The sequence below is a fragment of the Pseudomonas sp. ML96 genome, from assembly GCF_000761545.1.
In the GTDB taxonomy this organism is placed as follows: domain Bacteria; phylum Pseudomonadota; class Gammaproteobacteria; order Pseudomonadales; family Pseudomonadaceae; genus Aquipseudomonas.
Genome location: NZ_JPMY01000018.1, coordinates 1 through 57,671 on the forward strand (window position 1 = coordinate 1; position 57,671 = coordinate 57,671).

The 57,671-nt window shown below is 60.5% G+C and carries 45 protein-coding genes; 21 read left to right on the top strand and 24 right to left on the bottom strand.

The genetic code is table 11. The annotated features are described in order from the left end of the window. Positions 1-241 (top strand): IS30 family transposase (locus tag IP89_RS12625; protein ID WP_043309895.1); only part of this gene is annotated, 241 nt, incomplete at its 5' end. Between the two features lie 93 nt (positions 242-334). Here the strand turns inward: IP89_RS12625 and IP89_RS12630 are convergent. From IP89_RS12630 to IP89_RS12640, 3 genes are all read right to left on the bottom strand, one after another. Continuing rightward, positions 335-3,496, bottom strand: a complete 3,162-nt coding sequence (locus IP89_RS12630) for a CusA/CzcA family heavy metal efflux RND transporter (RefSeq protein WP_043309896.1) — start codon at positions 3,494-3,496, stop codon at positions 335-337. A gap of 13 nt (positions 3,497-3,509) precedes the next feature. Then, on the bottom strand, positions 3,510-5,018 hold the full coding sequence (locus IP89_RS12635) for an efflux RND transporter periplasmic adaptor subunit (protein ID WP_081963238.1): 1,509 nt from the start codon (positions 5,016-5,018) through the stop codon (positions 3,510-3,512). A 67-nt stretch (positions 5,019-5,085) separates the two neighbouring features. Next, positions 5,086-6,354 carry a TolC family protein gene (locus IP89_RS12640; protein ID WP_081963239.1) on the bottom strand — a complete coding sequence of 423 codons (1,269 nt, stop codon included), beginning with the start codon at positions 6,352-6,354 and terminating at the stop codon, positions 5,086-5,088. Positions 6,355-6,796: 442 nt separating this feature from the next. Here IP89_RS12640 and IP89_RS12645 point away from each other — a divergent pair, with 442 nt between their 5' ends. Beyond that, positions 6,797-7,471, top strand: coding sequence for a heavy metal response regulator transcription factor (locus tag IP89_RS12645; RefSeq protein ID WP_043309897.1), 675 nt, complete (start codon positions 6,797-6,799; stop codon positions 7,469-7,471). Then, positions 7,468-8,850: a heavy metal sensor histidine kinase gene (locus IP89_RS12650; protein ID WP_043309898.1), complete on the top strand. Its 1,383-nt coding sequence runs from the start codon at positions 7,468-7,470 to the stop codon at positions 8,848-8,850. The genes IP89_RS12645 and IP89_RS12650 overlap by 4 nt, the downstream gene beginning before the upstream one ends. A 450-nt stretch (positions 8,851-9,300) precedes the next feature. Here IP89_RS12650 and IP89_RS12655 read toward each other — a convergent pair whose 3' ends face one another. After that, positions 9,301-10,593 carry an OprD family porin gene (locus IP89_RS12655; RefSeq protein ID WP_371261947.1) on the bottom strand — a complete coding sequence of 431 codons (1,293 nt, stop codon included), beginning with the start codon at positions 10,591-10,593 and terminating at the stop codon, positions 9,301-9,303. Between the two features lie 302 nt (positions 10,594-10,895). Beyond that, entirely contained in the window at positions 10,896-11,345 is a 450-nt protein-coding gene (gene cadR, locus IP89_RS12660) for a Cd(II)/Pb(II)-responsive transcriptional regulator (RefSeq protein ID WP_043309902.1), read from the bottom strand. Positions 11,346-11,689: 344 nt separating this feature from the next. On the opposite strand from cadR, the gene IP89_RS12665 reads away from it, so the two are divergent. Continuing rightward, complete coding sequence (locus IP89_RS12665; protein ID WP_256203145.1) at positions 11,690-13,807, top strand: heavy metal translocating P-type ATPase; 2,118 nt, start codon at positions 11,690-11,692, stop codon at positions 13,805-13,807. Between the two features lie 211 nt (positions 13,808-14,018). Then, a complete protein-coding gene (locus tag IP89_RS12670) occupies positions 14,019-14,246 on the top strand; it encodes a hypothetical protein (protein WP_043309904.1) in 228 nt (75 codons plus the stop codon). A 73-nt stretch (positions 14,247-14,319) separates the two neighbouring features. Here the strand turns inward: IP89_RS12670 and IP89_RS12675 are convergent, their stop codons facing one another. Beyond that, entirely contained in the window at positions 14,320-14,727 is a 408-nt protein-coding gene (locus IP89_RS12675; protein ID WP_043309905.1) for a helix-turn-helix domain-containing protein, read from the bottom strand. 68 nt (positions 14,728-14,795) lie between these two features. Between IP89_RS12675 and IP89_RS12680 the strand changes: the two genes are divergently transcribed. From IP89_RS12680 to IP89_RS12700, 5 genes are read left to right on the top strand one after another with little or no spacing between them, the layout of a single operon-like run. Further along, on the top strand, positions 14,796-15,668 hold the full coding sequence (locus IP89_RS12680) for a cation transporter (protein ID WP_256203141.1): 873 nt from the start codon (positions 14,796-14,798) through the stop codon (positions 15,666-15,668). A gap of 25 nt (positions 15,669-15,693) precedes the next feature. Beyond that, entirely contained in the window at positions 15,694-16,125 is a 432-nt protein-coding gene (locus IP89_RS12685) for a copper chaperone PCu(A)C (protein ID WP_043309906.1), read from the top strand. A gap of 10 nt (positions 16,126-16,135) precedes the next feature. Then, positions 16,136-16,570: a disulfide bond formation protein B gene (locus IP89_RS12690; RefSeq protein WP_043309907.1), complete on the top strand. Its 435-nt coding sequence runs from the start codon at positions 16,136-16,138 to the stop codon at positions 16,568-16,570. Continuing rightward, complete coding sequence (locus IP89_RS12695; protein WP_043309908.1) at positions 16,567-17,253, top strand: thioredoxin domain-containing protein; 687 nt, start codon at positions 16,567-16,569, stop codon at positions 17,251-17,253. Before IP89_RS12690 ends, IP89_RS12695 begins: the two co-directional genes overlap by 4 nt. 4 nt (positions 17,254-17,257) lie before the next feature. Then, positions 17,258-17,722, top strand: coding sequence for an isoprenylcysteine carboxylmethyltransferase family protein (locus IP89_RS12700; RefSeq protein ID WP_043309909.1), 465 nt, complete (start codon positions 17,258-17,260; stop codon positions 17,720-17,722). Positions 17,723-17,852: 130 nt separating this feature from the next. Here the strand turns inward: IP89_RS12700 and IP89_RS23025 are convergent, their stop codons facing one another. Beyond that, entirely contained in the window at positions 17,853-19,367 is a 1,515-nt protein-coding gene (locus IP89_RS23025) for a sensor domain-containing diguanylate cyclase (RefSeq protein WP_081963240.1), read from the bottom strand. 345 nt (positions 19,368-19,712) lie between these two features. After that, the gene (prpR, locus tag IP89_RS12710) at positions 19,713-21,665 is read right to left on the bottom strand and encodes a propionate catabolism operon regulatory protein PrpR (protein ID WP_043309911.1); all 1,953 of its coding nucleotides are present in this window, start codon (positions 21,663-21,665) and stop codon (positions 19,713-19,715) included. 198 nt (positions 21,666-21,863) lie between these two features. Here prpR and IP89_RS12715 point away from each other — a divergent pair, with 198 nt between their 5' ends. The 7 genes from IP89_RS12715 (at position 21,864) to IP89_RS12745 (ending at position 29,354) form a co-directional block, all read left to right on the top strand. After that, positions 21,864-22,922 carry a phosphotransferase family protein gene (locus IP89_RS12715; protein WP_043309913.1) on the top strand — a complete coding sequence of 353 codons (1,059 nt, stop codon included), beginning with the start codon at positions 21,864-21,866 and terminating at the stop codon, positions 22,920-22,922. Further along, positions 22,919-23,275, top strand: coding sequence for a DUF6285 domain-containing protein (locus IP89_RS12720; protein ID WP_043309914.1), 357 nt, complete (start codon positions 22,919-22,921; stop codon positions 23,273-23,275). The genes IP89_RS12715 and IP89_RS12720 overlap by 4 nt, the downstream gene beginning before the upstream one ends. 53 nt (positions 23,276-23,328) lie before the next feature. Further along, the gene (locus IP89_RS12725; RefSeq protein ID WP_043309916.1) at positions 23,329-24,501 is read left to right on the top strand and encodes an acyl-CoA dehydrogenase family protein; all 1,173 of its coding nucleotides are present in this window, start codon (positions 23,329-23,331) and stop codon (positions 24,499-24,501) included. Next, entirely contained in the window at positions 24,501-25,268 is a 768-nt protein-coding gene (locus IP89_RS12730) for an SDR family NAD(P)-dependent oxidoreductase (RefSeq protein ID WP_043309917.1), read from the top strand. Before IP89_RS12725 ends, IP89_RS12730 begins: the two co-directional genes overlap by 1 nt. A gap of 125 nt (positions 25,269-25,393) precedes the next feature. Beyond that, a complete protein-coding gene (locus IP89_RS12735) occupies positions 25,394-27,046 on the top strand; it encodes an acyl-CoA synthetase (protein ID WP_043309970.1) in 1,653 nt (550 codons plus the stop codon). Positions 27,047-27,243: 197 nt separating this feature from the next. Beyond that, positions 27,244-28,299 (top strand): AraC family transcriptional regulator, encoded by a 1,056-nt coding sequence (locus tag IP89_RS12740; protein ID WP_256203142.1) that lies wholly within the window; start codon positions 27,244-27,246, stop codon positions 28,297-28,299. A 5-nt stretch (positions 28,300-28,304) separates the two neighbouring features. Further along, positions 28,305-29,354 carry an AraC family transcriptional regulator gene (locus IP89_RS12745; protein ID WP_043309972.1) on the top strand — a complete coding sequence of 350 codons (1,050 nt, stop codon included), beginning with the start codon at positions 28,305-28,307 and terminating at the stop codon, positions 29,352-29,354. A 390-nt stretch (positions 29,355-29,744) separates the two neighbouring features. Here the strand turns inward: IP89_RS12745 and IP89_RS12750 are convergent, their stop codons facing one another. The 9 genes from IP89_RS12750 to IP89_RS12790 form a co-directional block, all read right to left on the bottom strand. Beyond that, positions 29,745-30,656: an NAD(P)-dependent oxidoreductase gene (locus IP89_RS12750; RefSeq protein WP_043309918.1), complete on the bottom strand. Its 912-nt coding sequence runs from the start codon at positions 30,654-30,656 to the stop codon at positions 29,745-29,747. Between the two features lie 28 nt (positions 30,657-30,684). After that, positions 30,685-32,064 (bottom strand): aspartate aminotransferase family protein, encoded by a 1,380-nt coding sequence (locus IP89_RS12755; RefSeq protein WP_043309919.1) that lies wholly within the window; start codon positions 32,062-32,064, stop codon positions 30,685-30,687. A 94-nt stretch (positions 32,065-32,158) separates the two neighbouring features. Beyond that, a complete protein-coding gene (locus IP89_RS12760; RefSeq protein WP_043309920.1) occupies positions 32,159-33,412 on the bottom strand; it encodes an aspartate aminotransferase family protein in 1,254 nt (417 codons plus the stop codon). Between the two features lie 56 nt (positions 33,413-33,468). Then, entirely contained in the window at positions 33,469-34,893 is a 1,425-nt protein-coding gene (locus IP89_RS12765) for a gamma-aminobutyraldehyde dehydrogenase (RefSeq protein WP_043309921.1), read from the bottom strand. 78 nt (positions 34,894-34,971) lie between these two features. Continuing rightward, entirely contained in the window at positions 34,972-36,303 is a 1,332-nt protein-coding gene (locus IP89_RS12770; RefSeq protein ID WP_043309922.1) for an APC family permease, read from the bottom strand. 12 nt (positions 36,304-36,315) lie between these two features. After that, positions 36,316-37,473: an iron-containing alcohol dehydrogenase gene (locus IP89_RS12775; protein ID WP_043309923.1), complete on the bottom strand. Its 1,158-nt coding sequence runs from the start codon at positions 37,471-37,473 to the stop codon at positions 36,316-36,318. A gap of 213 nt (positions 37,474-37,686) precedes the next feature. Continuing rightward, positions 37,687-38,562 (bottom strand): alpha/beta fold hydrolase, encoded by an 876-nt coding sequence (locus tag IP89_RS12780; RefSeq protein ID WP_043309924.1) that lies wholly within the window; start codon positions 38,560-38,562, stop codon positions 37,687-37,689. After that, the gene (locus tag IP89_RS12785) at positions 38,559-40,085 is read right to left on the bottom strand and encodes an NAD(P)/FAD-dependent oxidoreductase (RefSeq protein WP_043309925.1); all 1,527 of its coding nucleotides are present in this window, start codon (positions 40,083-40,085) and stop codon (positions 38,559-38,561) included. Before IP89_RS12785 ends, IP89_RS12780 begins: the two co-directional genes overlap by 4 nt. A 387-nt stretch (positions 40,086-40,472) precedes the next feature. After that, positions 40,473-41,054: a TetR/AcrR family transcriptional regulator gene (locus IP89_RS12790; protein ID WP_043309926.1), complete on the bottom strand. Its 582-nt coding sequence runs from the start codon at positions 41,052-41,054 to the stop codon at positions 40,473-40,475. Between the two features lie 429 nt (positions 41,055-41,483). Between IP89_RS12790 and IP89_RS12795 the strand changes: the two genes are divergently transcribed. The 3 genes from IP89_RS12795 (at position 41,484) to IP89_RS12805 (ending at position 44,541) form a co-directional block, all read left to right on the top strand. Beyond that, positions 41,484-42,371, top strand: a complete 888-nt coding sequence (locus tag IP89_RS12795; protein ID WP_043309927.1) for a phytanoyl-CoA dioxygenase family protein — start codon at positions 41,484-41,486, stop codon at positions 42,369-42,371. 65 nt (positions 42,372-42,436) lie between these two features. Then, a complete protein-coding gene (locus tag IP89_RS12800; RefSeq protein ID WP_043309928.1) occupies positions 42,437-43,804 on the top strand; it encodes an FAD-binding oxidoreductase in 1,368 nt (455 codons plus the stop codon). Between the two features lie 119 nt (positions 43,805-43,923). Then, positions 43,924-44,541 carry a hypothetical protein gene (locus IP89_RS12805; protein ID WP_156115046.1) on the top strand — a complete coding sequence of 206 codons (618 nt, stop codon included), beginning with the start codon at positions 43,924-43,926 and terminating at the stop codon, positions 44,539-44,541. Positions 44,542-45,041: 500 nt separating this feature from the next. Here IP89_RS12805 and IP89_RS12810 read toward each other — a convergent pair whose 3' ends face one another. Then, positions 45,042-45,911, bottom strand: a complete 870-nt coding sequence (locus tag IP89_RS12810; protein ID WP_043309930.1) for a phytanoyl-CoA dioxygenase family protein — start codon at positions 45,909-45,911, stop codon at positions 45,042-45,044. 293 nt (positions 45,912-46,204) lie between these two features. Here IP89_RS12810 and IP89_RS12815 point away from each other — a divergent pair, with 293 nt between their 5' ends. Further along, entirely contained in the window at positions 46,205-47,404 is a 1,200-nt protein-coding gene (locus IP89_RS12815) for a CdaR family transcriptional regulator (protein ID WP_043309931.1), read from the top strand. Between the two features lie 216 nt (positions 47,405-47,620). On the opposite strand, the gene IP89_RS12820 is transcribed toward IP89_RS12815, so the two are convergent. The 6 genes from IP89_RS12820 to IP89_RS12845 form a co-directional block, all read right to left on the bottom strand. Beyond that, the gene (locus tag IP89_RS12820) at positions 47,621-50,752 is read right to left on the bottom strand and encodes an efflux RND transporter permease subunit (protein WP_081963241.1); all 3,132 of its coding nucleotides are present in this window, start codon (positions 50,750-50,752) and stop codon (positions 47,621-47,623) included. Then, the gene (locus IP89_RS12825) at positions 50,749-51,840 is read right to left on the bottom strand and encodes an efflux RND transporter periplasmic adaptor subunit (RefSeq protein WP_043309932.1); all 1,092 of its coding nucleotides are present in this window, start codon (positions 51,838-51,840) and stop codon (positions 50,749-50,751) included. The genes IP89_RS12820 and IP89_RS12825 overlap by 4 nt, the downstream gene beginning before the upstream one ends. A 682-nt stretch (positions 51,841-52,522) precedes the next feature. Beyond that, positions 52,523-52,927 (bottom strand): hypothetical protein, encoded by a 405-nt coding sequence (locus tag IP89_RS12830; RefSeq protein WP_043309933.1) that lies wholly within the window; start codon positions 52,925-52,927, stop codon positions 52,523-52,525. 11 nt (positions 52,928-52,938) lie between these two features. Next, positions 52,939-54,099 (bottom strand): porin, encoded by a 1,161-nt coding sequence (locus tag IP89_RS12835; protein ID WP_052081067.1) that lies wholly within the window; start codon positions 54,097-54,099, stop codon positions 52,939-52,941. 28 nt (positions 54,100-54,127) lie between these two features. Then, positions 54,128-55,747: a methyl-accepting chemotaxis protein gene (locus tag IP89_RS12840; RefSeq protein ID WP_043309934.1), complete on the bottom strand. Its 1,620-nt coding sequence runs from the start codon at positions 55,745-55,747 to the stop codon at positions 54,128-54,130. An 844-nt stretch (positions 55,748-56,591) separates the two neighbouring features. Continuing rightward, positions 56,592-57,293 (bottom strand): TetR/AcrR family transcriptional regulator, encoded by a 702-nt coding sequence (locus tag IP89_RS12845; RefSeq protein WP_043309935.1) that lies wholly within the window; start codon positions 57,291-57,293, stop codon positions 56,592-56,594. Between the last annotated feature and the right edge of the window lie 378 nt (positions 57,294-57,671).

A 57,671-nucleotide genomic window follows, 5' to 3' on the forward strand; every position in this document is an offset into this window, starting at 1 on the left:
TACCCTGGCGACGGACATCCAGGTCTATTTCTGCGATCCGCAAAATCCCTGGCAACGAGGGACGAATGAAAATACCAACGGCCTACTACGGCAGTACTTCCCGAAGGGAATTGATCTCTCACTCTACTCGCAGGATGAGCTGGATGTAGTCGCTCGGCAGTTGAACGAGCGCCCCAGAAAGACTCTGGGATACTCGACCCCTGCCGAGTGCTTTAACCACGCTGTTGCGTCGACCGGTTGAGTCCACAGCCAATAGCGGACACTCCCTCGATACATACTGCCCCTAAACGAATGACACTGGGCTGGGTTGGCCCGGCGTCATCGAAACTCCGACTTAACTCGGCTGTGCTGCCGTTTCCTCCTCCTCATCTTTGCGGTGAATCCACTGATACAGCGCTGGTAGCACCAACAGCGTGAGCGCGGTGGATGACAGGATGCCCCCGATTACGACTGTTGCCAGTGGGCGCTGGACTTCGGCGCCGGTACCGGTGGCCAAGGCCATCGGAACGAAGCCAAGTGAGGCAACGAGCGCAGTCATCAGCACCGGCCGCAGGCGGGTCAGGGCGCCTTCGGTGATGGCCAGGTGCAGAGGGCGGCCTTCTTCGCGCAGGTTGCGGATGAACGAGATCATCACCAGGCCGTTGAGTACGGCGACCCCAGAGAGCGCGATGAAGCCTACGCCTGCGGAGATGGACAGCGGGATATCGCGCAACCACAGAGCAAGCACTCCGCCGGTCAGGGCGAAAGGAATGCCGGTAAAGACCACTAGGCCGTCCTTGAGGTTGTTGAACATCATGAAGAGCAGGGTGAACACCAGCAGCAAGGCGACGGGCACCACTATCTGCAGGCGCTTGGCCGCGGACTGGAGCTGCTCGAACTGGCCGCCCCAGGTGGTCCAGTAGCCTGCTGGGATCTTCACGCCATCCTCCAGACGCTGAGCAGCCTCTTCGACGAAGGAGCCGATATCGCGCCCGCGGACGTTGGCGCTGACCACCACCAGGCGTTTGCCGTTCTCGCGGCTGACCTGATTGGGGCCGAGCACCAGGTCGAGGCTGGCAACGTCTGCCAAGGTGATGAAGGCAATCTGCTCCGTACCGCTGCCTGGCACTGGCGGAACCGGAATCAGAAGGCGCGACAGGCCCTCGATATCGGTACGCAGCTGGTCGGAGAGACGCACGACCATGTCGAAGCGGCGATCGCCCTCGAATAGGGTTCCGGCGCTTTGCCCGCCGACCGCGACGGCCACTGTGTCCTGCACATCGCCGATGTTGAGGCCATAGCGGGCTGCCTTGTCACGGTCGATATTGATGGTCAGCACCGGCAGGCCTGAGGTCTGCTCGACCTTGACTTCGGAGGCGCCATCGACCTTTTCCATGGCCTCAGCGATTTCGGTGGCGGTCTTGTTCAATACCTCCATGTCGTCGCCGAAAACCTTCACAGCAACGTCACTGCGCACACCGGAAATCAGCTCGTTGAAACGCAGCTGGATAGGTTGCGACAGCTCGTAGTTGCTGCCCGGAACCTGCGCGCTGAAGCGTTGCAGGTCGGCGATGATCTGCTCGCGCGGCTTGTCTGGATCGGGCCACTGCTCCTTTGGCTTGAGCATCACGTAGGCGTCCGAAATATTCGGCGGCATAGGGTCGGAAGCGATCTCTGCGGTGCCGGTGCGGGCGAATACACGTTCGACTTCCGGCATTTTCTCAACGAGGGTCTTTTCCAGGCGAGACTGCATCTCCACCGACTGGCTCAAGCTAGTGCCGGGCACGCGCAGGGCCTGAAGGGCAAAGTCGCCTTCGCTCAGACTGGGCACAAACTCACTGCCCATGCGACTGGCAACCACCCCTGATAGCAGCACCAGGACGACGGCACCGGCGAATACCGGTAGGCGGTTCCCCATGACCCAGTTCAATACCGGCTCATAGCCCTGGCGGGCGACACGCATGACGACGTTCTCTTCCTCCTTGACCTTGCCGGTGATGAACAGGGCAATGGCCGCGGGCACGAAGGTGATGGAGAGGATCATCGCGCCGAGAAGGGCGATGACAACGGTGAAGGCCATGGGGTGGAACATTTTCCCCTCGACACCGGTGAGAGCGAAGATCGGCAGGTACACCACCATGATGATGAGCTGGCCGAAGATCAGCGCCCGGCGTGCCTCGCGGGAGGCGGCAAACACTTCGTGCAGGCGCTCGGAGCGCGTCAGCATGCGGCCGTGGTGCTGCTGCGCGTGGGCCAGGCGGCGGATGGCGTTTTCTACGATGACCACCGCGCCGTCGACGATGATGCCGAAGTCCAGTGCTCCCAGGCTCATCAGGTTGGCGCTGACCTTGTTGCTGAACATGCCGGTGAACGTGAACAGCATCGACAGCGGTATCACCATGGCAGTGATGATGGCTGCACGGATGTTGCCGAGGAACAGGAAGAGGATGGCAATCACCAGGATCGCCCCCTCGATAAGGTTCTTCTTGACCGTGGAGATGGCTTTGTCCACCAAGTTGGTACGGTCGTAGACGGGGATCGCTATCACGCCCTGCGGCAACGAGCGGTTGATGTCTTCCAGCTTGGCGGCTACGGCTTGGGCTACGCTGCGGCTGTTCTCGCCGATCAACATGAATACGGTACCGAGTACCACCTCGCGGCCGTTTTCCGTGGCGGCGCCGGTGCGCAGCTCGCGGCCGATCTGCACATCTGCGATGTGGCTGATGCGGATCGGCGTGCCGTCGACGTTGGCAACGACGATGTTGGCGATGTCTTCGGCATTGCTCACTTGGCCTGGAGCGCGGACCAGCAACTGTTCGCCGTTGCGCTCGATGAAGCCGGCGCCGACGTTGGCGTTGTTGCGTTCCAGAGCGGTGATCAGGTCAACCAAGGTCAGCTTGTAGGCCGCCAGGCGCTTTGGGTCCGGTGCGATCTGGAATTCCTTGGCGAAGCCGCCAATGGTGTTGATCTCCGCGACCCCGGGTACGTTGCGCAGCTGCGGTTTGATGATCCAGTCCTGGATCACCCGCAGGTCGGTCGGTGTGTATGGGGTGCCGCCTTCTTTCTGGGCGCCTTCTTCGGCCTCTACTGTCCACAGGAAAATTTCACCGAGGCCGGTGGAGATCGGCCCCATCACTGCCTCCGCGCCTTCGGGCAACTGCTCACGTGCTATCTGCAGGCGCTCGTTGACCAATTGCCTGGCGAAGTACAGGTCGGTGCCGTCGGCGAAGATGACCGTCACCTGCGAGAAGCCCGAGCGCGACAGTGAGCGGGTCTGCTTGAGGTGGGGCAGACCTGCCATCGCCGTTTCGATGGGGAAGGTGATGCGCTGCTCGGTCTCCAGCGGCGAGAAACCGGCTGCCGCCGTGTTGATTTGCACCTGTACGTTGGTGATGTCGGGGACGGCGTCGATGGGCAGCTTTTGATAGCTGGCTACGCCGACTCCCGCCATCGCGAGTACCAACAGCAGCACGACGATGCGCTGCTCGATGGCGAACTGGATGATGCGTTCGAACATGTCTTGGTCTCGATCAGTGGGCGTGGTCGGCGGAGCCTTTGCCGAGCTCGGACTTCAGGGTGAAGCTGCCTTGGGTGGCGATGTTCGCGCCAGGAGACAGCCCCTTGGTTATCTCGACGAAGCCGGCGCTGGTGGTACCGGTTTCCACCGGCTGGGCGACGAAGCCCTCGTCCACGCGAATGAAGACATGCGGCTTCTCGTCGATGCTCTGGATCGCCTGGGTAGGCACGCTAACGCCGGCACGGCTGGTGGCCGTGGCGAACTCGATGGTGACGAACAGGCCGGGGCGCCATGCTCCTTCAGGGTTGGTCAGCACCGCGCGGGCAACGGCCGAGCGGGTCTGCTCGCCCAGCAGGCTGCCGATGTAGGAAACGTTGCCGGCTACTTCTGTCTGCAGCTCGGGTGAGATCACCTTCACCGGCTTGCCGACCTGCAGCTTGTTGAGGTCTTTGGGCGAGATGTTGAACGTGGCCCACACGCGGCTCAGGTCGGAAATGGTGAATGCATTGCTGGCCTCCCCGACCAACTCGCCCAGTACCAGGTGCTTTTCCACCACGGTGCCGTCGAAGGGCGCTCGCAGCTCGTATCGATTGCCACCTATCAAGGCGTTTGCACCGCCCAGGGCATTCATCTTCTGGCGAGCATTGCCGGCGGCGATTTCCGCTTCCTGTAGTGCCTGGCGGGCCTGCAGGTAGTCCTGCTCGGCGGAGATGCCTTCCTTCCACAGTTGACGCTCGCGTTCGAAGGTAGTCTTGGCCAGTTCAAGTCGGCGACCGGCGGCAGCCAGCTCGCTACGTTGTTCGGAAATCTGCTGGCTGGCGATCACTGCCAGCAACTGACCTTTCTTCACCGCGTCACCGAGGTTGGCGTGCACGCTCTCCACCACGCCAGCGGTGCGCGGTACCACGTGTGCGGTGCGATCTTCATCGAAGCGAATCTCGCCAGGCAGCTTTGCTGTGGCGCTCATCTCGCGGGCCTGGGCTTGCTCCAGGCGAATGTCGGCGGTGGTGATCTGTTCTTCGTCGAGCTTGATCAAGCCTTCCTCCTTGGCATACGCAAAGCGCAGCGTGCGGCCGATGCGCTGGACCACGATGGTGGCCTCGAAGAAGTGCGGCTCGGCGATGCCCTGCGTGCTGACAAAGGCTTCACCCTTGGCGCTGAAGGGCAGGCTAGATACCTCTCCGCCGGGGCGGCGAACCTCCATGAACACCCGCGAGTTAACGTCGGGAGTTATGCGCTGGCCGTTCTGTGACAAGTAGATGGACATGGGCGCGGATCCGTCCGCGCTCTCTGGCGCGACCAGCTCGAGGCCGAAGCCTTCCTGGCTGAGAATGATGCCGCCGTTGGCACCTACTGCATGATCCTTCTCGTCACTGTGGCCGCCTTCATCGGCATGTTCTTCGTCACCGTGGGCGTCCGCGCTGGACGCCACTTCCGGGCTGCTCTGGAAGTACGTGGCACCGGCGCCGGCGACGGCGAGGCCCATTGCCAGGCTGATCGCGATGGTCAATTTCCTGTTCATAAAAACTCCACACTGAAAAAGACGGGCTAGCTCTTGTGAGCCCGAATGAGCTGTTCTGATGGCGTGGCTATTGGCGGCTGCGGGCGATGACTGCGATATCGCCGTAGATGCGCTCGAGCTGTGACCAGGATTGCGTGGCGGCCTCCAGGGCCAGCAGATACTGGAGGCGCCCCTGAATCAGGGTGCGCTGTGCATCCAGCACATCGATGAAGCCGAACTTACCCATCTCGAAGCCGCGCACGGTGCTGTCTACCGCCTTCTGCGCGGAGGGCAGGATGGTCGTCTTGAATGACTCGATTTCACTCGCGGCGGCGTCCCACTGATCCAGCGTTTCTTGCAGGGTGCCCTGCAGGCGCAGCTCAGTGGCATTGCGTTGATCACGGGCCTGGTCGGCTCGCCGGGCTGCGGCCAGTACGTTGCCCTGGTTGCGATTGAACAGGGGTAGCGGCATGGAGAGACCGACGACGTTCACGCGCTCGCGGTCTTCCGCGCTGTACTGGCTGCCGATGCTGACGCTGATGTCGGGAATGCGCAGAGTCTTTTCCAGTTCGAACGAGGCCTCCTGTTGATCCACTCCGAGCCGTGCCAGACGCATGTCAGCACTGCTGTCGAGGGCCTTCAGCAGGATGCTCTTGTCGGGTGTTGCGGGTAGCAAGGTGGCATCCCCGACCGGAAGCAGACTGGTGTCCAGATCTCCACCCAGCACCACCTGCAGGCGCGCATTGGCCGACGCCAGTTCTTTGCGGGAGCGGTTCAGCTCCAGTTGCACTTCGGCCATTTGCACCTGGGCGCGGGTGAGCTCGATGGGGGAAACCTTGCCGGCCTTGACCCGTCCTTCGGCGATAGTGGTGCCGCGCTCGGTCAGGCGCAGTGACTCTTCAGCCAGGTCGACACGCATGCGCGCTCGCAGCTGGCCGTAGAAGGCGAGGATCACTTCGGAGCGCAATTCGTTACGACTACGCTCGAGCTCAAGAGCAGCCGCGTCCGATCCACGTTCGGCAAGGCGTATGCGGGCACCGCGCTTTCCTCCCACTTCGATGGGCTGGGTGAGCTGAACCGTGCTGGTGCGGGTATCGCTGCGAGTGTCTTCGACTTCGAAGGACAGCTCGGGGTTGGGAATCAACCCAGCCTGAATGCGCTCACCTTGCGCGACTGCAATCGACCAGCCGGCAGCGGCCAGATTGGGGTTGTTCTGCTCAGCCTGTTGCAGTGCCTGGTCAAGGGTCAGATCCGCCGGGACGGCATAGACCTGCCTCGTCAGGAGCAGGGCGCAGGCCAGCACTATGGAGCTGAGCTTGCTCAGGCCGACCGTGGATCGAGGGGTGTTAGAGGACAAGGAACTCTCCCGATTTCAATATCCACAATTGCTGTCGTAATCCAGCCGTGATGGTGGAAAACACTGTGGCGTTCATTGGTCGGGGGCAATTTAGTTCTCACGGCATATCGTAAAGGTGACTGCAAAATTACAAATATGTAATCCAACTTCTTGGCGGTTTTGACTGTATTAAGATGCGCTCCGCCATTGCGGATGGATGGTTATATGTCACAGCTAGAAACAACTTTTGCCTCTCGATGAGAGACAAAGGGCGTTCTTCAGGGGGTAGGGGATTTCGGCGTGCGACAGGTTGTCGCAATGCGCTGGTGCTCGTCGATTCAAGGTTGACCCTGTACCCGCTTCAGCCTTTAGCGTGCGCGCCTCATGAGTGATCTGAGTCGTTGGTAATAATCTGCGAAGTTTGCTTATTAAAATAAATTCGCACTTTAAGGTGATTGAATATATGCGAATCCTAATTGTCGAGGATGAGCCGAAAACTGCCGAATATCTTCATCAGGGACTAACTGAGAGTGGCTATGTCACTGATAGGGCATCTACAGGGATAGATGGTTTGCACTTGGTGCGTCAGCATAATTATGACTTGGTCATACTTGACGTTAATTTGCCGGAAATCGACGGTTGGGGCGTGCTGGAGGACATCCGACGCAACAGCAGCACGCGGGTGATGATGCTCACCGCGCGCGGCCGCTTGGCGGACAAGATCAAGGGCCTGGACCTCGGGGCGGATGATTATCTGGTCAAACCTTTCGAGTTCCCCGAGTTGCTAGCACGGGTGCGCTCGTTACTGCGCCGCACCGAGCAGGTACCGATTCCCGATGTATTGCGGGTCGCGGACCTTGAGCTTGATCCTGGTCGCCACCGCGCCTTCCGTGGTGAGCAGCGCATCGACCTGACCACCAAAGAGTTCGCTTTGCTGCACTTGCTGATGCGCCGCTCGGGTGAAGTGCTGTCGCGCACCCAGATCATCTCGCTGGTCTGGGACATGAACTTCGATTGCGATACCAACGTGGTCGAGGTGTCCATCCGCAGGCTGCGCGCGAAAATCGATGACCCGTTCGACAGCAAGCTGATTCACACCCTGCGTGGCGTGGGCTACGTGCTTGAGGAGCGCGAATGAAGCCCGCCAGCCTTTCCATGCGCTTGGGCCTATCGGTCGCGTTGATGGGCGCCGCGCTGGTCGTGCTACTCGCAATGCTGGCCTACCTGGCCCTGAGCCACGAGTTGGCTTCAGCGGCGAGATCCAGTCTGCAGGGAAAGCTGGAGCAGATTGAGCATCGCCTTGTTGAGGACAGCATCACCCGTGCGGAGCTGGGCCAGGAGCCGCATGGCTTGCTCGACCTAGTGTTAGGTCATGACAACCTGAATCTGGCGATCTACGCACCCGGTGCGCAGGGAGAGCTGCTGCTTGGCATCAGTGCGCGAGCCGCTGTGCAGCCACCGCTGCCGGCACACCCGAATGGCGTAGCGTTCCAGGAGAGTCGTGACTCTTCTGGCCATAACATCTTGTCCGCCTCAAGCGAAATGCGCCTGAGTAACGGCGACAAAGTAGTGGTGCAGTTGGCCATCGATCGGACGACCGATGAGACGCTGCTGAATGCCTATCTTCGGACCACGCTGTTTGCGTTGCCGCTGCTGCTGCTGCTGATAGGTATGGGAGCATGGTGGATCGTGCAGCGCGGCCTGCTGCCGCTGCGTCAGTTCCGCAAAGTGGCCTCGCTAGTTTCCACGCAGGACCTGACTCACCGCATTCCCGTGGAGCGCCTGCCTCAGGAGCTGAGCGAGTTGGCACATGGCATCAACTTCATGCTGCATCGACTGGACAGTGGCGTGCAGCAGTTGTCGCAGTTCTCCGACGATCTCGCCCATGAACTGCGCTCACCCATTACCAACTTGATGGGCAAGGCTCAGGTCACGCTCTCGCGAGAGCGCCCGCCGCAGGAGTACAAGGCGGTGCTGGAGTCTTGCACCGAGGAGCTCGAGCGGGTCACTCGGATCGTCTCCGACATGCTGTTCCTGGCACATGTCAGCCATCCCGCAGCGCTCGTGCCGTTCGAACGCATCACGCTGGAAGATGAGGCTCGGCGAGTCGCCGACCTGTTCGCCATTGGCGCGGAAGAGAAGCAGATCAGCATCGCCGTTACCGGCATGGGCAGCACGCTGGGGGATCGGCTGATGATTCAGCGGGCCATTTCCAATTTGCTGTCCAACGCCATTCGTCACAGCCCGAGAGGTAGCCAGCTGTCGATCATCATCGAGCGGCAGTCGGAAACCGTGTCTCTGTCGGTGGGTAACCCAGGTATCGGGATTCCAGCCGAGCACGTGCCTTTTCTGTTCGAACGCTTCTACCGGGTTGATACCAGCCGATCCCGTGCCGAGGGCGGTACCGGCCTGGGGCTAGCCATTGTGCGTTCGATCATGAGCCTGCATCAGGGCAGCGTCGAAGTTAACTCCGTGCCAGGCAACTTCACGGTGTTCCGCCTGATATTCCCGCGTTGATCTTAGCCTTAGGGCCTGGCGCTTCCGCCGGGCCCGTTCCTTAATTGGGTCGCTCGAAATAGGCGTGCTTGCTCCTAGATTGGGGAGGCATAAAGCACGTTTGGCGACTATCCAGTGAAGGTGTGATATTCGGCGCCTGCCTTCCAGCATAGTGGTTTGTCGGATGCATATAGGCTGCGGCCGGATGCTGTTGGCGCCTGATTTCACGCGCTGCGCGGCCAAGGGCAGGGCGAAAAAAAGGCGCCCTAAATAGGGCGCCTAGGATTCACCTCTTCCAAAGGAGCATTTCTGCTTCAAAGGTGAATTCGTTCAATCCCAAGCAGGCTTGAGATCTCATAGCGGAGCGGCTTTGAGGGCTCCACTATGGAGGTCTGAACATAACGGGGTGGTGATTGGCGAATTACAAATTCGTCATGTGCAAGGGCCTCGCACGTGAGGCCCTGCAGTGCCTCAGAGAACGCTGAGTGGGTATTCGACGATCAGGCGGAACTCGTCCAGATCGGACTCGAACTGGGTGGCCCGGGTATTGGCCTGGCGAATGCGGAAGGACATGTCTTTCAGCGAGCCGCTCTGCACGACGTACTTCGCCTCGATGTCGCGTTCCCAGCGCTTCTGATCCGTCAGCGGGTTACCGTCCGCGTCGCGGCGCATGTAGGTACCGTTGGCGTTGGAGTAGTCGGCATCAGTGCCCTTGCCGTAACGGGTCATGAACGACAACCCAGGAATCCCATAGGGCGCCATATCCAGGTCGTAGCGCAGCATCCAGGACTTCTCTTTTGGCGAGTTGAAGTCGGTGTACTGGATGGAGTTGTCCAGGTAGATGGAGTCGGCCTGACGCAGGTAGTCGAAATCGTCGTTGCCGTTGTTGCGCTGATGAGTCAGTGCCACGGTGTGGGCGCCGAATCGAACGCCGACTTTGCCGCTCCAGATGTTGTTGTTGAACTCGCCGAAGAGCTTCTTACCTTCGTCGATGGCTTTGTAGTAGTTGAAGCCGCCGATCAGGGTGAGCTCGTCGCTCAGCGGGTAGCTCATCGAGGTGCCGAAGTAGTACTGGTCCCAGACATCCTTGAGGCGGCCGCTGTATGCACTCAGGCTGATGTGCTCGTTCAGGGCGTAATCACCGCCGGCGTAGCCGACCCAGGGAGCGTTCACTGCCCCACCGTAGAAGGTGGCGAAGTTGTCGCGCATGTCACTGGAAACCGGTTGGCTCATGGAGTGCAGACGGCCACCCTGAAGGGTCAAGCCTTCGATGCTGTTGTTGGCGACAGTGACGCCGCGGAAGGACTCTGGCAGCAGGCGCGAATCGCCGTAGTGAACGACTGGCGTGGCAGGGAAGACGTCGCCGACCTTGATCTCGGTGTCGAAGGCCTTGGCCTTCACTGCGCCACCTACTTTGCTGTAGTCGTCGCGCGCTTCTCCTTCGCTATTGACCGGCAGCACGTCAAACGTGCTACGCCCGCCATTGCGGCCGTCACCGGTATCCAGCTTCAGGCCGAGCATGGCAAAGGCATCGACACCGACACCGACAGTGCCTTGTGTGTAGCCGGACTCGAATTTGGCAATGACCCCGTGGGCCCAGGCTTCGTCGTAACCGGCTCCGCCTGGAGCGGCTGCGCCGTTGCGATGATCCCGGTTGAAGTAAAAGTTGCGGTTGAGAATGTTCAGGCTGCTGCCTTCGATGAAGCCTTCCTGGGCTTGCTCTTCGGCAAGGGCAAGGGGGCTGACACCGAGAAGGGCGGACATTACGGCAAGCGAAAGCTTGGCTTTTCTATTCATGGGTGCTCCGTAGGTAAATGGCAGTTTCTTATTGAATAGGGCGGCCAACTGGAATTGTTGGGGGTAGTGCGACCGCGGCCTATCGTTGCTGCCCGGAGCTAACGGCAAGATGATTGGATAATTACAATTCTGAAAGGAAGCGCTGTGCGCCCAGGTATGTGTTGAACCTGGCTCACGGGGCGCGGACGAAAAGAACAACACGGAGCGAGGGTCGCCCCGTCAGATGGCGATCGGCATCATGCCGTCGCCACTACCTGAACAGAGGGTGCTCAGTGCACGTGGCTTTTGCCCACATGGCTGGGTTCGTCAGACAGGGGCGTCACGCCCCCGGTGGTATTGAGTTGCTGCAGGATGCCGCAGGCCGCCGCAGCCTGGCTTTTTGCGCACTGGTGGCGCAGGTCGGTCAGCTGTTTTTGCAGCGCGAGCAAGCTCTTGATTCGTGCGTCGACGTGGCGAATGTGTTCGTCGACCAGCGCGTTGACCTCGACGCAGCTATCTTCTGGTCGATCGCGCAGTGCCAGGAGCTGGCGTATTTCCTCCAGGGTCATGTCGAGCGTGCGGCAGTTGCGAATGAACACCAGGCGGTCCACATGAGCCTGGCCATACACCCGGTAGTTGCCTTCGCTGCGAGCCGGTGCCGGTAGCAGACCTTCGCGCTCGTAGTAACGCACGGTCTCTACCAGGCAGTCCGCCAGTTTGGCCAGTTCACCGATCTTCATGCTGCACTCTCCGGGGTTGACCCTGTAGCGGCTTCAGGGTGTTCACTCTACTCCAGTTCAAGTGAGGAGCCACCATGAAAAGCTGCTGCAGCCACGAACCGGGACAACACCCACTCACCGAACAGCCCTCGCCGAGCCAGGCTGGGGAGAGCAGTGCGTCGTCTGTCAGCGTCTTCTATATCCAGGCCATGGATTGCCCGACCGAGAAGAACCTGATTGAAGGCAAACTGGGTGCGATGCCTGGTATCCACCAGCTCGACTTCAACCTGCTCGAGCGAGTCCTGCGTGTGCAGCATGAGCTGGCTTCTGCGCAGCCCATCGTCGATGCGATCTCCACGCTTGGCATGCATGCCGAACCGCGCAACGGCCAGGCTCAGGTGCGCCTGCGTATCGAGCAGATGGATTGCCCCACCGAGGAGCGCCTGATTCGCGACAAGCTGGCCGGTGATCCGCGTATCGGCCTGTTGGAGTTCAACCTTCTGCAACGCGTCCTCACGGTGGGGCACGACCAGGCGCTGCCGGACATCCTCGCCGCCATACAGTCGCTGGGCTTCAACGCCGAGGTGCTGGAGGACAGCGCCGATGAGCCGCCCGCTCCTGCACCGCATAAGCCATGGTGGCCGCTGGCGATCTCTGGTATCGCGGCAGTGTCTGCGGAGGTTGTGCATTTCACTCAGGCGGCGCCGGAGTGGGTCGTCGCGGCCATGGCTGTCGTTGCCATCCTGTTTTGCGGCCTGAGCACGTACAAGAAAGGCTGGATTGCGATCCGCAACCGCAACCTCAACATCAATGCGCTGATGAGCATCGCCGTCACGGGCGCAATGCTGATCGGCCAGTGGCCAGAAGCGGCAATGGTGATGTTCCTGTTCTCCATCGCCGAACTCATCGAGGCACGCTCGCTGGATCGGGCGCGCAATGCCATTCGTGGCTTGATGGATCTGGCTCCGCCACGGGCAACGGTGCGCCAGGCAGATGGCAGCTGGTTGGAGGTGGAGGTGAAAGCGGTCAGCCTCGGCGCTGTGGTCCGTGTGCGCCCTGGTGAGCGCATCGGCCTGGATGGCGAGGTGGTTGCAGGGAGCTCAACGATCAACCAGGCGCCCATCACTGGCGAGAGCCTGCCGGTCGAGAAGGGCGTTGGGGATCAGGTATTCGCCGGCACCATCAACGAGGCCGGCTCTCTCGAGTATCGGGTGTCCGCCGCCGCGCGTGACACCACGCTGGCGCGGATCATCAAGGCGGTGGAGGAGGCGCAGGGTAGCCGAGCCCCGACCCAGCGTTTCGTCGACCGCTTCTCGCAGATATACACCCCGGCGGTATTCGCCTTCGCCCTGGCGGTAGCGGTAATCCCGCCGCTGTTCCTGGGTGGTACCTGGCTGGACTGGGTCTATCGGGCCCTGGTGCTGCTGGTGGTCGCCTGCCCCTGTGCTCTGGTGATTTCTACACCGGTCACCATTGTCAGCGGCCTGGCCGCTGCGGCGAGGAAGGGAATCCTGATCAAGGGCGGTGTTTATCTGGAAAGCGGCCGCGATCTCGATCTGCTGGCCCTCGACAAGACAGGCACCATCACCCATGGCAAGCCGGTGCAGACCGATTTCCTGCCGCTGCAGGAGCAGGATGCGCAGCGCTACCGCGAGCTGGCTGCCAGCCTGGCCTCCCGCTCAGATCATCCCGTGTCGAAGGCGATCGCGCGTCATGCCGATGAGCAGAACGTCGCACGGGTTGAAGTGACTGCCTTCGAAGCCCTGGCTGGTCGCGGTGTGAAAGGAGAGATGAACGGCCAACTCTTTTATCTCGGCAATCATCGCCTGGTAGAGGAGCTTGGAATCTGCTCGCCAGCACTCGAGCAGACGCTTGAGGCGCTGGAGAAACAGGGCAAGACAGTGGTGGCCCTGTGCAGTGAGCGCGCGCCCCTGGCACTCTTCGCGGTAGCGGATACGGTCAAGGAGACGAGCCGCGAAGCCATCCGCGAGCTGCATGAACTGGGCGTGAAGACCTGCATGCTCAGTGGCGACAATGCCCATACTGCCCGCGCCATTGCTGCTCAGGTCGGTATCGACGAAGCCCGTGGTGATCTACTCCCGGTGGACAAGCTCAGGGTCATTACCGAGGCTCAGGAGCAGCACCATACCGTGGGGATGGTCGGGGACGGCATCAACGACGCTCCGGCACTCGCCAAGGCGCAGATCGGTTTCGCCATGGGCGCGGCGGGTACCGATACCGCGATCGAGACCGCCGACGTGGCGTTGATGGACGATGACTTGCGCAAAATCCCTGCATTCGTGCGGCTGTCGCGAAGCACCGGGAGCATCTTGCGGCAGAACATCGTCCTAGCGCTCGGCATCAAGGCCGTGTTCCTGGTCATGACGCTGAGCGGAGAGGCCACCATGTGGATGGCCGTGTTCGCCGACATGGGCGTGAGCCTGCTGGTGGTGTTCAACGGCTTACGATTGCTTCGCAAGTAATGATGCCGTTTCCAGAAGGGCCGATCACGTATCGGCCCTTCTGCATTTCTGCCTTCCGGAATACGCCAGGCCACGTGTGACAAGGCATGCAGGCAAGATGTCAGCATTGTAATCGGGGCCTCATGCCCTCGTTAGCTACGGCTTTTTAAGATGGCCACGACTTCGCAGAGAGCCGCATCCATGGCTCACGCGACACTTAAGAGGCCATGCCATGAAATACCTGAAATACACACTGATCGCCGTTCTTGCCCTGGGTACCGCGCCGGCATTCGCCCGTGGTGACGGCTACAACAAAACCCAAGAGTTCTATCAGCGCTTCCGCGAGAACCAAGAGAAGTACCACGGCAAGAAGAGTGACGAGGCGCAGAAGGCCAACAGTGCGGACCTCAAACGCAGCGAGCCCAAGGAAGCGCAGAAGAGCCGCAGCGACAGCAACTGAGAACATCTCAGGCTGATCCGCAAAGCGCCCCCAGGGGCGCTTTTTTATTCAGGGCTCGGAAGGCCCATACAATTCAACGCTGCTGGCTCAATGATTCGATGATTCGACACTCCTCGATCACTCCACCATGGCAGCAGGACAGCAAGCGCTGCAGCTCCTGCTCCAATCCCTGCAAATCACGGATACGCAGCCTGACCTGTTCCAATTGCTCAGCCACCTTGGCATCCACCGATGCACAGGACGCCTGACGGTGATCGGAAAAGCCCAGCAATTGGCGGATGTCGTCGAGGCTGAAACCCAGCGCTCGGCTGCGGCGAATGAACAGCAGTCGGTCGCGTTCTTCTTCCGTGTACTGGCGGTAGCCGGAAGCATTGCGCGAGGCCATAGGCAACAAACCGAGCTGCTCGTAGTAGCGGATCGTTACCGCCTTGGTATCGGTGACGCGTGCCAGTTGGCCCACGGTGAAGCTCGTCGTACTCATGGCGCTTGACCTTATAGTCGCTATAACCCTCATTCTAACGACAAGATCGAGCGAACGAGGTACGGATCATGGACAGCTGCTGCGAAAACAAGGCCGTCGAACTGGCCCAACTGCGCGCTAAACAGAGCCGAGTGCTCTATATCGTCCTGGCCGTCAACGCCGTCATGTTTCTGGTGGAGTTCATCGCCGGTTGGATCGCCAACTCAACGGCGTTGCTCGGCGACTCGTTGGACATGTTCGGCGACGCCTCAGTCTATGCCCTCACCCTGTTCGTCCTGCACCGCAGCGTCCGTGCTCGCGCTGGCGCCGCGCTGTTCAAGGGCGGATTCATGCTGTTTTTTGGCGTGCTGGTGGTAGCCGATGCCCTGCGCAAACTGATACTGCAGGAAGTGCCGTCCGCCGACTTGATGGGCGTCATCGGCACACTCGCACTGATCGCCAATGGCTACTGCTTCGCGCTGCTCTACAGCCACCGCTCCGATGACTTGAACATGCGTTCGACCTGGCTCTGCTCGCGTAACGACTTGCTGGCCAACAGCAGCGTGATCATCGCTGCAGGCATGGTCGCGGTGTCAGGCAGCTTGTGGCCGGACATTCTCGTCGGCCTGGCCATCGCAGCATTGTTCCTGCACTCCGCTGGGCAGATCATCCGCGAGGCTTGGGTAGAGTGGCGAGCCAGCGCGCCTGAGCCGCAACAATCGCAGCTGACTACCAACTGCTGCGCCGGCGAGGCACAGGCAAAAGCTGATTCGTGTTGCGCACCTAGCCCACAGCCACTGCTAGGCATCACTGAACCGACCTCGACGCCGGTCCAGTTCGAGCCGGTCAAGAGTTGCTGCGCGGGTGAGGCTCAGACAGCTAAGAAGGACACCTGCTGCGAACAGACTCCGGTTGCCAGCACGCCAGCGAAGGGCTGCTGCTCGCCCAAACAACAGGACTAAACCCATAACAACATGGAGTACAACGATGCGCAGACTCGTACAACTCGCGACTACAGGGCTACTGTTGTTCGCCTCGACTATGGCCATGGCAGAGCTGAAGGTCAGCGAGGCAAAGCTACGGCTGTTGCCGGGCAACTTGCCGGCGGCCGGCTATTTCACCCTGACCAACAGCGGCAACCAGCCGGTGGTACTGACCGGCGCTCAGAGCCCGGCCTTCGCCCAGGTGATGATGCATCGCAGCTCGCTGGAAAACGGCATGGCCAGCATGCAGCACGTCGCTCAGGTCGAGGTAGCCGCTGGCGCGACGCTGAAATTCGCCCCCGGCAGTTATCACCTGATGCTGATGCAGCGCCAACGCGAGCTGGCCCTGGGCGACCAAGTCGAAGCAAGCCTGCTGTTCGCCGATGGCCAGAGCCTGCCGGTGACCTTCACCGCCGTACCGCCTGGCGCGGACTGAGGATCAGCAGATGACCACCCAAACGCCCTCGCATCTGTGGACTCTCCTGCTCCTGGCCTGGCTGGTAGCGCTGGTGTCGACGCTTTCCGCACTGTTTATCGGTGAGGTGATGGGCCAGGCGCCCTGCGTGCTGTGCTGGTTCCAGCGCGCCTTCATGTTTCCACTGGCAGTGATCCTGGCCATTGCCTGCTACCGCTCGGATTTCGCCGTCTGGCGCTATGCACTGCCGCTGGCCGGCATCGGTGCGTTGCTCGCCTTTGCGCACGTACTGCTCTACGCCGGCTTGATTCCGCAGCCGATCCAACCCTGCACGGCCACCGGGCCATCGTGCTCCGGTACCGGCATGACCATCTTAGGCGGCGTACCGCTGCCGGGGCTGGCGCTGTTCGCCTTCGTTCTGATCGTCATTCTGCTTGTCCTTATCCGTCGGAGAACCACCCCATGAACCGCCGTACTCTGGTCCTGATCATCAGCGTGGTGATCCTGGTCGCCTTCGCTGCAGCCGCTTACTTCTACTCGCCGTCGGCACCGCATCCAGCAGAGCAGCCCGCTCAAGCCCAGCCCCCAGCACAAGGTCCGGCACAGCAGGCAACTTCCAGTGCAGTGAATCTGGTTCGCTTCCACTCGCCGGTCTTCGGCCCTGCGCAGGCTCCGGTCACCATCGTCGAGTTCTTCGACCCTTCCTGCGAGGCTTGCCGCGCCTTCTATCCCCATGTGAAGAAGATCCTCGCCGAGAACCCCGACAACGTGCGCTTGGTGTTGCGCTACGTGCTGTTCCACCAGGGTTCGGAAGAAGTCGCTCGGATGCTGGAAGCCGCTCGCAAGCAGAACCTCTACCCGCAAGTCCTGGAGGCAGTACTGGAAGCCCAGCCAGGCTGGCATGACGATCCCAAAGTGCTGGAAGCCTGGGTCGTCGCTGAGCGCGCCGGACTGAATGTGGAGAAAGCCCGCGCAGACATGCATACGCCAGCCGTTGATGCGGTGCTACAACTGGATATGCAGGATGTGAAGGCTGTAGGTGTCCAGGGCACGCCGACCTTCTTCGTTAATGGTCGTCCGCTGGATGAGTTCGGTCCCGAACCGCTGCGCCTGCTGGTCGAAAGCGAAGTCGCCAAAGTCGGGAAGTGATGTCATGGGCGCATTGGAAAACCGCATTCCGCCGCCTCTGGTAGCCACCCTGTTTGGCTTGCTGATGTGGCTTGCCGCCCGCCAGTTGCCGGGTGCTCTGCAGCTAGCCATCGAGTGGCGTATCGCTCTGGCGCTGCTGGTACTGCTGGCAGGAGTCTCTATCTGCCTGGCCGGCGTATTGTCCTTCCGCCATGCCCGTACCACGGTCAACCCGCTGAAGCCGGAAACGGCTTCGGCGCTGGTCAGCTCAGGGGTCTACCGGTATACGCGAAATCCCATGTACCTGGGCTTCGCCACTGCCCTGCTGGCCTGGGCGATCTACCTCGCCTGGCCGCCGGCACTGCTGGGTGTGCTGGGCTTCGTGCTGTACATGAATCGCTTCCAAATCGAACCGGAGGAGCGAGCCCTGGCCGGTCTTTTCGGCAGCGACTTTGAGCAGTACTGCAGTCGGGTGAAGCGCTGGTTGTAGGGTGAATAGATGTCCGCTTTTGGCCGGTAGCAGCCGGTGTCGTTGGGCAGCTTCCGGCTAATAGCTGCTCGTCGGGTGCAGGTTTGTGCGTGATTCGGAAGGGGGGTAACACAGGGCGCGATCCAAGTGCTCAGCCCAGAACTACTCTATTGCGGCCAGTACTTTTAGCCTGGTAGAGCGCTGTATCTGCACGTTCAAGCCAGTATTCCATGGGATAAGTGCTATCGATCTGGATCAGCCCAATACTGACCGTGGAGTGGAGGATTCCTTGAGGACTATCTAGGCGTTCGTCGGCCCAGTGTTCACGTAGGTGATTTAGTAGCGTAGTGGCTTGATCCTGCTCGGTATCTGGCATTAGTAGAACGAACTCCTCACCCCCAAACCTGGCAAACAGATCGGTTCGACGGATCCGTTTATGACAGAGATGGCTGAAACGCTGTAGCACCTGATCACCGATAGCATGTCCATAGCGGTCGTTGATTTTTTTGAAATAATCCAGGTCGAAAATTGCCAGACAAGCCGGACTAGAGTTGCGACTGCTACGCACTAGTTCGTGCTCAGTTCGCTCTGCAAAGGCCCGACGATTTAGGGCGCCGGTTAGGGGGTCGCGGAAGGCCAGCGAACGTAGCTCTTCTTCCAATGCTTTGCGCACACTGACGTCACGTATCTCCGCGACCCTACTGCCATCATCCAGAGCCGCCACACTAAGTTCCGCCGCGAATTGAGAGCCGTCGCCACGCAGTGCCTGGAAATCATGAGGCTGGCTATCGGCGACTGATAGCTGTATCAGGAGGTCATCGTTTGCTTCGAACAGGTCTGCAAGCGGTTGCCCTATCAGCTCACTTAGAGGGCGGGCATATAGCTCTGCCAGCATCGGGCTGGCATCGAGTATTCGGCCCTCTTTTAACAGCATAACGCCCCCATTTGTCACGCTCATCAACCGTTCAAAACGATTGGAGCTGACCCTGGCTTCGCGAGCGTGATGTTGGCTATCTAATAGGGCTCGCTTTAAGGTCAGTAATGCCATGCCGACGAGAGCGGCTACCCACAATGGCACACCGAAATTGATAGGTAGCAGGTAGGACATCGAGCTTGTTTCATCGACATGCTCAATGCCTTGCAAGCTGGTTACTAGAGCGAGAAGCCCACTAATAGTCGTAACCAAGCAATAGCCAGCAAAAGTCAGCGCTACGAAACGTCTTACTCCTTTGAGCTCTGGCTCGCCTGGTCCTGACCAGAGCGTATAGCTTGCAAGCCCTGCGAGTAGAGCGCTGATGGTTGAGTGGAAGGCCACAAGCAACTCGGAGTTGAAGGGGGAAACCCACCAATGCCAAGCCAAGAAGGCACAAACCAATCCTGCGCTGGATGGCACCATCCACCATGGGGGTGACAGCCCCAAGAAGCGAAAAAGCCCCACCACTAATACAGCTTCTCCAGCAATCTGCAGAGCGTTGCCGACGACATTAGGAAGAGGGCGCTCGATAATCGAAAGAAGAAAGCCGGAGACTAGTAGCAGAACCCCGCTAGTCCAAACCCCAGGGCCGCGATACGGGCGGGAGTAGTACCAAAGCGCTGTGCAGGCAACTGCACTAGCTGCCATCAAGTTGATACTCAACAGCAGAGGGGAATAGTACAGGCTGTTCATGTTGAGTTTCCGAGTCAGCCGATGCTTTGCGTACGGAGGGCACGTTGGCGAGATACTCAACCGTAATGCAGCGCTTCGAGGGCTTGTGCAGAAGGAGCGCTTGTAGGATGGAGTCTGCTCAACTGCAATGCAGCTTAGTCTGTGCAGAGATACCACGCCCCAATGGGGCGCCCTAACAGCAGGCTAGATTTCATGGCCCGGATGCGGGGGCTCTAGGCTCGATCGCGTTTCTCGTCGTCAGTGGTATCGTTGGGGGCACATTGATAGCTCCCCAGCTCAGGACGTTTCAACTTGAATAAATCAATCACGCTGTGCCTAAAGCGGTTGGATTTGGTCATGTTCCGTTCAGCGTGATGAGCGAAGCCGCCGCCACAGAGTGGTCCGACTGATCCCGAGTCGGCGTGCTGCTTCGTCAAGATTGCCCTGACAATTCTCCAGCGTCTCTTGTATGTGCTGCAGCTGCGCGGTTTTGCCGATGGTGTGTAAGTCCTTTGTGCGTGGTCGCTCCTTCTGAGGGGCAGGCTGGGGCAGGCTGTCCCACAGTTCTGGCAGAACGCGAGCCAAATACTGCTCATCCACACCGTGCTCGTGGAAGATTTCATGGGCAGAGAGCATCGCTCGCTCGATAACGTTCTCCAGCTCCCTAACGTTCCCTGGCCAGGTGTAGCGCAAGAGGTAGGGGAGTAGGGCCTCCGTAATGGCGGCAGCGCCTAAAGGTTGTCCCTGGACCAGTAGGCGCTGGCTGATTCCTCGGGAGATAAGGGGGATGTCCTCGGGCCGTTCGCGCAGGGGAGTGGTCTGCAAGCGAAGAATGTTGAGTCGGTAGTACAGGTCGGTACGGAACTCACGCTCCTTCATGGCGGCACCCAGATCCTTATGAGTGGCGGCAATGATGCGCACATCGATGGAAATCGGCTCGGTGCCACCCAGGCGCAGGACCTCACGCTCCTGCAGCACGCGCAGGAGGCGTGTCTGCAACGACACGGGCATGTCACCGATCTCGTCGAGGAATAGTGTGCCTCGATGGGCAGCTTCGAACAGGCCTGGCTTGCCACCCTTGCGTGAGCCACTGAAGGCGCCTTCCTCATAGCCGAACAATTCACTTTCCAGCAGGGATTCGGGAAACGCGGCGCAGTTGATGGCGACGAAGGGGGCCTTCCAGCGTGGGCTTTCGTTGTGGATGCCTTGGGCCAGAAGCTCCTTGCCGGTGCCGCTTTCGCCGGTGATCAGGATGGTCGATTGGCTGGTGGCGAAACGTTTGGCCAGTTGCAGCATTTCCCGGTTGGCCTTGCTGTTGCCATCTAGCTGGTCGAGCCGGTAGCGGGCAGCGAAGGCGCCAGGGCGGCGGGTTGAGCGGATGCGTTGGTCGGCGCGCTGAACGGCGGTGATGTCCTGGCAAGTGAAAACTAGGCCGGTGCGTTCGCCGTTCTCCAGGATGGGTAGCAAGTTACTGACTGCCGAGTGCGATCCGAGCCGGATCACTCGATTCTCCTCACTGGCGCCATCTTGCAACGCTTGCTGCAGGTCCAACTCCGGACATAATTGCTGCAGCGGCCGTCCTAGCGCAGCACCGATCGGTAATTCCAATAACTGAGCTAGGGCCGGATTGAGTGATTGCACTATGCCCTGGTTGTCGACCGCCGCGACGCCGGCGGGGATGTGCTTCAGCACGGCATCCAGATGCCGTCGCTTGGCGATCTCGATGCGTTGACTGTCGAGAATACCCATAGCTTCCTCCAGAGCCTTTCGTGCTGTGTCCTCGCTGAGTGAAAGCACTCCGTGCAGCCCAGCCTGTTCTGCCAGCTCCACCACCGTCGATGAGCCGATGATGCTGCGGCAGCCTAGTTGGGCCGCCTGCTCGACAGCCTGGCGAGCTCCTTCAAGCGAGGTGTAGGCGGCCTGGTGAATCTGAACCTTGAAGAGCGTGGCCATAGCTTGCAGGTCCTGGTTGATGCGGCTGTAGCTGATCACGGCCACCTGCGAGGAGGTTTCACTGGCCTGCCCCAACGCCCGGAGCAGATCGCCGCCGCCCACCCGCATTGCCAGGACCGGGCGCGTCAAGTGCTTACGCAGGTAGGCGGCCGTGGCCCCGGCACAGACGAACACATCGACCTTGCCTGTTTGCTCCAGTTCGCGGGCAGTCTGCAGCGCGTCGGCCACCGAGGTATCAAGGACCTCGATACGGGTGTCGGGATAGTCCGGTGTCAGCCTGGTTACCACATCGGCGAGTCGGCTGCGTTGCTGGGGGCGCTGCAGATGGCTAATCAGCACGACGACCTGGGAGGAGGGAAGGCTCATGGTGGGGTCTGTTCATTATTGAATTGTTTCGATACTGAATGAGCTGGTTGCATATTTGCAACGATATGTCTGCTGCTCCGATTCCCTTGAATCTCTCAGCCCAGGCTGCACGGGGTCTGTAGGGGTTCTTGAGAAATTGGCCCAGGGTTTGCTCTCGGGGTTCTGCCCATTCGAAACCCAGGCAGAGCCCACAGATTCATGAGCAGTTCTTCAACGATTCCTTTGGCCAGTGATACGCCCGAGGCCATGTTCGACGATCACCGCCTGGCCGAATTCATCCGTGAACAGGCTTCGGCAACGCGAGTGGTCATCCAGGCTCGCAAGCGCCTGAGCGGTGGCGCCATCCAGGAAAACTGGCTGCTGGACCTGCAGATAGAGGGCGGCCCGTGGGTCGGTTCCCGACGTTGGGTGCTGCGCAGCGATGCCCTCTCCGCGCTTCCCGCCAGCCTAGGTCGCGAACAGGAGTTCGCCGTGTTGCAGGTGGTGCACCAGGCGGGCGTGAAGGTGCCGCGCCCGCTCTGGCTATGCCGCGATGCTCGCGTCCATGGCCGGGTGTTCTTCCTGATGGAGTACGTGCTGGGTATCGCCGCCGGGCGGTTGCTCAGCGCCGGCGTCGGAGCCCAGGGCCAATCGCGGCTGGCAGCGCAGCTCGGTGCCAACCTGGCGCGTCTGCATCAGGTCCGCCCGCCGTGCGCCACGCTGGATTTCCTGCCCATGCCGGACAGTTCGCCGGCATTGGTGACCATCCAGGCCTATCGCCGCTACCTCGACACCCTCGCCGATGCCTATCCGGTGCTGGAGTGGGGGTTGCGCTGGTGCGAGCTGCAGGTTCCGCCCAGCAGCGGCTTGTGCCTGCTGCACCGCGACTACCGCACGGGCAACTACCTGGCCAGCGAGCAGGGCCTCGAGGCCGTGCTTGATTGGGAATTCACCGGCTGGGGCGACCCTTGCGAGGACCTAGGTTGGTTTACCGCCCCTTGCTGGCGCTTCACCCGGCCCGATCTCGAAGCGGGTGGCATCGGCGTGCTGGAGGATTTCCTGCAGGGCTACCACGAGCAGTCCACTCTACGCATCGAACGCAGCCAACTGCACTACTGGCAGGTCATGGCCACCCTGCGCTGGGCGGTGATCGCCCTGCAGCAAGGCCAGCGTCACCTCTCCGGTGAGGAGCCTTCCCTCGAGCTGGCATTGACTGCACGCCTGTTGCCCGAGCTTGAGCTCGACATCCTGAACATGACTGGAGCCGATGCGCCATGACCCAGCCGAATGCCGCTGAACTGCTCGACATTGCCCGCCAGACGCTGCTGGAGCAGGTCGCGCCGGCGTTGCCCGGCGAGCTGCGCTATCCGGTGCTGATGATCGCCAATGCCATGGCCATCGCCGCGCGGGAAAGCCGCACCAAGGCCGTGCTCGATGACCAGGAGCGGATGCGCCTGGCGGCCCTGGTGGATGGGGCTCCCGCCACCTTGCCCGAGGCCCGCCGCCAGTTGGCAGGCGCTATTCGCGCCGGTGTACATGATGCCCCGCACGCCCGCCGCAACCTGGTTGGCGCATTGCGCGCAATCACGCTCGCCCAACTGGCGATCAGCAATCCCAAGGCCGTGCCCTGAGCGCGGCTGGCCACACTCACTTCTCACGACCGACTCGCCCAACAAGGACAACCATGAACTTCTCTCTCCCGGACGAACTCCTGGCGCTGCAGGCCAAGACCCGAGACTTCATTGCGGAACAGGTGATCCCCTTTGAAAACGACCCCCGCCAGGGCGCCCACGGCCCCAGTGACGCCTTGCGCCTGGACCTGCTGGGCCGTGCACGCGATGTGGGCCTGCTGACCCCCCATGCCAGCCGCGAGATGGGCGGCCTGGGGCTGAGCCACGTGGCCAAGGCCATCGTTTTCGAAGAGGCCGGTTACTCGCCCCTGGGCCCGGTGGCGTTGAACATCCATGCCCCGGACGAAGGCAATATTCATTTGATGGACGTGGTCGCCACCGAGGAGCAGAAGGACCGTTGGTTACGGCCTCTGGTCCAGGGTCATGCACGCTCTTGCTTCGCCATGACCGAGCCGGCGCCGGGCTCGGGCTCCGATCCGTCGATGCTGCGCACGACCGCCACCCGCGACGGTGACGACTACGTGATCAATGGCCGCAAATGGCTGATCACCGGTGCCGAGGGGGCCGACTTCGCCATCGTCATGGCGCGCATGGAGGACGGCACGGCCACCATGTTCCTCACCGACATGCAGCGTGAGGGCATCGTCCATGAGCGTCAGCTGGATTCATTGGACCGCTGCTTCACCGGCGGGCACGGCCAACTGCGCTTCGACAACCTGCGGGTGCCGGCGAGTGATGTACTGGGTGAGATCGGCAAGGGCTTTCGCTACGCCCAGGTGCGCCTTGCGCCCGCGCGCCTGACCCACTGCATGCGCTGGCTCGGTGCCGCGCGTCGTGCTCACGACATCGCCTGCGACTATGCGCGCACTCGTGACGCCTTTGGCAAGCCGCTAGGCGAGCACCAGGGCGTGGGCTTCATGCTGGCCGACAACCAGATGGACCTGCATGTGGTGCGCCTGGCGGTCTGGCACTGCGCCTGGGTGCTTGACCAGGGCCAGCGGGGCAATGTCGATTCGAGCATGGCCAAGGTGATCAGCTCCGAGGCGCTGTGGCGGGTCGTTGATCGCTGCATGCAGGTACTGGGCGGGCGCGGGGTGACCGGCGACACGGTGGTGGAGCGCATCTTCCGTGACATCCGTCCGTTCCGCATCTACGACGGCCCGAGCGAAGTGCACCGGATGAGCCTGGCGAAGAAGCTGCTCGGCCAGCGCCCGGGGAGCCACTGATGCAGCCCGACCTGGTTCGACTGTTTTCCCTCGACGGTCGTCGCGCCCTGGTGACCGGCGCCTCCAGTGGCCTGGGCCGACACTTCGCCATGACCCTGGCCGCCGCCGGTGCCGAGGTGGTGGTGACTGCCCGGCGCCAGGCGCCGCTGCAGGAGTTGGTGGAGGCCATCGAGGGGGCGGGGGGACGCGCCCGTGCCTTCGCCCTCGATGTGACCTGCCGCGAGGATATCTGCCGGGTGCTCGATGCCGCGGGCCCGCTGGATGTGCTGGTCAACAACGCCGGGGTGAGCGACAGCCAACCCTTGCTGGCCTGCGACGATGACAGCTGGGATCGCGTGCTCGATACCAACCTCAAGGGCGCCTGGGCCGTAGCCCAGGAAAGCGCCCGGCGCATGGTCGCGGCAGGGAAGGGGGGCAGCCTGATCAACGTCACCTCGATCCTCGCCAGCCGTGTGGCCGGCGCCGTTGGCCCATATCTCGCGGCCAAGGCCGGCCTGGCTCACCTGACCCGGGCCATGGCCCTGGAGCTGGCGCGCCATGGCATACGGGTGAACGCTCTGGCGCCGGGCTATGTGATGACCGACCTGAACGAGGCCTTCCTGTCCGGCGAAGCGGGGCAGAAGTTGCGTGCGCGTATTCCCAGTCGGCGTTTCAACCAGCCGGCGGACCTCGACGGGGCCTTGCTGCTGCTCGCCAGCGACGCCGGACGTGGCATGAGCGGTAGTGAGATCGTGGTCGATGGCGGCCATCAGTGCAGCAGCCTGTAGGCGCCGCGGTGACTGGCCCTGCGGCGCCGGCGTTCGCCGTGCTGCAGGGGCGGTCAAGACAATAAGAAATAGGAGATGGATATGTGCGTGCAACCCCTGGACTGCCCATGGACGAGGTACCTGGCATGATGACGCCGAGCTTCGAACACGAACTGGCCCCCAATGCGGCCAACCATGTGCCGCTGTCGCCACTGTCGTTTCTCAAGCGCGCTGCGCAGGTCTACCCGCAGCGCGACGCGGTGGTCTATGGCGACCGCCGCTACAGCTACCAGCAGCTGCATCAGCGCAGTTGCGCCCTGGCCAGTGCCCTTGAGCGGGTCGGCGTACAGCCGGGCGAGCGGGTGGCGATCCTGGCGCCGAACATCCCCGAGATGCTGGAGGCGCACTATGGCGTACCCGGCGCCGGGGCGGTCCTGGTGTGCATCAATATCCGCCTGGAGGCACGCAGCATCGCGTTCATCCTGCGTCACTGCGAAGCCAGGGTACTGATCTGCGACCGTGAGTTCGGCGCCGTGGTCCACCAGGCGCTGGCAATGCTGGAGACGCCGCCCTTGCTGGTGGGCATCGACGATGCCCAGGCCGAGGGCGGCGACCCGGTAGCTGATCTGGATTACGAGTGTTTCCTGGCCCAGGGCGACGTCAACCGGCCGCTGAGCGCGCCGCGCAACGAATGGCAATCCATCGCCATCAACTACACCTCCGGTACCACCGGCGATCCCAAGGGCGTGGTCCTGCACCACCGCGGCGCCTACCTCAATGCCTGCGCTGGTGCCCTGATCTTCCAGCTGGGGCCGCGCAGCGTCTATTTGTGGACCTTGCCGATGTTCCATTGCAACGGCTGGAGCCACACCTGGGCGGTAACCCTGTCGGGTGGCACTCATGTGTGTCTGCGCAAGGTGCAGCCGGAAGCGATCCATGCGGCGATCGCTGCGCATGGCGTAACCCACCTGAGCGCTGCGCCGGTGGTGATGTCGATGCTGATCCATGCCAAGCATGCCAGTGCGCCTGGCGGGCCGGTGTCGGTCATTACCGGCGGCGCCGCGCCCCCCAGCGCAGTGATTGCCGCCATGGAGGCGCTCGGCTTCAGCATCACCCATGCCTACGGCATGACCGAAAGCTACGGCCCCAGCACGCTGTGCCTGTGGCAGCCGGGCGTCGACGAGCTGCCGCTGGAGGACCGGGCCCGGTTCATGAGCCGCCAGGGCGTGGCCCACCCGATGCTGGAGGAAGCCACTGTGCTGGACGCCGACACTGGCCAGCCGGTTCCTGCTGACGGAACCACCTTGGGCGAACTAGTGGTGCGCGGCAACACGGTGATGAAAGGCTACCTGCATAACCCAGAGGCGACTCGCAGCGCCCTGGCCGACGGTTGGCTGCACACGGGGGACCTGGCCGTGTTGCATCCGGACGGTTATGTGGAAATCAAGGACCGGAGCAAGGACATCATCATTTCCGGAGGCGAGAACATCAGCTCGCTAGAAATCGAAGAGGTGCTCTATCAGCACCCCGGGGTGATCGAGGCCGCTGTGGTGGCGCGCCCGGATGCGCGCTGGGGCGAGACCCCCCAGGCCTTCGTCACCCTGCGCGCCGATGCCGAGGCCACTATCACGGGTGACGATCTGATTCTCTGGTGCCGTGAGCGCCTGGCGCATTTCAAGGCACCACGGCATGTGTCGCTGGCAGAGCTGCCCAAGACCGCTACCGGCAAGATCCAGAAGTTTGTCCTGCGCGAGTGGGCCCGGCAACAGGCAGCGGAAACCGCGGGCCACGCAGGCTGATCGAGCTGCGCAGCTTCACCTGCTGTCGCTCGACATGCAGCGACCGACCGGAAGGGTGATGCGTGGTCACCCTTCCGGCCAGCCGCCAGGCCAGTCGAGTCTGCTGGATCATCGTGAGGAAGGGCTTCACATCATCCGCCATAATTTAGGCAAGCCGTGCACCTGTCAGTGACCAGAAGTCGTGAGCCGAACCTTCAATGATGACGTCTTCCATTCAGGGTACAGCGTTACTAGGTTTTGACGACTTCGCCATCGCGCAAGGTCTTGAGCCTCGTGCGCTGAAGGCTGAGGTTTCTCTCTGCCTGGGTGACCTCGACACAGCGATCGAAACCCGGCAGTTCAATCAGCTGCTGGAGTTGTGCGCGCAACGTTCGGGCAATGGCCTGTTCGCGCTGCAGTTCGGCCTGGAGCACGGCATGCGGGGTATGGGGAGCCTGCTGCATGCCATTCATGGCGCGCGCACCGTCGGCGAGGTCGTGCACTCGCTGAGCCGGCATTCCCATGTGCTCGGTACTGCGGTGCAGTTTCGTATCGAACGACATGCCGGCAGCGCACGGCTGCTCTACCAAGTTACCGATGCCGATATTCCCTGCGTACGGCAGACCGTGGAGTGGGCCATGGGCATGAGTGCGCAACTCATGCAAAGCCTGCTCAAGCACCTTTGGCGCCCCCATGCCTTGCTCCTGCAGCATGGCGCGGTTATGGCACCGGCTGCCTACCGGTGCCTGCTGGGTGTGACGCCGCGCTTCTCCAGCCTAGAGAACGCCTGGGTCTTCGCCCCCTCTCTCCTGGATACACGGCTCGCCGTACAGGATGAGCGGTTCATGCAACTGACGCGGCAGCTTCAGGAGGAGTTGGCGGACATCAGCTTGCAGTCGCTACCCATCCACGTTCAAAGGCTCATTCGCAACCGGATGCCCCATGGGCGCGTCACGGTGGAGCAGATTGCCATGGACCTGAATGTCAGCCCACGCAGCCTGCAGCGCTACCTGCTGACACAGGGCACGAGTTTCCAGGCGCTGCTGGACAAGACACGCCAGACGGTGGCCACACGCCTGATCCGTGATGCGTCGATCAGCCTGACGCAGGTGGCGGATTTGCTGGGGTATACCCAGCTCGGTGCGTTCTCTAGGGCGTTCAGTCGCTGGCATGGCGTCAGTCCGCAACAATGGAAACGCCAATTGCACCAGGCGCCTGCGCTCGCCCCGAACGCTAAGTGCCCCGCGTCGCAACCGCCATCCGCAGAGGCGTGACCAGCATGGCGACCGTTCCTTTCGTTCGGGCGATTAGCCTTACCGGGTTCCATGCGTTCGCTGCGGCGCAGGGACTCGATCCCGTACAGATGCTCAGGCACATAGGTTTGCCGAGCCACAGCGTGCAACACGAGGACGACCTTTTTCCCTACCAGCAATATTGCGCCTTGCTGGAGGCCTGCAGCCTGCATTCAGGGGATGCGCTGTTCGGCCTGAAATATGGGTTGTTTCAGGCCCCCGGCGTCTTTGGCGATCTGCTCTACCTGCTGCGCAATACGCGCACGGTCGGCGAGGCGTTGCTGGAGTTACGCAACCATTACGATCTTTACAACGGTGCCGCCGAGGTAGGGCTGGACAACCAAGACGGGTTGGTCACCCTCAGCTATCACGTTCGTCAGTCGAACGTGCCCGGCGTGCGCCAGGCAGAGGAGCTGGCCTGTGCGGTGGGTATTCAATTGATGCGTGCGCTGGTGGGGGAGCGCTGGTTGCCCCAAGCGATACTGCTGAGGCACCCGGCCAGCACGGACACGGTCCTTTATGCGCAGGCCCTGGGCATGACGCCAATCTTCGGTGCGCACTGTCTGGCCATGGTGTTCGAGCCGTCGATCCTGGACCGGCCCAATGCCGCCTCCGACGAGGCATTACATCAGGTGGTCGCGAGGCGAATGCAGCGCTTGGAGCCGCTCTCCTGCGACAATCTGTCCGACCAGATCAAGCAGTTGTTGCATCAACTGCTGCCAGTCGGGCGGGCAACGGCGGAGAAGGTGGCCAGTATCATGGCATTGACCCCGAACGAGTTGCGTCAGCTCATGGAACACGAAGGCCTGTCTTTCCAGCAACTGCTGGATGAGGTCCGGCAGTGCATGGCTCAATCGTACCTTGCCAAGCCGTCGGTCAACATTGGCGAGCTGGCCGCAATGCTCGGCTATTCCGACGCCAGCGGATTTTGCCGCGCCTTTCATCGCTGGTTCCACATGAGCCCGTTGAACTGGCAGAAAACTCAGGGCATCAAGCGCCAGCCGCGTCTACTGGGGCGAGGGCGCACGCACCTGTAGTCAGGCCTGGATGGCGTTGAGGGAATGAGGTGTCGGGCCTTGCGCGTTAATGGCCCCGGAAAACATCTCCTATGCTCGCGACCGGGTGCACTGTGCGAACTACTTGATTCGCTACGGAAGGCTTCGTGGGGTAGACCGCTGTCAAGAAAAGGGTGAGCGCCAAACCTACCAGTAGAAAAGCCAAAGCACGCATACGAACCTCCAGACTTATTTTTGTAATTGCCGTCGAGTCTGGTCCGTGGCGCCTGTAGAGACTTGATAAAGCGCGCCATAAAATATTCCTTTATGAGGCAGCCCAAGCAGGCGCCAGCTTTCACGCCCTGGCTGGGGGAGTCGATTGGCGGACCTGGAAAGCCCCGTGATGACGGGGCGGGTCAGCGCCGGCTAACGCTAGGGTTTCGAGGGGAGGGCCGCTGCAGCGAACGCCTGGGTGGTGGCCGCGATGTCCTGGTCGCCGTAACCCATCGACGTTGCACGCTGAGCCACCTGGCACACGGCGTCGAACACCGGCGTCCAGGCACCGGCTGCCTGCATGGCCTGGCCAATCTCTGCGAAGGCACTGGCGTGCACGTCGAGCCTTGCCTGGTCACCCGCGAAATCCTGCTGCTCCAGGCGCCGCACGGCTTCCTCGAGCGCATCGGCGACGAAGAAACGCGACGTGTCGAGAATCAGTCGGGCCATCTTGGCAGCGGGCATGCCAAACGCCTGGCTCGCGCCCACGGCTTCGTAGAACGCCACCATCGCGGCAAACGAATGGGCATGCAGCAGGGCGGCGAACGCGTACGTTTCCTCCCAGGGCAGGAACAGGGTATGGCCGGCCAGCACTTGCAGCAGTGCGCGATGCTGCTCGAAGGCTTCCCGTTCGCCGGTATGGATGCAGTAGCTTTCGGCGTGGCCGATGTTGCGCGGGTAGGCCACGATCATGCCCTTGACGTAGTGACCGTCCGCACGGTTGACGAGCGCCTGAAGCGCCATGCTCTCTTTCTGGGACTCGGTGGTGTAATTGACGATCGTGCGGTTGGCCAGTGCAAGGTTCACCTCGGCAGATTCCACAACCTCGAGTACCGCCGCGTTGTCCAGAAGCACCAGGATGGTGACTGGGCTCGCCGCCAGCGCGGCGTGTGCACTGTCGCAGAGGTGGGCGCCGGCAGCCACGAGCGCTTGCGCCTTGTCGGGTGAGCGATTCCAGACCGCTACGCGTTTGCCTTGCTTGAGCAGCGCTTGCGCCATGATCGTGCCCATGGCCCCAAGCCCCACGACGGATACGTCAAAGCCTGAACAGGCATCAACTGGGTTATGCATGATTCAACACTCCTGGCTCTTGTTTTGTTTACAGAAGGTTCTGTGACCGGGCCCAGTCCGTCGTGTCACTCAGCGCCCGATCAAATGCGCTGAAGATCGCCTCGAGGTCGTCTTGCGTGGTGATCAACGGCGGACAGAAGGCGATCGTGTCGTAGATGGCGCGAATGATCAGCCCGTGCTTGTGAGCCTGTTTGAACAGGTAACCTCCCAACACCCCGGGCTGGGCGAACGGTTGGCCGGTGGCCTTGTTGGCCACCAGCTCGATAGAGCCCACCAGCCCGACACCTCGGACATCGCCTACCAGGGGGTGGTCGGCGAATACGCGCAGACGGCGCTGGAACTCAGGGGCCAGGCGCTGGACATGGCCCACTAGGTCGCGCTCCTCGATGATGCGGATGTTTTCCAGCGCCACGGCGGTGGCGACGGGATGGCCCGTACAGGTCAGGCCATGGGCGAAGGCCCCTAGGCGCTGGCTCTGGCCGACCAGGACGTCTTGAATGGCATCGGAAACCACAAGGGCCGCCAGCGGTTGATAGGACGAGGTGAGCTGCTTGGAGAGCACCAGGATATCGGGCTGGATGTCGTACAGCTGGGAGCCGAACATCGTGCCTAGCCTGCCGAAGCCGGTGACGATTTCGTCGATCACCACGAGGATGTCGTAGCGTTTGCACACCGCCTGGATCGCCGCCCAATAGCCCTGTGGCGGAGGGATCACGCCGCCCGCCGCGATCAGCGGTTCGCCGATGAAGGCAGCGATGGTTTCCGGTCCCTCGGCCAGGATGTAGCGCTCCAGCTCATCCGCCAGGCGTGCCGAAAAGGCCTCTTCCGTTTCTCCGGGCCGGGCAAATCGGTAGGCGTTCGGGCAGGTCAGGTGATGAACCGGGATGGCGGGCAGATCGAAGTCGCGATGAATCGACGGGATGCCGGTCAGGCTGGCGGAGGCCACTGTAGTGCCGTGGTACGCCTGCTGACGGGAGATGAACTTCTTCTTGTGCGGTTTGCCCAGCGCGTTGTTCACGTACCAGACCATCTTCACCATCGAGTCGTTGGCCTCGGAGCCCGAGTTGGTGAAGAACACATGGTTCAGATCACCGGGCGCCAGCTCGGCCAGTTTGGCGGCGAGCGCCGCCGCCGGTGCATTGGTCTTGTGGCTGAAGCTGTGATAGTAGGGCAGCTGTTTGAACTGCTCGATGGCGGCGTCGACCAGCCGCTGTTCACTGAACCCCAGGGCAACACTCCACAAGCCCGACATGGCTTCGATATAGGCGTTGCCCTGGTCATCGAAGACCCGCACGCCGTCCCCGCCGGTGATCACGAAAGGGCCTGTCTCACGGTGTTGCGCCAGGTTGGTGTAGGGGTGGATCAGCGAAGACAGATCGTTCTGCACGGTCGAATTGACGTTGCTCATTGGCGTGATTTCCTGCCACGGACGGATTGTCTGCTGCATGCGATGAGCCTGCGTGCGACCAGTATCGCTACAGGCCGCACGCAGGTTTATGCAGTTACTGGCTCAGTGCCGCAGCGACCGATTCGCCGAACGCCTTGAGGCCCTGTTCGAGCTGGTCGGTCGGGGTGTTCACCGGCGGCATCAGCTTGATGATTTCGCCATTCGGGCCGCAGCGGTCGACCAGCACCCCCGCCTGCAGCACACGCTGCTGGGCATCCTTGGCGAAGGCCACGTTGCCGCGGCCGAAGTCGATGCCGGCGATCATGCCGCGGCAGCGCGCGGACGCTACGCCTGGAATCTCGGCGTAGCCGGCAACCGCGCGTTCCATGGCCGCGCAGTTGTCGGCGAGCAGCTTCAGGAACGGCTCGTCGCGCCAGTAACCGAGCGCGATCTGGGCCGTCAGGAACGCCAGCTGGTTGCCACGGAAGGTGCCGATGTGATCGCCGGGTTGCCACACATCCAGTTCGGCGCGAATCAACACGATGGCCATCGGCAGGCCAAAGCCGCCGATCGATTTCGCACAGGTGATCAGGTCCGGCACAATCCCGGAGCGCTCGAAGCCGAAGAAGTTGCCGGTCCGACCACAGCCCGCCTGGATCTCATCGCAGATGAGCAGCACGCCATGATCGGAGGTCCACTTGCGCAGCCGCTGCAGCCAGTCGTTGGAGGCTGGGTAGACGCCCGCCTGGATCTGCACGGACTCCACGATCACCGCGGCGGGGATTTCCGAACCGCTGCCTTGGTCGTTGGCCAGACGTTCGAGGAAACCGATGCTGTCGAATTGGCCGTAGGGGCTGTCTTCATACGGCACGAACACCACGTCGCTGGACAGCCCCGGGCCTCGGCGAGTGCGGTTGCCAGTGACGGCCAGCGCGCCGGCCGTCATGCCGTGGTAGGCGCCATAGAACGAGACGACCTTGGTGCGCCCCGTCACCTTACGTGCCAGTTTCAATGCCGCTTCGACAGCATCGGCACCAGTCGGGCCGGTGAACTGAACCTTGTAGTCCCAGCCGCGTGGCTTGAACAGGTCTCGCTCAATCGACTCCAGGAACTGGCGCTTGGTAGTGGTGTGCAGGTCGAGGGCGTGGGTCACGCCGTTGGATGACAGGTACCCGATCAGGGCATCACGCATGCGCGGGTTGTTATGGCCGTAGTTCAGGGCGCCGGCGCCGGCGAAGAAGTCCAGGTATTCGCGGCCATCCTCGCCGCGGATCTTGCTGCCTTGGGCGGTATCGAACACCAGCGGCAAGTCACGGCAGTACATCCGCACGTTGGACTCGAGCCTCTCAAACGTCTCGATATTGTTCATGCATAACCTCTTGAAGTTGTCTGGACAGCTGTTTGTCGTGGGGGCTCGGTGTGCGCTCAGTGCTTGAACATCACGTGGCGCACCACCGTGTAGTCTTCGAGGGCATACATGGACAGGTCCTTGCCGTACCCGGACAGCTTCACCCCGCCGTGGGGCATCTCGCTCACCAGCATGAAGTGGGTGTTTACCCAGGTGCAGCCGTATTGCAGGCGAGCGGCCAAGCGATGGGCGCGCCCCACATCGGAGGTCCACACCGAAGAGGCCAGGCCGTAGTCGGATTCATTGGCATACGCCAGGGCTTGGGCTTCGTCCTCGAACGATGAAACTGTGACCACTGGGCCGAAGATTTCCCGGCACACGACTTCATCCTCCTGCGTGGTGCCGGCCAGGACGGTCGGTTCGAAGAAGAACCCGTTCCCTGTCACCCGTTTGCCACCGGTGACGACCTCGATATGAGGTTGCTCCTTGGCACGGTTGACGAAGCCCTCGACACGCTCCAAGTGCTCTTTGGTGATCAGCGGGCCCATCTCGGTCGCCGGGTCATCTTGCAGCCCGCATTTGATGCTGGAGACGGCTTCGCCGAGTTTGCGAACGAACTCCGGGTAGACCGCCTTCTGCACATAGAGGCGGCACGCGGCGGTGCAGTCCTGGCCGGCGTTGTAGAAGCCGAAGGCGCGGATGCCTTCGACGGCGGCGTCGATGTCGGCATCATCGAAGATCAGGACGGGCGCTTTGCCACCCAACTCCATGTGCATCCGTTTCACGCTGTCGGCGGTGTCTTCGATGATCCGGCTGCCGGTACGCACGGAGCCGGTCAACGACACCATGCGCACCTGAGAGTGGCTGGTCAGCGGTTCGCCCACCGTCGCGCCTCGGCCATGAACAATGTTGACTACACCGGCAGGGAAAATCTTGGCGAGCAACTCGCCCAGTTTCAGGGTGCTCATCGGGGTGTGTTCCGATGGTTTCAGCACAACGGTGTTCCCACCGGCCAATGCCGGGCCAAGTTTCCACGCGGCCATCAGCAAGGGGTAGTTCCATGGTGCTATGGAGGCGACCACGCCTACTGGGTCGCGGCGGATCATCGAGGTGTGGTCCGGGATGTATTCGCCTGCCGCCGAGCCCTGCAGGTTGCGAACGGCGCCGGCAAAGAAGCGGAATACGTCCGATACGGCTGGCAGTTCGTCCTGCAGCACGGCTGTGTAGGGCTTGCCGCAGTTGTCCGCCTCCAGGCGAGCGAACACCGGCGCTAGGGCATCGATGCCGTCGGCGAGCTTGAGCAGCAGAGCCGAGCGGTCCTTGGGCGGCGTTTGCGACCAGGCTTCGAAAGCCGCATCCGCGCTTTGCACTGCGGTATGGACCTGGGCACGGCTGGCCTCGGTAGTCTGTACCAGGACACTGCCCAGGGACGGGTTGTACACGGCCAGGCTTTCACCTTCGCCAGCTACGAGGGCACCATTGATCAGAAGTTTGGTTTGCATATCGATTCTCGCCATTGAACGGCAAGGTCAGGGCCTTGCCTGTGGTTGTTGTCAGAGCATTCGATTGGAAGGAAGCCACTACACCAGTGCGTCAGGTACTGGATTGCGGAAGAAGCTGGTCCTGCAGGCGAGATAAACCGCACCTAGGGCGAGCCAGCCACAGCCCATGATCAGTGCGTCTTTATCCAGGCTGACGAGCATCCACGCTGCTGTGGTCAGACCGATGAGAGGGAAGAGCACTCCGCGCAGCAAGCCGGCCCCATCCTTGGTGTATGCGTCGAAGGTGAGTCGCAACGCGCAAAGGTTGACGGCGGTGAAGGCGAGAAAAGCGCCGAAATTGACCAGGGAAGTCGCGGTGGCGATCGTCAAGCCAAAACCGGCGGTACCGAAGACACCGCAGAGCAGGATGTTGAAGGCGGGGGTCTTGTAGCGAGGGTGCAGGACGCCGAACAGTTTGCGCGGTAGTTGGTTATCCCGACCCAGGGCGTACAGCAACCGGCCCACGCTGGCCTGGAACGACATCCCCGCGGCGAAGTGGGCGATGATGATTCCCGCCAGGACCACGGCGAAGAACAGGTCGCCGCCGATCATGCGGGCGATCTCGAACGCGGCGCCGTCCACAAACTCGAACGTGGGGGAGGGATGCGCCAGGTACATGAAGTACGAGGAGCCCACGTAGACTGAACCGCCGATCAATGCGACCAGCAGAATGGCACGTGGCAGCGTCCGGCCCGGGTCTCGGGTTTCCTCGCTGAGCGTGGACAGCGCGTCAAAGCCCAGAAACGAGTAGGCGGCAATGGCGGCACCGGCCATGCTGGTGGCGAAGGGCACTTCATGATTGAAGAACGGCTTGGCTGACAGAAGCCCGCCAGGGCCGTTGACCGCAACGATGTAGTGCACGCACAGGCCAATGAACACGACGATGATGATCAGTTGCGCGACCATCAGTAACACGTTGAAGCGGTTGGCGACCTGGATGCCGAGGACATTGAGCAGCGAGGTAGAGACGATGAACCCGATGATCCACACCCACTGTGGCACCTCTGGGAAGGCCATGCTGAGGTAGCTGGCGCCGAGCAGCCAGATCAGCATCGGGATGAAGAAGTAGTCGAGCAGGGCGGCCCAGCCCACCATGAACCCGAGGTTCGCGCTCAGCATCTTGCGGGTATAGGTGTAGGCCGAACCGGCTGCCGGGAACACCTTGACCAGTCGGCCGTAGCTCAAGGCCGTGAACACCACGCCGGTTGCCGCGATCAGGTAGGCCATCGCCGTGGTGTTCCCACTGGCTTGCGTGATCACTCCATAGGTGCCGAAGACGATCAGCGGGGCCAGAAATGCCAGGCCGAACAACAGCACGGAAAACGGGCCTAGGGTGCGTCTCAACGAGGCGCCAGAGTTTGACTCACTCATGATAGGCACCTCTCACGCGACGAAGTTGTAAGCGGTGGTGATGATGTCGTGGTAGGCCTGCACGGACATTTCCTTGGCATTGCTGGCATCGGAAAAGTTCTTCTTCGACTTTTCGGCAATGGTCAGGAAGTCTTCTTCGCGCACACCTTTGACTTCAGCGAAGCAGGGGATCCCCAGGTCCTTGCTCATCTGGAACAGATGGCCGACAGCGGCCTCGGCGGCGTCGGTCGGCGAAAGTGTGGGATCGATCCCCAGCGCATAGGCAACCTGGGCGTGGCGGACGATGTCGGCGTCGCGGTTGTGGCCGAATACGAAGGGCAGGAAGATCGCGTTACCCACACCGTGCGGCGTGTCGTACATGCCGCCAATCGATTCGGAAATACAGTGCACACTGCCGACGTCAGCGTTGCCGAAGGCCATGCCAGCGATCAGGCTCGCCACCAGCATCTGCTCCCGTGCCTGCTGATTGTCAGGCTCAAGAACGGCCCCTTTGAGATGCTGGCTGATCAGACGGATGGCATGCAGCGCCAGGCCGTCGCTGATCGGGTTCGACACGCGACAGGTGTAGGCTTCGATGGCGTGGGTCAGGGCATCCATGCCGGTCGCGGCGGCAATCGACGCGGGCAGGGTATCGAGGATTCGGGAGTCAAGCAGAGCCAGTACTGGCCCGACCCGGTAATCATGGACGCTCATCTTGAAATGACGGGCGGTGTCGGTGATCACCGAGAAGCAGGTCACTTCGCTGCCGGTGCCCGCGGTGGTCGGGATTGCGACGATGGGCGGTATGGTGTGTTTGAGCTTGAACGACCCTTCGTAGTCCTCTATACGGCCGTCGTGAGTGAGTAGCAGGCTGATGGCCTTGGCCGCATCCATCGCGCTGCCGCCGCCAACCGCCAGCAAGCCATCTATGCCTTTGCCCCGATACTGCTGCGCGATTTGATTGATGTCTTCACTGCGAGGGTTGGCCTTAATGTCCGACACTTCCTCGAAGGAGATGCCAGCCTTCTCCAGGCTGGCGTAGACGCTGTCCAGCAGGCCGGCTGCCTTCACCCCGGGATCGGTCACGATCAGGATGCGGCTCAGGCCAAGTGCCCGCAGATGCTCACCGGTGCGCTCGCGCAGGCCGGGTTCCATGACGACTTTACTGGGGAGTAAGAACTTGAATTCCATACATACCTCTTGCTCGATTGTTGTGGTTGTCGAAAGGGCAGTGGAGGAGCACCCGCGCGAGTTCGTCTTGGCGGCTCGGGCGCTTGGAGTACGGCTTGACGGTTTCAACAAGCCGGAATCTTGTTGTTCTGTGTCCTGCGAAAGGTGCTGCGAGAAGCCTCTGGTTGAATAAAAAAAGGGGCGGCAAGCTGCACGCCCCAAAAGGGAAGCTGACTAGCGCATGTGCCCCGAGAGAAGCGACAGCAACGTGCCTGATAGGCATTTCGGGAGGTCATGACCCATCCCTGGCAGCAATACCAGGCTCGCTCCAGGAATCGCGGCGGAGGTGGCGAAGCCCCCATTGGTCGCGACCATGAGGTCCTTGTCCCCATGAATGACCAACGTGCTGCAACGGATACGCTGGAGCTCCTGGGTGCGGTCGCCCGAGTTGATGATTGCGCCGATCTGCCTTGCCGTGCCTAGGTTGCTGGCCTGGCCGCCGCCTCGTTCCCAGGCTTGCGTGGCGTAGTCGCGCAACGCTTGCTCGTCCCACTCGAGTGTCGAGCCGATCACTCGCATTATGTCCAGGTAGTCGCGAACGCTTTCCTGCTGATTGCGCGGGGGGCGGCGCAGGAGCTTGAGGAGGGCCTTGGGCGCTGGCTGGCCTACGCGCAGTGAACCGGTTGTGGAGAAGATGGACGTGAGGGTCCTGATGCGCTCGGGGTAACGAGCCGCGAGCGTCTGGGCGATCATGCCACCCATGGACATTCCCACGACATGTGCGGTTGCCAGTTTCAAACCATTCATGAGCCCGACGACGTCGCTGGCCATGTCACCCAGGTCATAGCCGGGGGTCTTCTTGCGAAAGAACTGCTGCATGACCGAGGGAGGTGTCACCTCGGTAAAGAAGGACCCGCCCGAGTCACGGTTGTCCAAGGTGATGACGCGCAGTCCCTGCTCAACCAACCCGGCTATAAGTCGTTGCGGCCAGTAGGTCAGCTGCAGCCCCAGACCGACGATAAGCAGCACCGCCGGTGCGTCTTCGTGGCCGTGGCTGCGATAGCAGATCCTGCGGTCGCCAGGCAGCTCGCAGAAGCGATCGGTGCTCATCCGCGGCCACCTTGTTGCTGTAGCTCGACCTTTGCGCGCAAGGGCGCGCCAGGTACGGAGGTGAACGCGAGGCACTTGTCAGCTACTGCGCCGCGGCGCAGGAGTTTGACATCGCGGAAGTAGTCCATCGACATCACCCAGGGCTCGCTAGGCCCTTGGCGCGGCATGCTGTCCAGCGCGCGTTGCACGTAGCCGGCACCGAAGTCCAGCAGAGGGCGGGTCTCGATGCCCTCTGGCGCCTTGGGTTCGCAGACGTTGTAGCCGTTGCTATCCATGAAGCCCAACAAGCGACAGAAGTGGTCGCACAGCAGGCACACTTTCAAGGTCCAGGAGGAGTTGGTGTAGCCCACTGCGAACGCGAAGTTGGGTACGCCGGAGAGCATCGTGCCTTTGTAAGCCAGGGTGTCGCTCAGCACCACCGGCTTATCGTCCTTGTACAGGCTGATGCCACCGAACATCTGCACATTCAGCCCCGTGGCTGTAATCACGATATCGGCTTCCAGCACCTTGCCAGATTTCAGCAAAATGCCGGACTCGGTGAACCGCTCGATATGGTCGGTGACGATCTCAGCTTTACCTGCGCTGATGGCCTTGAACAGATCGCCTTCTGGCACCGTGCACAAACGCTGGTCCCAGGGGTTGTAGGGCGGGTTGAAATGCACGTCGACCGGATAGTCTTTCGGTAGCTCCTTGCGAGTCAGCCAAAGGAGCAGTTTGCGAGAAAGCTTGGGGAAGCGCTGGCAGAACGCCCAGAAGGCCAGGGTGATCTTGGCATTCTTATAGCGCGTCAGAGAGTAGGCGGTTTGCGCAGGCAGAATCCTGCGGAGAAACGCCGCAATCGAATCATTGGCGGGCTGGTTGATGATGTAGGAGGGCGTACGCTGCAGCATGGTGATGCTGGAGACTTTGTCCGCCATGGCCGGAATCAGAGTCACGGCTGTTGCGCCGCTGCCGATGACTACGACGCGCTTGCCCGTGTAGTCCAGGTTCTCTGGCCAGTGTTGCGGATGGACGATCTGTCCCTTGAACTCTTCGGTTCCCTCGAAGCGGGGGCTGAACCCTTGGTCGTACCGATAATAACCGCCCGCGCTGAACAGCCAGCGGCATTCGACTGTGCGGATCTGCCCCGTGTGGCCATCATCCACGTGGACTGCCCACAAACCTCTGTCGGTTTGCCAGTTCGCCGAGACGACTTTCTGCTTGTACTGGATCAAGGACTCCAGTTCATATTCGTCGATGGCTTCACGTAGATATTCGAGAATATCTGCGGCATCTGCCAGGGACTTCGCCTTGGTCCAGGGCTTGAAGTCGAAGCCGAAGGTGTACAGATCGGAGTCGGAGCGGATGCCGGGATAGCGGAACAGGTCCCAGGTGCCACCCATGTGCTCACGGGACTCGAGAATCGCAAAGGTCTTGGTTGGTTGGTGGCGACGCAAATAGGCTGCCGCGCCGATGCCAGACACACCGGCTCCCATGATCAAAATGTCGAGTGGCTCAACCGGAAGAGCAGTGTGCGAGGACATATCGCCTCCTATTGTTGTGTTATAGAGACTGATCATATGACTTGATCATTTGACTATAATAGAGGCGGCAAACTGTGTGGGGCAAGGTGCAAAATGCACCGTGCAACTATCGTTTTGGGATGATTTGCATCACTTCTGTCTGCGTATCGCTGTCCGATGAGCTATCGCGATGGCGTGACAGTCAGAAAGGTAGTGCGAGGAGGAGAGGGGGCATGATCCGGGGGGGGGTTATGCCTTGAGCCAGGTGATGCAGGGAGAAAATTCGAGTCGTTATAGCGGTGATCGGCAGGAGCTGGCGCGGCGAGGTGCACTGGCTTGCCCACCTGTAAAAGTCTCCTGGCTCGGATTGCCGTGCCGCGCGAGCGCGCGGCACATCCGAATAGCGTTTCAGTAGCTGCTCACCAGTAGCTTAACTGCGTGGCAGGCCGTCTCAGTCTCGCTTTCCAAGCGCTCACGATCGCCGTGGGCGGACCAGGCGAGCAGCAAGCCATCGAAGAGATTGATGAGCAGACGACTGACGGTGGTCAGTGCGGTCTGGTCCAGCGCAGCACCGATAACCTTGTGGATGGCCTGCTGGGTCGCTTCGATGGAAACGGCATAGATCTTCGCTGCCATATCCGGGTTGTTGCGTAGGTTCCAGAAGAAGAGTTCGAACTGTGTGGTGGCCAGTTCGGGATGTGCGGTGAACCACTTGACCAGCTGGCGCAACATTTCCGCTACCGATTCACCTGCCGTGGCGCCTGCCGGAGCATGCTGCAGCGACTGCTGCGGCATGTTGATCAGGGACTCGTAGACGGCATAGAACAACTCGTCCTTGGTGTGGAAGACATAGTGCAGCGAGGCCAGTGGAGAGTCTGCCGCCGTCGCGATACGCCGCGTCGTGGCGTTGGCTATGCCGTGCTCTGCGATCACCTTGATGGTGGCCTCAATAAAATCCTGTCTGCGCTCTTCAGCGCCTATCCGAGCCATTGAGCGTTCTCCCTTTTCGGTATTGCCGCCAACCCTCTGGTCCGGTGCCGGCGGTGACGAATGCTATCGCAAGGTCATTCCCCAATCCATGAGGTGAGTCGTTGCAATTCCTTTCCTTGGGGGATGGTGGCACCCAGCGAGTGGTCATCGCCTAGGAGGACACCGGCCTCGCCAAGTGAGAATGCCTCCTGTCATCTGGGCCATCGAATTCAATGGTTCGAACGGTGGCCGCGAAACAGCATAAAACGCAAGATCAATTGACTTGATCAGATGACCATATTAGGTAATCATGAATTGCCCACCCTGGCAATGCCGGGCAGCGGTAGCGGAACCGAGAGTGCGCTTCTGTGATTGGCGCTGGGTGAGCTGAGCCGGGTTGTCCAGGTTCGCTGGATAGAACAATGACAAAACCAGACAGGTACAAAGCAGATGGATACACGAAAGCTATCGACGGTCGGCAGCGATGCATCGATCGAGCAGGTGGTGGAGATCATCCGGCGTGACGGCGGCGTCATCATTTCCGAGTTTGTATCGCCAGCAACGCTGAAGTCCCTTACCGAAGAGCTAGACGCCTACCTGAACGTCACGCCTTGTGGCGTGGATCCCTATTTCGCAGGCACGCAGACCCGACGTGTCGCCCGCATCATCGGGCGCAGTGACACGGCGGTGGAGGTGGCCCTGAGCCCGCTGTTCATCGGTGCGGCCCGGCAGATCCTGCAGACACCGACCCATGTCTGGGTGGGCAGCGACCGCATCGAGATGGCCCCTGACATTCAGCTCAGCATCACCCAGGCCATCCAGATCGGGCCGGGCCAAGGTCTCCAGCCCCTGCACCGTGACGATGCCACCTCGCTGTGGCGACATCCCCAGTTCGGGCGCGAGGCCCGGCTGCAGATGATGCTGGCCATCTCGGACTTCACCGAAGAAAACGGTGCCACGCGCGTGATTCCGGGTAGCCACCAATGGGATGACGAGCGCATGCCGACCCAGGAAGAAACCATCGCCGCGGAAATGAAGGCAGGCTCCGCGCTGCTGTGGATGGGGTCGGTCTACCACGGCGGTGGTGCCAATACCACGTCGTCTCCTCGTACTGGCCTGACCATGGCCTACGACCTGGCGTTCCTGCGCCTCGAAGAGAACCACTTCCTTTCCCTTCCCATTGAACGGGTTCGCCAGCTCCCCCCGGAGATGCAGCGCCTGCTGGGCTGGAGCGCCAGTTCCACGCTGCTGGGTTGGGTGGAGGTCGATGGCCAGATGCGAGACCCGCAAGAGCTTCTGGACATGCCTGCTTTCTCCGAGCCGGGGAAAGGTTTCTAGCAGTCTCGAGCCTGCCACGGGGCGACCCTGGCGGAGCGTTGGTCGGTGATCGTGGAGCGATTTGAATGAACGCGTTGAACAAGGCAACTGGCGGTGATTCCGTGCCGTTGAGATTCCGCACGCTTGGCGGATGGATTGAACGTCCGGGCGATCTGCAACCGGAACTCAAGGGCCACGAGCGCGCCGATGTGATCGTGGTCGGTGCCGGCTTTGCCGGCCTCTCGACCGCGCTGGAACTGAGGGCGCGCGGGGCGGAGGTCATCGTGCTGGAGCAGGAGTTCGCGGGCTTCGGTGCCAGCGGGCGCAATGCGGGCTACCTGCTTGGCAGCATGGGCGTCGAATGCGACATGTTCGTCAGTCGCGTGGGGGCGGAGCAGGCCGCACAGTTCGTCAGGTTCTACGACGAGGCCGTGCCCTACGTCGAAGGCCGATTGAAGACACTGGGTATCGACTGTGACTACAACCCTTCGGGTGTGCTCCGAGCCGGTGTTCATCCCAGCCAGGAAAAGCGCCTGCGGCAGAACATGGCGCTGGGTGAGAAGCTCGGCGCGGTGAGCCGCTTCGTGGACGGTGACGAGATGCGCGCACGGGGAATCCCGCCTGCCTTTCTGTTCGCTTCCGAGCAGTGCGGGGGCACCTTAAATCCTGGGAAATACGTCAGCGGCCTGCGCCGAGCGGCCATCAAGGCGGGCGTGAAACTCTTCGAGCGCACGCCATTGCTCTCCTTCAGTGAGGGATCGGTCATCACCTGCAAGACGGCACACGGCAGTGCCACCGCACCGGTGATGGTACTGGCAACCAATGCCTATACCCCCCAGCTAGGGGTGTTGCGCAACAAGGTCGCGGCGATTCGGGTGTCGGCAATCGAAACGGAACCGCTATCGACGGAGCAACTGGCTGCATTGGGTTGGCAGGGGCGGGAAGGGATTATCACACCGCACTACACCATGGAGAGCCACCGCCTGACGGCGCACGGCACCATGGTATTGACCGTCAAGAAGCTGGGTTATGCCTACGGTTCGAAGACCCCCAATATCCCGGACCAGAGTGCCTACAAAGCATTGGCACATGTGCTGCGCGAGCGCTATCCGGCATTGCAAGGCCTTGGCATCCAGCACTGTTGGAGTGGCTACGTCAGTGGCGCTTATGACTTCCTGCCGGTGATCGGTGCCATGGGCGCGAAGCAGAACATTTACTACACCACCGGCTGCTCGGGTCATGGGCTGGGCACCCAATCGTTCATAGGGTCGCTTTTTGCCGCGCAGATCAACGGTGAAGCGCCGGAGCTGCTGGCGGCACTGCAGCATAAGACACCGTCCCTGCTACCAGAACCGCTGCAATGGTGCGTCGTGCAGTCCGCGTTTGCGGCGGCCACATTGCTGGATGCTTGGACTGATAAAAAAGTGCGTAAGTACCAGGCCAGGAAAGACTGATTGCAACTTATGCCGTTGTTCTGTGCAAATTACTACAGAACAACGGTGCGACCTTCTTGATAGAGGCTGTTATCGTGGAATTAATAGAAGTATTTATGCTGGTCTCGTGTGTGCTGCTGATGACATGCGGTTTGTGCTATGGGGCGGCATTTGTCAAGTGTAAAAATTATCTGCTTGGTGTGGAATTCTTGATTGTGGGGATATCCGCAACGAACTTCACGGTATTTATTGTTACGGGCTGGTTGGTCAATTACAATGCCGCTATGTTTCTCGACGCCTTTTCCCGAGGCGTCGGAGTTCCTGTTATTGCAACACTTGGTTTAATGGCAGTAACTCACAATTATAGGCCGTCCCCGGCGAGTGATATTGTATTGTTCTTGGCTGGTTTTGCCGCTGCCGCCATTTACTTCACGTCGAGTTCGTTTGACGAGTTACGTCCGTATTTCTATGTGCTGATGTGGTCAGTTTACACAGTGTACCTTGCCTATTTTTCTTGGCGACTGGCCCGTGTCAAGGAACATCTACATGCACTGGCCACCGTCCTGAGTGGTGTGGCGGGGCTGACGGTAGCGCTGCGGTATGACTTCTTTCCGATTCCGGGTGACGACACGAAGGTGGTGTTTATGACCTTCGCCTTCTTGACTTGGTCGTACTCAATTGTGCAGTCGTTCTATGCCTATCGTGCACTTCAGCGCTTCAGGAACGCCTCTACTCAAAGCTTGTTCCATTTCCGCTGATTCCAGCAAAAGTTCACGCTGCGATGTTGCTGATCGTCTGCCTGTTTTTTATGTGAAGTTACTCCATGCCGGGCTGAGGCCTGCATCTTTACCGCCTCCCGGGGCGGTTTTTTTATAGCTTAATAATCCGCGCACACAGGCGAATTAGGTTTGGAAATAAGCGAATAAGGCCTCGTGCAATAAGCTTGGGCGCCTTTCGAAATAACCCTTATTCTACATCCGGCTGGAGCGGTGTTAATGCGAAAGCGCTCCGTGCACATGATCTACGCGCTTCTGCGTTGAGGAGAGAAACATTAAGGACTGGCCCTGTTCGCTGTGCACTTTTCAATGCCAGGCAGGGCGTCGCAGTAGCACCTCTGGTGCTCTACGGGGAGAAAAAGTTGCTCAAGACGCTGCGTGCCAACGGACAAACTGTCTGTGGCACGCACCGCCAGCGCCGGGGTCCGATGCTTGACCTATTTCCTTACCTGGAGAGTTGGCTCAGGCCAGCTTTGGCGGGATTAGAGCTGGAGGTAGTCAGCTAGGTCTGCGTAGTTATGCTGCCACAGGCCAGGGCTGCCATTGGGGTACTGAGAGCGGAAGCCGAGGATCTTTTGAACGCGTGGAGACAACGTCCTGACCAACTCAAGAGGCACGATCAGCGGATATGCTTCTTCAGGCGTGATAATCGAAGCCTGCATCGGAATGGTCAGCCCGCGGCGATAGAAGTCGGTTGTTACGTTGGCACCGCCACCGTGAACGACTTTCCCGCCGAACAGCACGGCATCCCCAGCTTTCAACAGGGCTGGGATCGTCATCTCCGACGTTCCCACCTCTTCGAAGTCATCCCAGTTCTGGCTGCCTGGAATCACGCGCGTAGCGCCGTTTTCCTCTGTGAAATCCGTTAGAGCCAGCATCAGGTTCGTAATAGCGCGTGGTGCATTTTTGTTCATAGAAATAAACGGTTGGTACTGCGCCATGTCGCGATGCAGCATTTGAGCTCTATTGCCGGGGCCAATCTCGATCAATTGAGCAGTGGTCAGCCACCAGTCACCGCACTCGGGTTCATAAAGCACGCGGCCCAATTCATGAAAGAGATCGTCATCCAGGATTTCCTCACGAAAGGTTTTGCTGTGAGTAACAAGGTTGGTAAGCCGCTTGGTTTGATGGCCATGAAACTCAGCAATCAACTCATGTTCGTGCTTGGATCCCGCATCGAGCGCGGCAAGTGGTGCTTCGAGTTCATTGTTGATCCGGACGACCTGTTCAGGTGTCATGAAGTTACGGATGATGACCGCACCCGCTTGGTCGCTCAGTTGAACAATCTCTTGTGCTGAGCTCGATCTAGTTACGACGGGTAGGCCTGGCAAAGAGTCGCGAGAGGCTGACATTGAAAAACACTCCAGATTGAGAGGAACGGTTGGCGCAGGCGGATTGATGCCCAATAAAACGGACATCAAGAAACAGGCCCTCTTGCCACTGCGCTAAACCTTAAAAAGAACATGGAGCGTCAGGTGCCTCCTTGTATTTTTTGTTCAGGCAGTGAGTTCATGCTAGGTTTCCCCTTGTTTTCGGCCAAGGTACAAACTGCACCATTTTCTCTAGTATTTTTGAGTGATTTGCACTGTCCATGACCAATACGTCATCCCCTTGGCCACGCCCATCGGAAGCGGTTCGTGAGCTCATGCGCAAAGGCGCCGAGCTTGCTCAAACGCTGCCGCCGGAGTGGATTGAGCGCCTGAATCAGTCGCTTTTCTCCTCACCAGAAGATGCAAAACTGCTGGAGGACCCGGTTATCCTCGCGGCGTTCCGGCGCGCAAACCGGGCAGAGTTACTGCACTGGGCGCATGCCAATCTGCAGCGCCCTGGAGAGCCAGTGGAGTCCTACGTGTCTGCCGATATGGTGGATACGGCCAAGGAGCTGGCTCGCAGAGGACTGTCTGAACTGTTGATGAATGTGGCGAGGTCGACCCAGAACACTGCTTGGGAACTGTGGATGAAGATGGCATTTAGCCTGACGCAGGATTCAGTGGTGCTCGAGGAGTTCCTGGAGGTCTCGTCGCGTTCCATCTCGGAATTCATCGACAGCAACATGCGTGTTGTGACCCAGATCATCCTGGAAGAAAAAAGTGCTCAGGCCCATGACGATCATATCGACAGACGTGCTCTGGTCAGTCGGTTACTAGATGGCAGAGATGTGGACTCCGAGCAGTTCGGTAGGCGACTGGGTTACAACCTTTTCCAGAAGCATCACGCCTGTCTCGTCTGGAGCGAAATTCCGGATGCAGAAATCCAACCTCTGGAGGGTATGGCCCGCACTCTAGCGAAACTCACTGGCACGGTAGCGCCACTGATTGTGTTCGCTGGCCCGGCAACGCTATGGGTCTGGATGAGTGCGGCAAAGCCTCTGGACCTGAACGCGCTGCAAGGCGTCGCCGATCAGTTTCCCAAAATGCGCGCGGCAATCGGCTCCCCGGGAATGGGAGTGAATGGCTTCCGTCGGGCTCACCTGGAGGCCTTGACCACCCAGCGATTGATGGGGCGCTTGGCTGGTGCTCCCGCTGTGGCCACGATCGATCAAGTTCGAATGGTTTCTCTGATGACCCAGGATCTCCGCGCCGCCAGGCAATTTGTCTTGAGTACGCTGGGACGGTTGGCCACGGAGCCCAGGGTTCTTCAGCATTCCTTGCACGCCTTCCTGGCCAACGGCTGCAACATCACCCAGACCGCTGAAGTACTTGGCACGCATCGCAATACATTGCTGCGCCGGCTGGAACGCGCTCAGGATCTATTACCCGGGCAGCTTGCAGACCATCGCATTCAAATCGCCGCGGCCCTTGAGCTGGTGATTTGGAGCACACCAGTTGGCGACGATGAGAAATGAGTTCCGAACAGTAGATTTCTCTCTGGTTTGAGCCGATTTGTTGAAGCTCAGGAGGAGGGCGGAGCTTCTTGTTAGGGCGCGACAGCTTCGGCCACCACGCTCGACCGAGTTCTTCAACGGAGTAGGCCGAAAGCAGCCTGAGGGAGAATCAGCTTTCGGCCAAATCTAGCTCGTTGAATTTCTTGCCCCGCTAGCAAGAAACAGAGCCCCCTAAGATCACGTTTGCACCGCTGGGTCGGAATTGCCGCCAGATTTCTGTGGCGGTTGGGAAGACTCGAGCAGCTGCGGATTTCGCTCACGGTTCTCCCATTGCAGCAGGAGCGAGATTGCGCAGGGCAGGACAGTCAGGGTCACGATGGTCGCGCCGGCCAGCCCACCGATAACCGCGAACGCCATCGGCCCCCAGAATATCTGTGGTGCGATCGGAACCATGCCTAGGATGGCCGCACAGGCCGTCAGAACTATAGGGCGTGCCCTGTGTGTCGAGGCGTGCACGATGGCTTCGAGAGGCGACCGGCCTGCACCGACATTGATGTCCACTTCCTCGATCAGAATGATTGCGTTTCGGACGATCATGCCGACCAGGGCTATGACCCCGAGCTGCGCTACGAAGCCCATCGGCGTTCCGGTTGGCAGCATAGCGAGCACGACACCGATCAGGCCGAACGGCGCCATTGCGAGAGCGAGGAACATGCGGGAGAAACTGCGTAGTTGCACCATCAGCAGCACGCACATCACTAGGGCAGTGACTGGCAGTACTGCGAAGAGTGAGGCGCTTCCCTTTGCCGCTTCCTCGACCGCGCCACCAGTTTCCACCTTGTAGCCTTTGGGCATGTTGGCGACGAACTGCTCGACAGCGGGTGCGAGATTCTGCACTACAGTTGCCGCTTCAAGGCCCTCGCGAACGTCGCCTTGGACGGTCACGATTGGGAGGCGCTGGCGCCGCCAGACGATCGGGTCCTCTACGCCATAGCTGAGTTTCGCAATCTGTGTCAGTGGTATGGTCTGGCCTTGAGGGGTACGGATCTGCAGATTGGCCAGAGTCGCAAGGTCTGTGCGCTCGCCGATCTTTGCTCGCACGACCACGTCCACGAGACGATCTTGGTCGCGTACGGCGGTTACCGTGGTGCCGGAGAAGATGGCAGCCATGGCACTCGCGACTTCCTCAGACGAAAGTCCCAGCGCCTGCGCTTGCGTCTGGTCGATTGCGACGACGACGCTGCGTTGCGGCTCGCCCGACAGCAAATGCACCCCGCTCGTGTCAGGGTTGGCCGAGAGCAGGTTGGCCAGTTGCCCGGCTATATCGCGCACCTTGGCTTGATCGGGGCCTGTGACGCGATACTTGAGTGGCCAGCCGACCGGCGGGCCCAGTTCTAACGGCGTTGCACGGGCGATTAGACCGGGAAAATCTGCCTTGAAGGTTGCGGCGAGCTTGGCCTGGAGCGCATCGCGCTCTTTGACGCCTTTGGTGAGCACGACTATCTGGGTCACATTGTCGTTCTGCAGCAGCACCTCCATCGGCAAATAGAAGCGGATCGCGCCTGAGCCAATGTAGGTAGAGAACTGCTCGACGTCGGGATCGGCAGCCAGCACCTTTTCGAGCTTCAATGCCTCCCGCTCTGTGGCTTCCAGCGATGCATTCTGTGGCAGCGTCAGGCTCACCAGAAGTTCCGGGCGATCGGATGGTGGAAAGAACTGCTGTTCGAGATAGGTAGAGGTGCCGAGCGAAATCACGAAGGCGGCGCCTGCTGCCGTAAGGGTGAGCGCACGATGGGTCAGGGACCAGGACAGGGTCCGCTCGTAGGCGCCCATGATCCGGCCCTTACTGTGGCCGTGATTCGGCAGGGACTTCGGCAGGATCAGGGTGCCGAGCAGTGGCGAGAACAGCACCGCGACCACCCAGGATGCCGATAGCGAAATCAGCACCACCATAAACATCGAGTAGCAATACTCTCCGGCACTTGAGGCGGCGAAGCCGACCGGAATAAATCCGGCGATCATGACGAGCGTACCCGTCAGCATCGGAAAGGCGGTCGAGTCGTAGGCGAAGCTTGCCGCGCGCTTGAGACTCCAACCCTCCTCGAGTTTTCCGATCATGGCCTCGACCGTGATCATCGCGTCATCGACCAGCAGGCCGAGGGCGATGATCAGCGCGCCGAGCGAGATACGCTGCAGACCGATCCCGGTCAGCTCCATGCCGATGAAAGTTAGCGCCAGGACGAAGGGAATCGAAATGCTGACGACCAACCCCGCTCTGAGGCCGAGGGAGAGGAACGAAACCGCAAGCACGATCGCGACCGCTTCAGCCAGTACCTTCAGGAAGCCGTTCACGGCCTCCTTGACCACCGTCGATTGGTCAGCGACCTGAAGCATCTCGATTCCGTGGGGGAGCGCCGCTTTGACTTCGTCCATGCGATCCCGCACCGCCTGCCCGAACTCAAGCAGATTGCCGCCCGCAGCCATCGATATGGCGATGCCGAGCGCCTTCTCGCCGTTGACCCGGAACTGGGGGGCCGGTGGGTCGGCCGGAATACGTCGAATCGTGGCGAGCTCCGCCAGCGGTACGAAGCGGTCGTTCGCCCGTAGTGTCATGTGGCGCAGGCTTTCTTCAGACACAAAGCTTCCGCTCACACGCAGGGCGATCTTGTCGTCAGCCAGGCGCACCGTTCCGGCAGGGCTGACGGCATTCTGAGCCCGCAACGCTCTCAGTACTGCCTCTTCGTCCAGACCATAGGCGGCGAGAAGGCTGGGTGAGAACTCAATGACAATCTGCTCTTCTTGCGCGCCCAGCAGTTGTACTTTGCCGATGTTCGGGATGCGCAACAGTTCAGCTCGAACGCCTTCCAGATAGTCGCGCAGTTCTCGATCCGAAAAGCCCTCGGTCGTGAATCCGTAGATCTGGCCATAGGTATCGCCAAACTCGTCGTCAAAGAAGGGGCCCTGTACTCCGCTTGGGAGTGTCGTGCTGATGTCGGCCATCTTTTTGCGCACCTGGTACCAGGCGTCTGGGACTACGCGCGCCGGCGCATCGTCGCGCAGATTGACCATGATCACCGTCTCGCCGGGGCGCGTGTAGCTGTCGAGTCTGTCGAGATAGTGAATCTCTTCGAGTTTCTTCTCCAGGCGGTCGGTCAGGAGTCTGGTGGTGTCTTCGATATTTGCGCCAGGCCAGCGGGCAGCGACCACCATGGTCTTGATGGTGAAGGCTGGATCTTCATTGCGGCTCAGCTTCGAGTAGCTCATTGCTCCGCCGATCAGAGTGATCAGCATGAGAAAAAAGATCAGCGGCTTTTGCGCGATGGACCATGCCGAGAGATTGAAGCTGCCTTTGTTTTCCCGCTCGCTCATTTGGCCAGCTCTCCCGAATCGTAAGCGACCTTCTGTCCGGGCCTGAGCTTGCTAACTCCTGCCGTTACGACAGCATCGCCGGCGGCGATACCAGATTCGATCAGCGCCTGTGTCGCCGTGTAGCGTGCGACAGTAACCGGCTTACGAACGAGCTCTTTCGTTGCTGGTTGGACCACGAAAACCGCAGGCTTGCCGTTCTCGCTGGTCAAGGCCGAGGCTGGGAGAGTGACGAGTGCTTTGCCTGGCAGGATGATGCGTCCCGTTACTGTTGCCCCCAGCGCCATGGTGGCCGGGGCGCCGGGTAGGGCGATGCGGACACGGTAGGTGCGGGTTGCCGGATCCGCCGTCGGACTTGCGTCACGGATTGGTCCGGTCACCTTGATCGAGGGGTCTGACACAAGCGCCACTTCGACTTGCACGTCGGAGGGAACGCTGGTGTAGATCCTCTCGGACACGTTGAAGATGGCGTCGCGTTCGTAGGTCGAGGAAAGTTTGATCGCGGGTTGGCCTGCCTCGACGACTTGCCCAGCATTGACCGATACCGCGCTGACAATGGCATCGTCAGGGGCGCGGAGTTCGGTGTAGGTCAGCTTATTGAGTGCAGCCTGAAGCGCCGTCTTGGCAACCTTGAGTTTTGCATTCGCGGCCCGCCAGTTGGCCTCGGCCTCTTCCACACGGGCGCGAGCAACAAACTGTTTTTCAAAGAGGGTCCGCTGCCGCTCAAGCTCCGACTTCGCCAAACCCTCTGTGGCCTCAGCGCTCTTTACTTCGGCCTCGGCGCTCAGCACTTCGTTCTGCACATCGTTCGGGTCGAGTGTCGCCAGAACCTGTCCCTTCACGACACTCATGCCAACCTCGGCGGTGCGAGTCGCGACTCTACCGTCAATGCGGAAGCCCAGATTGGTCTCGAGATTCGCCTGGATCTCGCCTGTCTGTGCGACCTGCTCGTCGATGGCAGCAGGCTGCGCGATCTGCGTGCGAACCGGCCGAGGAGACTCTGCTGATTGCGCCTCCTTCTGGCAACCCGCTAGGGCCAGAATGATGCTGCAGGTGCAGCTGCAGAGCAGGGTGGTCTTGAGTGGGTTCATGTCGTGTCTCCTCGTTCAAGGACGAGTAATGCAGAGCGGCACATGCACTTCTGGGCAGGGAGATGTGTCGTCGAAATGGATTGTTTGATCAGTGAGAGAGCAGGCAGCCACTCGCGAGCCTGCGTATCGACAGGGCTCTCTCGCATGGCTAGCAAAGCGTTGCATCCGGGCTGCCTTGGGGGTTCGGTCAAGGCAACAGGCAACCAACGTGCGCCGGACAGCTTTTCCTGCTGCGCGCTGCAGAGCGTTGGAGGAGTGGAGTTGAACGGCCATGGCGAATACGGCGCGAGCGACAGAGCGTGCTCTGGGAAGTGTGTCTCTGTGTTTGGGAGCGCGATTTCATGGGGTTATTCATGAGGTGAGCTCCTGAAACGTCTCGTTTCCCGGAGAATTGTGATCCGACTTCATGATTTGCGCAACGACTGTTACGTAAATAAGCGTTTCGTCACTAGGCGCACTTTGCGTGCCGTCCCCTGAAAATCTGTTTCTGTCTTTGCGGATGACTGGTAACGGGAGAGGCCGCAGGACATGAGGATTGCTTGGCGCAAACGCGCCCACTGCCGGGCAGGCAGCGCTGATGGCCGGGTAATGAAGGGGTTGGAGAGTTCTTCGCCGGGCACATGTCTCTCCAGGCATGCATCCATTGGGCGACTAGGCCAATGGATGCATTGAGGGCGGCAGGCTAGGGCAGGGTGAAGAGTACTTTCACTTTATCGTTCACGGCTCCCTTGTCGACATAGCCGATCAGATTCGGCTCGTTGCCTACCATCGTCACTACGGAGGCATCGTCGTTGACACTTTGCAGCGGCTGGCCCTTGCCCGTGAATACAAGCCCGGACCAGTAGGACTTGAGCTGCGATTCACTTTTGTTAGTCAGAGCGCTGTAGAACTTCTCCTTGGTAGGGTTCCAGCCTTTCTGATCGATTGCCTTCAGGCTGTTGTTTTTGCCCAGAAATATGTTGGCCACTTCAGGCTGGGAGGGTGTGGCGCTGGCGGCTGCGTTCACGATTACGGCCACTTCGGAGTGGGCCAGGCTGCAGGCCGTCGTAAGGGCAGTTGCAAGCATTGCGTTGATCAGTGGTTTCATGTGGACACTCCTTAGAATACGAAGTCGACGCCGACGCTGAGGATGTCGCCGTCGTAGTTGCGCGAGGGAGCGCCCGCAGCACCGTTGCTGGCTGCGAAGACGGCGTGATCGAATGTTTCCTGCGCGGTTTCCACGAAAGTACCGCGATAGCCGTTGCCGCGCGTGTCGACCCTCTTGTACTCGCTCTTGAGGACGATGTTCGGCGCCAGGTTGTAGTTCACGCCATAGGTCCAGGAGTTCTGGCGGCCGCCATCTTCGTCGAGCTGGGCGTAGGTGATGTGAACCAGCACTTCGCCAAAACGGCGTCCTCCCATGAGGTAGAAGGCATCGATGTTGCCTTGCTGGTCGCCTTCGGTGTTGTTGCGCGTCCATTCGTTGGACGTTATCCAGGTACCGTTGTCGTACTGATAGCCGACGGACGTGAACCTGCCCTTCTGTCGATGAAGGTTGAGGAAGTCGATGCTGGTAGTGCCAACGCCAGGAGAGATGACCGATGCAGTAAGGTCCGTATCGATATCGGCTTCGGCGTACCCCACGCGCAGCGTACCGAAGTCGTTGGTTTCTAGACTGGCGTTCGCGGCGAAGATCTTCTTGTAGTCGATGTCGTACAGCTCATCCAGTGCGAACACATTCCGGTTGACCGCTTGGCCACCGGCTACCTGGAAAGCGAAGTTGCCGATGCCAACAGGCAGGGTATAGAGAACATCTCCACCCTCGTAGCTACTCAGTTGGACCTGGCTGTACACCTCGTCCGGCAGGCGCAACCAGGGATGAGTGAAGCCGACGTCCAGGTTTTCCGAGTACATATAGATCGGCGTACGTAAGCGTCCTGCGCGCAACGTCAGACCTTCGGCAGCGCCCCAGGAGAGGTAGGCCCATTCCAAATTGCCTTTCCAGGTGTCCTGTTCCGGCTTGAGGGTAGCCTGGACGGTTAGGCCCAGTGTGTCGGTGAGCCCATACTGGAGTTGGCCGCCTAGCCTGGAGAGCTGATCACCGCGCCATGAATCCGTGGTCTGTCCGCTGACACCGAAGCTTCGCCCTTGATCTTCTCCCCCTAGATGTGTGAGGCCGGCGGTGCCAAAGCCATTGAGTTGGTATTCACCTTGTTCAAGGGCTACGGCCGGCGTACTTGCGATGAATCCCGCAAGACAGAATGCTCTGATGCTTTGCATGCTTTTGTTGCTCTTTTGGTTGGGAAATTCAGATGCGGAATAGGGCGGTGGCGCTGCGCAGGTGGTCGCCGGTGCTGACCAGCTGTTCGCCGAGTCGTGCGGTCGCGTCGGCACCTTGAGTAGTGGCCTGGGTGTCTAGCTGCAACCGCTCGGTGTCATGCTGGATTGAGCTGGAGAGGCCAATCTGTTCCTGGGTGAAGCGAGCGATGCTGGCGTTCAACTCATCGATCTGGCGAACGGCGCGGGTGATCGCCTCTAGGGTCAGCGTGGCCTGCTCTGAGCGCTCGATGCTGGCTCTGGCCTTCGCGTCATTCAGGGTCATGGCTTGCAATACGCCGTGGGCGCTACTCTGTAAGCGCTGGATGATGCTCTGGATTTCCGCGGTAGAAGTGGTCGTCTTCTGCGCGAGGTTGCGCACCTCGTCGGCTACCACGGCAAAGCCTCGGCCCTGTTCGCCAGCCCGGGCCGCTTCGATCGCAGCATTCAGTGCCAGCAGATTGGTTTGTTCGGCAATGCTTCGAATGACGGTCAGTACCGTGCCAACCTGCTGAGTCTCTTCTTCCAGCCGTTGCATGGCCTGCACCGAACTCAGGACGCTACTGCCGAGATCGCCGATGCTGGTGGACAGATTGTCGATGTTCAGCCGGGCGTCTTCGGCCTGACGAGTGACCGCGCTGGCCTGCTCCGAGGCTTGGCGGGAGCGCTCCGCCACTTCCTCGATGCTGGAAGTCATAGTGCCGATGTCACGACTGATGGAATCCGTGCGCTCCTGCTGGGAATGTGCGCTGTCCTCAGCTCCTCGAGTGAGCCGATGCAGCTCCCTAGACATCTGCTCAAGGGGGCTGGCTGTTTCGATGATCTGGCGGATGGTGCCCTGCAGTCTGTCCAGCAAACCATTGAACAGGCCGATCATTTCGCCAATCTCGTCAGTGGATTCGACATTGACGCGTCGAGTCAGATCGCCATCGCCGCTGGCGATGGCCCTGAGCGATTCGATGACGCCTTGGATATTGGTCATAACCTGGCGGATCACCAGTCCGGAGCTGATGCTGACCACTAGCAGTAGGACGCCGCTGAGTAGGTATCCGAGCTGGGTGGTGGCTGCGTTGTCGGCTCTGACTTGCTTCAGGCTGCTGTGGAAGTCGGAATAGGCAAGGCTGCGGAACAGCTGGCCGCTTTCTTTGGCGCGCTTGAGATCGACAGCCATGCGATTGAGCTTTGGCCTCAGGTCATCGAATGCGGCACCGTCGAGCAGCTGCGCAGATGAAGAGAATGCGTTGTCGGAATAGCGCCGGATGGATGAGGACCAGTCCTGCAACTCTTCGCCTCTATTGCCGCGCCCGTGCGTCAGTGGCTCTAGGTCGCGCAGGTTGTTATTTACATCAGCTAGGACTTGGCGCGCCTCATCCAGTATCTCTTGCTCGCCCGACGCGACAGCGCTGTTGAGCAGGCCGGGAATGCGCGATAGCTGGAAGTTCACCCGATCTGCGACTTCCAGCATCGGATAGCTCTGCTTTTCGAGGGCGACTAGTCGACTGTCGTTGTCGCCGAGTTGCTGCGTCGTATGACCCACAAACAGCAAAAGACCTGCTAAAGCCACGGCCGGTGGCAGAGAGAGTTTCAGGGTGAGCGATATGGTTTTGAACATGAGTTCTGCTGCTCTCGGCGTTGCCAATGACCGGTTTCGATCTCTCGGGAACGCTGGTTCTAGTGGCCTTGATACACGCCTCGGCTGTCCGGTTTAGCGAACTGCGGGCAAGGCAGTGTCCTCGCCGCTGGCAAGCAAGCCAGCGCGTTTCTAGGGGAGTCATTGCTGCGCTCAGATAGGAGGCGAGCTTTCGAAGGAGAGGCGCTAGGTAATCATTCCCGCCCCTGTGTCACCAGATACGACTAGACCGCATCGACTATTCATTTCCGTGCAGCAGTAAGCCGAGTTCGGAGTGGGGCTGCTGGGAATGGAAGGCCTGCGGAAGAGCTCTGGCCTGTCTTCTCGGGGGAGGTGAAGTAGGCGCTTGCTATTGGAGGAGGGGGCAAACTGAGACTCGACTTCGGCACTGGCACTTTGCCTAAAAGCGCGGAAGCGCTTTGAACCAAAACATTCCCTCCATGCGTGCACTTCTGCAGGCATTTGAATCGCTTGGACTGCGGTACTTGAGCTGAGCACTTCAATAGATGGCTGCCGTTTCCGTCGGTCCAAGTGGAACTGCTTAGGCCGCGATAGCGTCCTGGTTCTCAAGTCCATCTTCGCCCCCGTCAAATAGCCTTATAATTATCGTATCGACTGTTTTGTAAAATACAGAGATTTCGATTTCATGCAAAGCAGATTGGTGTGAGTGACAAGCACAGCAGTGCCATGCCCGGCGGTGAGCGTGGCAGCTGCTGATTTGATTGGCGTGAAATGGCGACCCGTTGCCTGCGAAGTAAGTGAGGCAGTGGGGGAGAGAGGGCGCCTCGTGACGGGCGCAGTCCGGAACGAGGTGCCCTTGGAGCGCTTAGTTTGTGCTGGCCTTGGATCGGACGGTGCGAGCGTTAATCGATGATGGAGAGATCATGAGGATGAACGCGTCGAGCAGAGCCTGCCCGCGTTCAGCACTGAATCGCTCGGGCTCAATAGGTAGCATCATCAACCAGCCATCGCTGAAGGCGCTGACGTGATCAGCCAGTAATTCGGCAGGAATATCATTACGAATCTTGCCTTGCCGCTGTCCATCCTCCAGTACTGAGGTGGCGATGAGGCGGAAACGGGCTTGCCGCTGTTTGATTACGTTAGCGAATGCCGGTTCGTGACGGGCATGTGTGAGCAGTTGCAACCAGGCTAGCCAACTGTCTGGATCGTCGAGGCTTATCCACTGATGCCACTGATGGATGAGTAACTTGAGGTCCAGTTGCTCTCGATTGGTTTCGAGGAGGACCTCCACCTTGTCGAAGAGGTTTTGGGCCACAGCACTGACCATCTCTTCCTTGTTGGCGAAGTAGTAAGTCACAGCTCCCGTAGTGCATCCGGCATGCTGTGCGACCTTGCGCATTGAGGCGCCGGCATAACCGTCCTGGGCGATGACTGCAATCGCTGCCGCCAAAAGCTCGGCTCGTTTCGCGCTGTGGTCACCGACAGGGCGGCCGCGGCGGGCGGCGAGTTCGGGCTCGTTCTCACGGTGTTTCGCGTTGGAGGTGGAGCGGGAGGGTGATTCAGACATGGGGAATTGGCGATTCTGTTGGGTCTATCAATCGGAGTGACAGTTGCCCTTGCGGCCTAACGCATGGATGCGGCCCAGCATAGGAAAAAATGCTGCGAAACGCATCCGCGATGTACTCCGAAATCCCCCGAGCGCTGCATTCCCGCACCTTGCTCAGTTGCATCGCGTCTACCGCACGACGTCGATCTCGGCGAATGTTCCGGATCTTCTTTTTCCAAGTCATGGGGCGATCTCCGGGGCCTGAGTGTTACGCCTCTGGCGAGCAAAAAGCAGTTCTTGCGTCTGTTCGGTAGCCTTGAGTCCTACGTAACGATCGTTACGTAAATGCACAAAGTGTGCAGCCTACTGACACACGATTGTGCAGTTCCAGGTCTGGGC

What these genes read in the sequence shown, in the direction of transcription:
- IP89_RS12830 (WP_043309933.1), bottom strand. Translation starts at nt 52,927, where the DNA reads ATGAAACCACTGATCAACGCAATGCTTGCAACTGCCCTTACGACGGCC.
- IP89_RS12725 (WP_043309916.1), top strand. Translation starts at nt 23,329, where the DNA reads ATGAACTTCTCTCTCCCGGACGAACTCCTGGCGCTGCAGGCCAAGACC.
- IP89_RS23025 (WP_081963240.1), bottom strand. Translation starts at nt 19,367, where the DNA reads ATGAACAGCCTGTACTATTCCCCTCTGCTGTTGAGTATCAACTTGATG.
- IP89_RS12730 (WP_043309917.1), top strand. Translation starts at nt 24,501, where the DNA reads ATGCAGCCCGACCTGGTTCGACTGTTTTCCCTCGACGGTCGTCGCGCC.
- IP89_RS12695 (WP_043309908.1), top strand. Translation starts at nt 16,567, where the DNA reads ATGAACCGCCGTACTCTGGTCCTGATCATCAGCGTGGTGATCCTGGTC.
- IP89_RS12755 (WP_043309919.1), bottom strand. Translation starts at nt 32,064, where the DNA reads ATGAGCAACGTCAATTCGACCGTGCAGAACGATCTGTCTTCGCTGATC.
- IP89_RS12635 (WP_081963238.1), bottom strand. Translation starts at nt 5,018, where the DNA reads ATGAACAGGAAATTGACCATCGCGATCAGCCTGGCAATGGGCCTCGCC.
- IP89_RS12685 (WP_043309906.1), top strand. Translation starts at nt 15,694, where the DNA reads ATGCGCAGACTCGTACAACTCGCGACTACAGGGCTACTGTTGTTCGCC.
- IP89_RS12680 (WP_256203141.1), top strand. Translation starts at nt 14,796, where the DNA reads ATGGACAGCTGCTGCGAAAACAAGGCCGTCGAACTGGCCCAACTGCGC.
- IP89_RS12770 (WP_043309922.1), bottom strand. Translation starts at nt 36,303, where the DNA reads ATGAGTGAGTCAAACTCTGGCGCCTCGTTGAGACGCACCCTAGGCCCG.
- IP89_RS12775 (WP_043309923.1), bottom strand. Translation starts at nt 37,473, where the DNA reads ATGGAATTCAAGTTCTTACTCCCCAGTAAAGTCGTCATGGAACCCGGC.
- IP89_RS12720 (WP_043309914.1), top strand. Translation starts at nt 22,919, where the DNA reads ATGACCCAGCCGAATGCCGCTGAACTGCTCGACATTGCCCGCCAGACG.
- IP89_RS12655 (WP_371261947.1), bottom strand. Translation starts at nt 10,593, where the DNA reads ATGTCCGCCCTTCTCGGTGTCAGCCCCCTTGCCCTTGCCGAAGAGCAA.
- IP89_RS12650 (WP_043309898.1), top strand. Translation starts at nt 7,468, where the DNA reads ATGAAGCCCGCCAGCCTTTCCATGCGCTTGGGCCTATCGGTCGCGTTG.
- IP89_RS12700 (WP_043309909.1), top strand. Translation starts at nt 17,258, where the DNA reads ATGGGCGCATTGGAAAACCGCATTCCGCCGCCTCTGGTAGCCACCCTG.
- IP89_RS12690 (WP_043309907.1), top strand. Translation starts at nt 16,136, where the DNA reads ATGACCACCCAAACGCCCTCGCATCTGTGGACTCTCCTGCTCCTGGCC.
- IP89_RS12665 (WP_256203145.1), top strand. Translation starts at nt 11,690, where the DNA reads ATGCATGCCGAACCGCGCAACGGCCAGGCTCAGGTGCGCCTGCGTATC.
- IP89_RS12820 (WP_081963241.1), bottom strand. Translation starts at nt 50,752, where the DNA reads ATGAGCGAGCGGGAAAACAAAGGCAGCTTCAATCTCTCGGCATGGTCC.
- IP89_RS12785 (WP_043309925.1), bottom strand. Translation starts at nt 40,085, where the DNA reads ATGTCCTCGCACACTGCTCTTCCGGTTGAGCCACTCGACATTTTGATC.
- IP89_RS12845 (WP_043309935.1), bottom strand. Translation starts at nt 57,293, where the DNA reads ATGTCTGAATCACCCTCCCGCTCCACCTCCAACGCGAAACACCGTGAG.
- IP89_RS12840 (WP_043309934.1), bottom strand. Translation starts at nt 55,747, where the DNA reads ATGTTCAAAACCATATCGCTCACCCTGAAACTCTCTCTGCCACCGGCC.
- IP89_RS12715 (WP_043309913.1), top strand. Translation starts at nt 21,864, where the DNA reads ATGAGCAGTTCTTCAACGATTCCTTTGGCCAGTGATACGCCCGAGGCC.
- cadR (WP_043309902.1), bottom strand. Translation starts at nt 11,345, where the DNA reads ATGAAGATCGGTGAACTGGCCAAACTGGCGGACTGCCTGGTAGAGACC.
- IP89_RS12675 (WP_043309905.1), bottom strand. Translation starts at nt 14,727, where the DNA reads ATGAGTACGACGAGCTTCACCGTGGGCCAACTGGCACGCGTCACCGAT.
- IP89_RS12810 (WP_043309930.1), bottom strand. Translation starts at nt 45,911, where the DNA reads ATGTCAGCCTCTCGCGACTCTTTGCCAGGCCTACCCGTCGTAACTAGA.
- IP89_RS12750 (WP_043309918.1), bottom strand. Translation starts at nt 30,656, where the DNA reads ATGCATAACCCAGTTGATGCCTGTTCAGGCTTTGACGTATCCGTCGTG.
- IP89_RS12745 (WP_043309972.1), top strand. Translation starts at nt 28,305, where the DNA reads ATGGCGACCGTTCCTTTCGTTCGGGCGATTAGCCTTACCGGGTTCCAT.
- IP89_RS12805 (WP_156115046.1), top strand. Translation starts at nt 43,924, where the DNA reads ATGACATGCGGTTTGTGCTATGGGGCGGCATTTGTCAAGTGTAAAAAT.
- IP89_RS12645 (WP_043309897.1), top strand. Translation starts at nt 6,797, where the DNA reads ATGCGAATCCTAATTGTCGAGGATGAGCCGAAAACTGCCGAATATCTT.
- IP89_RS12790 (WP_043309926.1), bottom strand. Translation starts at nt 41,054, where the DNA reads ATGGCTCGGATAGGCGCTGAAGAGCGCAGACAGGATTTTATTGAGGCC.
- IP89_RS12760 (WP_043309920.1), bottom strand. Translation starts at nt 33,412, where the DNA reads ATGAACAATATCGAGACGTTTGAGAGGCTCGAGTCCAACGTGCGGATG.
- prpR (WP_043309911.1), bottom strand. Translation starts at nt 21,665, where the DNA reads ATGAGCCTTCCCTCCTCCCAGGTCGTCGTGCTGATTAGCCATCTGCAG.
- IP89_RS12735 (WP_043309970.1), top strand. Translation starts at nt 25,394, where the DNA reads ATGATGACGCCGAGCTTCGAACACGAACTGGCCCCCAATGCGGCCAAC.
- IP89_RS12825 (WP_043309932.1), bottom strand. Translation starts at nt 51,840, where the DNA reads ATGAACCCACTCAAGACCACCCTGCTCTGCAGCTGCACCTGCAGCATC.
- IP89_RS12670 (WP_043309904.1), top strand. Translation starts at nt 14,019, where the DNA reads ATGAAATACCTGAAATACACACTGATCGCCGTTCTTGCCCTGGGTACC.
- IP89_RS12795 (WP_043309927.1), top strand. Translation starts at nt 41,484, where the DNA reads ATGGATACACGAAAGCTATCGACGGTCGGCAGCGATGCATCGATCGAG.
- IP89_RS12835 (WP_052081067.1), bottom strand. Translation starts at nt 54,099, where the DNA reads ATGCAAAGCATCAGAGCATTCTGTCTTGCGGGATTCATCGCAAGTACG.
- IP89_RS12815 (WP_043309931.1), top strand. Translation starts at nt 46,205, where the DNA reads ATGCGCAAAGGCGCCGAGCTTGCTCAAACGCTGCCGCCGGAGTGGATT.
- IP89_RS12740 (WP_256203142.1), top strand. Translation starts at nt 27,244, where the DNA reads ATGATGACGTCTTCCATTCAGGGTACAGCGTTACTAGGTTTTGACGAC.
- IP89_RS12800 (WP_043309928.1), top strand. Translation starts at nt 42,437, where the DNA reads ATGAACGCGTTGAACAAGGCAACTGGCGGTGATTCCGTGCCGTTGAGA.
- IP89_RS12780 (WP_043309924.1), bottom strand. Translation starts at nt 38,562, where the DNA reads ATGAGCACCGATCGCTTCTGCGAGCTGCCTGGCGACCGCAGGATCTGC.
- IP89_RS12630 (WP_043309896.1), bottom strand. Translation starts at nt 3,496, where the DNA reads ATGTTCGAACGCATCATCCAGTTCGCCATCGAGCAGCGCATCGTCGTG.
- IP89_RS12765 (WP_043309921.1), bottom strand. Translation starts at nt 34,893, where the DNA reads ATGCAAACCAAACTTCTGATCAATGGTGCCCTCGTAGCTGGCGAAGGT.